General features: G+C 61.6%; 54 protein-coding genes and 1 pseudogene (1 of these 55 running past the window's edge). 32 read left to right on the forward strand and 23 right to left on the reverse strand.

Annotation, left to right across the window (positions count from 1 at the left end):
• The 8 genes from L8K25_RS18330 to L8K25_RS18365 form a co-directional block, all read left to right on the forward strand.
• Positions 1-718: MFS transporter (locus tag L8K25_RS18330; protein WP_242140443.1), on the forward strand; the 718-nt coding region annotated here is incomplete at its 5' end.
• Positions 719-823: 105 nt separating this feature from the next.
• Positions 824-2,242, forward strand: coding sequence for an MmgE/PrpD family protein (locus tag L8K25_RS18335; RefSeq protein ID WP_242140444.1), 1,419 nt, complete (start codon positions 824-826; stop codon positions 2,240-2,242).
• A 103-nt stretch (positions 2,243-2,345) separates the two neighbouring features.
• Entirely contained in the window at positions 2,346-5,369 is a 3,024-nt protein-coding gene (locus L8K25_RS18340; protein ID WP_242140445.1) for a TonB-dependent receptor, read from the forward strand.
• A 33-nt stretch (positions 5,370-5,402) separates the two neighbouring features.
• Positions 5,403-6,788 (forward strand): LLM class flavin-dependent oxidoreductase, encoded by a 1,386-nt coding sequence (locus L8K25_RS18345; protein ID WP_242140446.1) that lies wholly within the window; start codon positions 5,403-5,405, stop codon positions 6,786-6,788.
• The gene (locus L8K25_RS18350; protein ID WP_242140447.1) at positions 6,781-8,133 is read left to right on the forward strand and encodes an acyclic terpene utilization AtuA family protein; all 1,353 of its coding nucleotides are present in this window, start codon (positions 6,781-6,783) and stop codon (positions 8,131-8,133) included. Before L8K25_RS18345 ends, L8K25_RS18350 begins: the two co-directional genes overlap by 8 nt.
• Before the next feature lie 5 nt (positions 8,134-8,138).
• Positions 8,139-8,468, forward strand: coding sequence for a DUF4387 domain-containing protein (locus tag L8K25_RS18355; protein WP_242140448.1), 330 nt, complete (start codon positions 8,139-8,141; stop codon positions 8,466-8,468).
• A complete protein-coding gene (locus L8K25_RS18360) occupies positions 8,465-10,114 on the forward strand; it encodes a long-chain fatty acid--CoA ligase (protein ID WP_242140449.1) in 1,650 nt (549 codons plus the stop codon). The genes L8K25_RS18355 and L8K25_RS18360 overlap by 4 nt, the downstream gene beginning before the upstream one ends.
• Before the next feature lie 90 nt (positions 10,115-10,204).
• Positions 10,205-13,429: a cytochrome P450 gene (locus L8K25_RS18365; protein WP_242140450.1), complete on the forward strand. Its 3,225-nt coding sequence runs from the start codon at positions 10,205-10,207 to the stop codon at positions 13,427-13,429.
• Between the two features lie 31 nt (positions 13,430-13,460).
• Here the strand turns inward: L8K25_RS18365 and L8K25_RS18370 are convergent, their stop codons facing one another.
• Positions 13,461-14,180: a DJ-1/PfpI family protein gene (locus tag L8K25_RS18370; protein ID WP_242140451.1), complete on the reverse strand. Its 720-nt coding sequence runs from the start codon at positions 14,178-14,180 to the stop codon at positions 13,461-13,463.
• Positions 14,181-14,412: 232 nt separating this feature from the next.
• On the reverse strand, positions 14,413-15,414 hold the full coding sequence (locus tag L8K25_RS18375; protein WP_242140452.1) for a helix-turn-helix domain-containing protein: 1,002 nt from the start codon (positions 15,412-15,414) through the stop codon (positions 14,413-14,415).
• 158 nt (positions 15,415-15,572) lie between these two features.
• On the opposite strand from L8K25_RS18375, the gene L8K25_RS22745 reads away from it, so the two are divergent.
• The 4 genes from L8K25_RS22745 to L8K25_RS18390 all read left to right on the forward strand — a co-directional run bounded on the left by L8K25_RS22745 (position 15,573) and on the right by L8K25_RS18390 (position 17,528).
• Positions 15,573-15,695: a hypothetical protein gene (locus L8K25_RS22745; protein ID WP_277923713.1), complete on the forward strand. Its 123-nt coding sequence runs from the start codon at positions 15,573-15,575 to the stop codon at positions 15,693-15,695.
• The gene (locus tag L8K25_RS18380; protein WP_242140453.1) at positions 15,692-16,024 is read left to right on the forward strand and encodes a DUF3817 domain-containing protein; all 333 of its coding nucleotides are present in this window, start codon (positions 15,692-15,694) and stop codon (positions 16,022-16,024) included. The genes L8K25_RS22745 and L8K25_RS18380 overlap by 4 nt, the downstream gene beginning before the upstream one ends.
• Positions 16,021-16,437 carry a CopD family protein gene (locus L8K25_RS18385; RefSeq protein WP_242140454.1) on the forward strand — a complete coding sequence of 139 codons (417 nt, stop codon included), beginning with the start codon at positions 16,021-16,023 and terminating at the stop codon, positions 16,435-16,437. The genes L8K25_RS18380 and L8K25_RS18385 overlap by 4 nt, the downstream gene beginning before the upstream one ends.
• A gap of 161 nt (positions 16,438-16,598) precedes the next feature.
• Positions 16,599-17,528: an alpha/beta hydrolase gene (locus L8K25_RS18390; protein ID WP_242140455.1), complete on the forward strand. Its 930-nt coding sequence runs from the start codon at positions 16,599-16,601 to the stop codon at positions 17,526-17,528.
• Between the two features lie 42 nt (positions 17,529-17,570).
• Here the strand turns inward: L8K25_RS18390 and L8K25_RS18395 are convergent, their stop codons facing one another.
• On the reverse strand, positions 17,571-18,242 hold the full coding sequence (locus L8K25_RS18395) for a DJ-1/PfpI family protein (RefSeq protein ID WP_242140456.1): 672 nt from the start codon (positions 18,240-18,242) through the stop codon (positions 17,571-17,573).
• Between the two features lie 550 nt (positions 18,243-18,792).
• Here L8K25_RS18395 and L8K25_RS18400 point away from each other — a divergent pair.
• The 13 genes and pseudogenes from L8K25_RS18400 to L8K25_RS18460 all read left to right on the forward strand — a co-directional run.
• Positions 18,793-19,236, forward strand: coding sequence for a MarR family transcriptional regulator (locus L8K25_RS18400; RefSeq protein WP_242140457.1), 444 nt, complete (start codon positions 18,793-18,795; stop codon positions 19,234-19,236).
• 95 nt (positions 19,237-19,331) lie between these two features.
• Positions 19,332-20,363, forward strand: coding sequence for an LLM class flavin-dependent oxidoreductase (locus tag L8K25_RS18405; protein WP_242140458.1), 1,032 nt, complete (start codon positions 19,332-19,334; stop codon positions 20,361-20,363).
• Positions 20,360-21,307 (forward strand): hypothetical protein, encoded by a 948-nt coding sequence (locus L8K25_RS18410; RefSeq protein WP_242140459.1) that lies wholly within the window; start codon positions 20,360-20,362, stop codon positions 21,305-21,307. Before L8K25_RS18405 ends, L8K25_RS18410 begins: the two co-directional genes overlap by 4 nt.
• Before the next feature lie 19 nt (positions 21,308-21,326).
• Positions 21,327-22,934, forward strand: coding sequence for an AMP-binding protein (locus tag L8K25_RS18415; protein ID WP_242140460.1), 1,608 nt, complete (start codon positions 21,327-21,329; stop codon positions 22,932-22,934).
• Positions 22,935-22,947: 13 nt separating this feature from the next.
• Positions 22,948-23,604 carry an NAD(P)-binding domain-containing protein gene (locus tag L8K25_RS18420; RefSeq protein ID WP_242140461.1) on the forward strand — a complete coding sequence of 219 codons (657 nt, stop codon included), beginning with the start codon at positions 22,948-22,950 and terminating at the stop codon, positions 23,602-23,604.
• Between the two features lie 63 nt (positions 23,605-23,667).
• The gene (locus tag L8K25_RS18425) at positions 23,668-25,098 is read left to right on the forward strand and encodes an MmgE/PrpD family protein (RefSeq protein WP_242140462.1); all 1,431 of its coding nucleotides are present in this window, start codon (positions 23,668-23,670) and stop codon (positions 25,096-25,098) included.
• A gap of 48 nt (positions 25,099-25,146) precedes the next feature.
• Complete coding sequence (locus L8K25_RS18430; protein WP_242140463.1) at positions 25,147-28,020, forward strand: TonB-dependent receptor; 2,874 nt, start codon at positions 25,147-25,149, stop codon at positions 28,018-28,020.
• 1 nt (position 28,021) lies between these two features.
• Positions 28,022-29,017, forward strand: coding sequence for an Ldh family oxidoreductase (locus L8K25_RS18435; protein ID WP_242140464.1), 996 nt, complete (start codon positions 28,022-28,024; stop codon positions 29,015-29,017).
• On the forward strand, positions 29,014-29,613 hold the full coding sequence (locus L8K25_RS18440; protein ID WP_242140465.1) for an NADPH-dependent FMN reductase: 600 nt from the start codon (positions 29,014-29,016) through the stop codon (positions 29,611-29,613). Before L8K25_RS18435 ends, L8K25_RS18440 begins: the two co-directional genes overlap by 4 nt.
• A gap of 363 nt (positions 29,614-29,976) precedes the next feature.
• On the forward strand, positions 29,977-30,405 hold the full coding sequence (locus L8K25_RS18445; RefSeq protein ID WP_242140466.1) for a MarR family winged helix-turn-helix transcriptional regulator: 429 nt from the start codon (positions 29,977-29,979) through the stop codon (positions 30,403-30,405).
• A gap of 84 nt (positions 30,406-30,489) precedes the next feature.
• Positions 30,490-30,978: a PaaI family thioesterase gene (locus L8K25_RS18450; protein WP_242140467.1), complete on the forward strand. Its 489-nt coding sequence runs from the start codon at positions 30,490-30,492 to the stop codon at positions 30,976-30,978.
• Between the two features lie 225 nt (positions 30,979-31,203).
• On the forward strand, positions 31,204-32,190 hold the full coding sequence (locus L8K25_RS18455) for a hypothetical protein (RefSeq protein WP_242140468.1): 987 nt from the start codon (positions 31,204-31,206) through the stop codon (positions 32,188-32,190).
• Positions 32,191-32,462: 272 nt separating this feature from the next.
• Positions 32,463-32,702: pseudogene (locus L8K25_RS18460) on the forward strand (transposase domain-containing protein); the annotation flags it as partial.
• An 88-nt stretch (positions 32,703-32,790) separates the two neighbouring features.
• Here the strand turns inward: L8K25_RS18460 and L8K25_RS18465 are convergent.
• From L8K25_RS18465 to L8K25_RS18475, 3 genes are read right to left on the reverse strand one after another with little or no spacing between them, the layout of a single operon-like run.
• Positions 32,791-33,972: a hypothetical protein gene (locus L8K25_RS18465; RefSeq protein WP_242140469.1), complete on the reverse strand. Its 1,182-nt coding sequence runs from the start codon at positions 33,970-33,972 to the stop codon at positions 32,791-32,793.
• Complete coding sequence (locus L8K25_RS18470) at positions 33,969-35,459, reverse strand: relaxase/mobilization nuclease domain-containing protein (RefSeq protein ID WP_242140470.1); 1,491 nt, start codon at positions 35,457-35,459, stop codon at positions 33,969-33,971. Before L8K25_RS18470 ends, L8K25_RS18465 begins: the two co-directional genes overlap by 4 nt.
• Positions 35,460-35,491: 32 nt before the next feature.
• Positions 35,492-36,169: a hypothetical protein gene (locus tag L8K25_RS18475; protein WP_347341162.1), complete on the reverse strand. Its 678-nt coding sequence runs from the start codon at positions 36,167-36,169 to the stop codon at positions 35,492-35,494.
• Between the two features lie 246 nt (positions 36,170-36,415).
• On the opposite strand from L8K25_RS18475, the gene L8K25_RS18480 reads away from it, so the two are divergent.
• A complete protein-coding gene (locus tag L8K25_RS18480; protein WP_242140471.1) occupies positions 36,416-36,685 on the forward strand; it encodes a hypothetical protein in 270 nt (89 codons plus the stop codon).
• 798 nt (positions 36,686-37,483) lie between these two features.
• Here the strand turns inward: L8K25_RS18480 and L8K25_RS18485 are convergent.
• From L8K25_RS18485 to L8K25_RS18495, 3 genes are all read right to left on the reverse strand, one after another.
• A complete protein-coding gene (locus tag L8K25_RS18485; protein ID WP_242140472.1) occupies positions 37,484-37,831 on the reverse strand; it encodes a hypothetical protein in 348 nt (115 codons plus the stop codon).
• Complete coding sequence (locus L8K25_RS18490; protein WP_242140473.1) at positions 37,828-38,508, reverse strand: ParA family protein; 681 nt, start codon at positions 38,506-38,508, stop codon at positions 37,828-37,830. The genes L8K25_RS18485 and L8K25_RS18490 overlap by 4 nt, the downstream gene beginning before the upstream one ends.
• 208 nt (positions 38,509-38,716) lie before the next feature.
• On the reverse strand, positions 38,717-39,301 hold the full coding sequence (locus L8K25_RS18495) for a recombinase family protein (protein WP_242140474.1): 585 nt from the start codon (positions 39,299-39,301) through the stop codon (positions 38,717-38,719).
• Between the two features lie 266 nt (positions 39,302-39,567).
• On the opposite strand from L8K25_RS18495, the gene L8K25_RS18500 reads away from it, so the two are divergent.
• The 4 genes from L8K25_RS18500 (at position 39,568) to L8K25_RS18515 (ending at position 43,094) form a co-directional block, all read left to right on the forward strand.
• The gene (locus tag L8K25_RS18500; protein ID WP_242140475.1) at positions 39,568-40,008 is read left to right on the forward strand and encodes a hypothetical protein; all 441 of its coding nucleotides are present in this window, start codon (positions 39,568-39,570) and stop codon (positions 40,006-40,008) included.
• 578 nt (positions 40,009-40,586) lie between these two features.
• Complete coding sequence (gene dcm / locus L8K25_RS18505) at positions 40,587-41,756, forward strand: DNA (cytosine-5-)-methyltransferase (RefSeq protein ID WP_242140476.1); 1,170 nt, start codon at positions 40,587-40,589, stop codon at positions 41,754-41,756.
• Between the two features lie 77 nt (positions 41,757-41,833).
• A complete protein-coding gene (locus L8K25_RS18510; RefSeq protein WP_242140477.1) occupies positions 41,834-42,742 on the forward strand; it encodes an Eco29kI family restriction endonuclease in 909 nt (302 codons plus the stop codon).
• The gene (locus L8K25_RS18515) at positions 42,723-43,094 is read left to right on the forward strand and encodes a DUF4113 domain-containing protein (protein ID WP_242140478.1); all 372 of its coding nucleotides are present in this window, start codon (positions 42,723-42,725) and stop codon (positions 43,092-43,094) included. Before L8K25_RS18510 ends, L8K25_RS18515 begins: the two co-directional genes overlap by 20 nt.
• Before the next feature lie 409 nt (positions 43,095-43,503).
• On the opposite strand, the gene L8K25_RS18520 is transcribed toward L8K25_RS18515, so the two are convergent.
• The 5 genes from L8K25_RS18520 to L8K25_RS18540 all read right to left on the reverse strand — a co-directional run bounded on the left by L8K25_RS18520 (position 43,504) and on the right by L8K25_RS18540 (position 47,335).
• Positions 43,504-44,079, reverse strand: a complete 576-nt coding sequence (locus L8K25_RS18520) for a hypothetical protein (RefSeq protein ID WP_242140479.1) — start codon at positions 44,077-44,079, stop codon at positions 43,504-43,506.
• A gap of 351 nt (positions 44,080-44,430) precedes the next feature.
• Positions 44,431-45,453 carry an IS110 family transposase gene (locus tag L8K25_RS18525; RefSeq protein WP_242140480.1) on the reverse strand — a complete coding sequence of 341 codons (1,023 nt, stop codon included), beginning with the start codon at positions 45,451-45,453 and terminating at the stop codon, positions 44,431-44,433.
• Positions 45,454-46,241: 788 nt separating this feature from the next.
• Positions 46,242-46,385, reverse strand: coding sequence for a hypothetical protein (locus L8K25_RS18530; RefSeq protein ID WP_157134787.1), 144 nt, complete (start codon positions 46,383-46,385; stop codon positions 46,242-46,244).
• Between the two features lie 290 nt (positions 46,386-46,675).
• The gene (locus tag L8K25_RS18535) at positions 46,676-46,885 is read right to left on the reverse strand and encodes an antitoxin VbhA family protein (RefSeq protein WP_242140481.1); all 210 of its coding nucleotides are present in this window, start codon (positions 46,883-46,885) and stop codon (positions 46,676-46,678) included.
• Positions 46,886-46,942: 57 nt separating this feature from the next.
• A complete protein-coding gene (locus L8K25_RS18540) occupies positions 46,943-47,335 on the reverse strand; it encodes a DUF3768 domain-containing protein (RefSeq protein ID WP_242140482.1) in 393 nt (130 codons plus the stop codon).
• Positions 47,336-47,584: 249 nt separating this feature from the next.
• Between L8K25_RS18540 and L8K25_RS18545 the strand changes: the two genes are divergently transcribed.
• Positions 47,585-47,911: a hypothetical protein gene (locus L8K25_RS18545; RefSeq protein WP_242140483.1), complete on the forward strand. Its 327-nt coding sequence runs from the start codon at positions 47,585-47,587 to the stop codon at positions 47,909-47,911.
• Positions 47,912-48,268: 357 nt separating this feature from the next.
• Here the strand turns inward: L8K25_RS18545 and L8K25_RS18550 are convergent, their stop codons facing one another.
• Together L8K25_RS18550 and L8K25_RS18555 are read right to left on the reverse strand one after the other, a co-directional pair.
• Positions 48,269-48,610 (reverse strand): hypothetical protein, encoded by a 342-nt coding sequence (locus L8K25_RS18550; protein ID WP_242140484.1) that lies wholly within the window; start codon positions 48,608-48,610, stop codon positions 48,269-48,271.
• A gap of 326 nt (positions 48,611-48,936) precedes the next feature.
• Positions 48,937-49,194, reverse strand: a complete 258-nt coding sequence (locus tag L8K25_RS18555; RefSeq protein ID WP_183937457.1) for a hypothetical protein — start codon at positions 49,192-49,194, stop codon at positions 48,937-48,939.
• 820 nt (positions 49,195-50,014) lie between these two features.
• Between L8K25_RS18555 and L8K25_RS18560 the strand changes: the two genes are divergently transcribed.
• Positions 50,015-53,251: a PAS domain S-box protein gene (locus L8K25_RS18560; protein WP_242140485.1), complete on the forward strand. Its 3,237-nt coding sequence runs from the start codon at positions 50,015-50,017 to the stop codon at positions 53,249-53,251.
• Between the two features lie 408 nt (positions 53,252-53,659).
• Here L8K25_RS18560 and L8K25_RS18565 read toward each other — a convergent pair whose 3' ends face one another.
• The 7 genes from L8K25_RS18565 to L8K25_RS18595 form a co-directional block, all read right to left on the reverse strand.
• Positions 53,660-53,830 (reverse strand): hypothetical protein, encoded by a 171-nt coding sequence (locus L8K25_RS18565; protein WP_242140486.1) that lies wholly within the window; start codon positions 53,828-53,830, stop codon positions 53,660-53,662.
• 496 nt (positions 53,831-54,326) lie between these two features.
• Entirely contained in the window at positions 54,327-54,542 is a 216-nt protein-coding gene (locus L8K25_RS18570; protein ID WP_029625553.1) for a hypothetical protein, read from the reverse strand.
• Between the two features lie 111 nt (positions 54,543-54,653).
• Entirely contained in the window at positions 54,654-55,064 is a 411-nt protein-coding gene (locus tag L8K25_RS18575) for a single-stranded DNA-binding protein (RefSeq protein ID WP_242140487.1), read from the reverse strand.
• Positions 55,065-55,750: 686 nt separating this feature from the next.
• Positions 55,751-56,002 carry a helix-turn-helix transcriptional regulator gene (locus L8K25_RS18580; protein ID WP_242140488.1) on the reverse strand — a complete coding sequence of 84 codons (252 nt, stop codon included), beginning with the start codon at positions 56,000-56,002 and terminating at the stop codon, positions 55,751-55,753.
• Between the two features lie 13 nt (positions 56,003-56,015).
• On the reverse strand, positions 56,016-56,516 hold the full coding sequence (locus L8K25_RS18585) for a DUF6884 domain-containing protein (protein WP_242140489.1): 501 nt from the start codon (positions 56,514-56,516) through the stop codon (positions 56,016-56,018).
• Complete coding sequence (locus L8K25_RS18590; protein WP_242140490.1) at positions 56,513-57,079, reverse strand: hypothetical protein; 567 nt, start codon at positions 57,077-57,079, stop codon at positions 56,513-56,515. The genes L8K25_RS18585 and L8K25_RS18590 overlap by 4 nt, the downstream gene beginning before the upstream one ends.
• 186 nt (positions 57,080-57,265) lie before the next feature.
• On the reverse strand, positions 57,266-57,671 hold the 3' portion of the coding sequence (locus L8K25_RS18595) for a hypothetical protein (RefSeq protein WP_242140491.1). The gene runs 53 nt beyond the window's last position; 406 of the gene's 459 nt are visible here — the last part of the coding sequence; its start codon lies off the right edge, out of view — the gene reads right to left on this strand; the stop codon is at positions 57,266-57,268.

Below are 57,671 nucleotides of genomic sequence, written 5' to 3' on the forward strand. Positions count from 1 at the left end.
GCTTCTGCCGGAGCCAGCGCGACGCGGCCTCACTGTGGCGGGCGCTGTGCAGGCGGCGATGCCGATCGGGGCCGTGTTGCGGTACATGAAAAGCCGTGGCCGTCTGTTCCTTACTCATTTTCTGAGCTTTGGCACCTTTGTCCTGGGCGGCTATGCGGTCCTAGCTTGGGCACCGACGCACTTGGTCCGCTCGATGGACGTCACGCGCGCGGAAGCGGGGTTCGGATTGGGGATTGCCGTCATGCTCGGCGGGCTGGCCGGTGTCATCGGCGGGACGACGATCGCCGATCGGCTAGCTGCGCGAGGCGTGCGTGATGGCAAGTTCCGTGTGGCGGCTACAGCCTGTGTGATCGGCGCCGTGCTCGCGGTCCTGCTTCCTTTTGCACCGGGGGCCGCGACTTACATAACGCTGATCGGTTTGATAACGATTTGTAGCTCGGCCGGCATCGCGCTCGGTCCCGCTGCGCTCCAGGAGATCGCGCCTGGCGAGATGCGTGGACAGGCGCTGGCAGCTTATCAGCTCGTCGCAACCGTGGTGGGAGCAGGACTGGGGCCGCCCATGGTGGCGCTCCTCGCCAAGGGAACGGCGCTGCCGATCGGCACGGCGCTGTCGATCGTTGTCGCGATTGCGCTGTCTCTGGGCGCGCTCGGCTTCCTTATAGGGCGCCGGCGTTTCGGCCGCGAAGTGGAGAGCCGCTTCACCAATGCGGCCGTCTAGCGAAGTTCATCCATAGCGGGTGAGAATAAAAGCATAGCCGATCGCGATTTGCTGGATCGGCACAACAACGAGCAACAAGCTGTCATAATTGAGAGGACGCCTGATATGGCCACCGTACCCAGCACTTTGATGGAGCGCCCCACCCCAGCGACTGCGCCTGAGCCCGGAACAGAGGCGCAGCGCTTGGCGGATTTCGCGCTTGGGCTCAAACTCGTCGACGTACCGGCCCCGGTGGTCGCCAAGGCCAAGGCGCATATGCTCGACGCGTTTGGGCTGGCGCTCGCTGCAACCGGGTTCGATTTCGCAGACGAAATATTGGCCGGGGCCAAGGCGCTGGGTGGGACCGGATCGGCGACTGCACTCGGCAGCGGCACGGCGCTTCCACCCATAAACGCCGCGCTAGTCAACGGCGTGCTGTTTCATGGGCTCGACTTCGACGATACGCACGTCACCGCCATCTATCACGCGACAACGCCCGCACTCGCGGCCGGACTCGCTGCGGCGGAGGCGACCGGCGCCAACGGTGAAGAGTTGCTCGCCGCTTTTGTCGTTGGCCTGGAGCTAGGCTGCCGCATCGCCAACGCGGCCGAAGGCGGGTTTCACGATCGCGGCTTTCATCCGACGGCGCTGGCGGGCACCTTCGCGGCGGCTTTCACAGCCGGGCGGCTGCTCGGACTCACCCGCGACCAGCTCGTTTCTGCGCTCAGCTTCGCCGGCAGCCAGGCGGCGGGTATCCTCGAGTTAGGCGGGTCGCTGAAACGACTGCATGCGGGGTGGTCGGCGCATGCGGGTTATTCGGCGGTTGTGCTCGCGCAGAATGGTTTTACCGGCGCAACCACGGTATTCGAAGGTAAGCATGGCTTCTACAAGACTCATCTGGGGGAGGCGCCCAAACCGACCATGATGCCGACGGTCGGGCTGGGCGAAGACTGGCTGATTGAGGGGATCGCGCTCAAGCCTTATCCCTGCTGTCACTTCATACATGCCTATGTCGATGCCGCACTGCATTTGCGTGAGATGGTCGATGTCGATCAGATCGTGCGTATCGATCTTCCACTTCACAAGAGGTTGTACCCGCTCGTTGGTGAACCGCTCGCGCGCAGGCAGCGGCCTCAATCGCCGTACGAGGCAATGTTCAGCGTACCCTACGTCGTAGCACTAGCGCTTGCTACCGGCGTGGTCGATCTGGCCGCGTTCCACGACCGCGGTGTCGACGATCCCCGGGTGCTTGCGCTGGCCGCGCTCGCACATGTTGAAGACGATCCCGGAAGCGATTTCCCGAAGCATTTCCCCGGTGAGGTGCGCCTCACCATGAAGAACGGCGATGTAATCCGCCAACGAGAGATGACGAGCACAGGAACGCCCGACCGTCCGCTGTCGCCCGAAACGATCGAGGCGAAGTTCCTGATCAATGCCTCCCGGGCGGTGAGCGACGAGCGCGCGCGTGCGCTGCTAGACCTACTTCGCAACGTTGAGCGGGTCGGAAGTATCGGCGAAATCACGAATGCCACTCGGCTAAACTAATAACAGCGGCACATGAATCGATAGTCTGTCGCAAATTGTAGCGACGGCGGGCAGCGATAAAGGTCGCGCTCAATAATTATAAGACTTCGGGAGGATTACAGTCATGCGGGCATTCACGACACTCGGTCACTTGAGTTTGACCGCACTTGCTACTTCGTTGGCAATCGGATCTGCGCAGGCGCAAGTGGCTCCAATGCCCGCACCGACACCCACATCGGAGCAAACCCCCGCTCCGGCAGGCGCGGATCAGGCCGCCGACATCATCGTAACTGGATCCCTTATTCGCGGGTCTTCGGAAACCGGCACCTCGCCGGTCGAGGTCATTTCGGGTCAAGATTTGGCGCGCCAGGGTTCGCCGTCGCCGGTCGAGCTTTTGAAGACACTAACGGTTTCCAGCGGCGTGCTCGGCGACTCCAACTCCTTTGATACGCGCTCGCAGGGATCGGAAGGCATCGCCACGGTCAATTTGCGTGGCCTCGGGCCCTCGCGGACACTGGTGCTGCTCAACAGCAAGCGGCTCGTAAACGCTGGGATCAACGTTCCTGCAGTCGACATCAACCTGCTGCCACTCGCGGCGATCGGTCGCGTTGAGGTTCTCAAGGACGGCGCTGCTGCCACCTACGGGTCAGACGCGATCGCGGGCGTAGTCAACTTTATCACACGCATTAATCAGAAGGGCTTTCTGGTCACGGGTGACTACAAGCAAATAAAGGGGTCGGATGGTGATTATGGTGGCTCGATAAGTTTCGGGCACCAGGCCGACGGGCTTCGTCTCCTTGTTGCGGCAGGGTATCAGCATCGTTCAGAACTGAGGACGGTCGATCGCGATTTCGCGGTGCAGCCGTACGCCAACAATCCCGAAGCGGGGTTCAGCGCAGGTGGCAGCCCTGGTTCCTTTGTTCCCGTGACGGGGGGCGGTACCCCGCTTGCAGGATTGACCGTCGATCGCTCCTGCGCCGCGCTCGGCGGTACGCTTGCAGCAACCGGTACACTTTCGGCACCAGCGGCTAACGGAGCGTGTTACACACAAGGGACGCCGTTCAATGCGCTGACCGACACAGAGAACCGTTACCAGATCTACACCGAGGTCGGCATCGACCTGACAGATCGCTTCACGTTCGAAGCATCGGCACTCTACGCAATGTCGGACGTGCCGCATGCGCGGACTTCACCGTCATACCTGTTGACCCAGGCACCCAGCAGGTCGGCCCTGCCGACGATCAACCCGACGGTAGGGGTCGCGGGATATTTCGTGCCTGCCAGCAATCCCGGTTATCAAGCCTATTTGCAGCAGAACCCCGGAACGGTCCCCGCGAGCGCGGCCGGCGTGGTGTTTCCGCTCCTTCGCTTCCGTCCCTTCTTCTCGGGCGGTAACCCGCTATTTCCTGACGATTTCGGTTCCAGCGATGGCAAGCGGCAATCGGAGTCGATCCGCTTTACTGCCGCGATCAAGGGCAAACTCACCGACGACATTAATTTAGACACCAGCTTCACCTACCACGACTATATCCGGGACGTGCGCGGGGTCGATGAGTTTGGTGATCGCGTTCAGCTGGCGCTCCGCGGATTAGGCGGGTCCGGCTGCAACGTAGCAGCGAATACCCCTGGGCAAAACGGCTGCATCTATTTGAACCCGTTCGGCAATGCCTCTCCTAGTAATCCGGGGCTCGGCGTCGCCAACTCGACCTATGTCCCCGGCGTCGCTAATAGCACCGAGTTGGCACAGTATCTGTCAGGGCAATATTCTAACAAAGTTGAGACGCAGCTCTATGTCGGCGACGTGACGATCAGCGGAAAAACCGGAATCGAGCTACCGGGGGGCGCGCTCGCCTTCGCGATCGGCGGTCAGTACCGCAAGACCAAATTTAGCACGCAGTTTGGCAACGACAGCAATCTAGCGGCGACACCATGTCGCGACACCCCGGTCAACGGCAATCTGACCTGCTCGCCGGTCGTGGGCGCGCTTGGGTTCCTCGGCTCGGGGCGTAACGGCAGTGCGTCCGGCAACGTGAAAGCCGCCTTCGCTGAGCTTCGCGCGCCGTTGTTCAAAGGGCTCGATCTTCAACTTGCGGCGCGATACGAAGATTACGGTGGGGGCGTGGGCTCGACGTTCGACCCGAAGGTCAGCGCTCGCTATCAAGCGCTTTCTTGGCTGGCATTTCGTGGCTCTTATTCGACCACCTTTCGCGGGCCGCCAGACCAGCTGCGCAACAACACGCCTGACACGACGCTCCAACTGGTCGGACGTAATTTCGTTCCGATCGATACGTTCGGCAATTCGAGCCTCAAGCCAGAAACTGCGACCAACTATTCGGGTGGCGTCGTGATCGAGGCCGGCGGGTTCGACTTTAACGTCGATTATTTCAAGTTTAAGCTACGCGATCTCATCGTAGCGGAGCCAGCGGCTAACATGGCGACCGCACTATTCGCCAATCCAGGGAACTGTGCCGACCCAGCGTTTGCAGCGCTGCGCAACCGGTTTCAATTTACCAATGGCGGCGGCGTCCCGGGAGCGGGGACTTGCAGCTTGGCGACCGTATCGCGCGTCAACACGCGGCAGGTCAACGCCGCGGCTGTGAACACCTCCGGAATCGACGTGCAGCTGACGTATCACAAACGCGACGTTTTCGGCGGAACGCTTGGGCTCGGTGGGTCGCTTAGCTACGTCATCGACTATAACGTCAGCGACCTTTCAGTGGAAGGCATACTCGTCCAGTCGGGATTTGACGCCGCGGGCAAGTTAAACAGTGGCACGATCGCGTATCCGTTGCCCCGGTGGAAGGGGCAAGCGTTCGTCGATTACGGCCACGGCATCTTCAGCGCCCGCGCCACCCTTAATTATATCGGCAGCTACCGCGATCAGCGCGACACTCTGTTTGTTCCGCGCGTCGATTTAGTCGGATTGTCGGCCGGTTCTCAGCAGCTAAACGGCCAGAAGATCGGCGCCTTCACGACCGCTGACATCTCGCTTCGTGCGCAGCTCGCGACTGGCACGACGATCAACCTGACGGTGCTCAACGTGACTGATGAGGATCCCCCGTTCGCGCGGCTTAACTACAACTATGATCCGTTCACCGCGAGTGCGCTCAAGCGGCAGCTCAAGATCGGCGTGACGCAGAGCTTCTGACGCACACCTAAAGTCAAGCACAGGACCATCATAATGACTAAGCCCGATCGCCAGATGTCGTTGATCGCCTTCATGCAGGCGCAGAACTGTTCGAATTACGCCGGGTCGTGGCGGCACCCCGCTTCGACACCCGATTTCATGGCGCCCGAATACTATCAGCGGATCGCGCGGACGCTGGAGGATGGCCGCTTCGACATGGCGTTCTTCGATGACCGTCTGGCGATGCCGGATATCTACGGCGCCAGCCACCGTGCGACGGTGGAGAACGGCGTGCGGGCGGTAAAGCTCGACCCGACGCCAGTGCTGATGGCGATGGCATGTGCAACGACCCACCTGGGGCTTGGTGCGACGTATTCGACGACCTATTACGAACCCTATCACGTCGCCCGACTGTTCGCGACACTTGACCTGATGACCAAAGGTCGGGTCGCCTGGAACATCGTTACCTCGCTCAACGATTCCGAGGCCGAAAACTTCGGCCGCACCGAGCATCTTGAGCACGACCTTCGCTATGACCGCGCCGACGAGTTCATGGAAGCGGTGATGGGGTTGTGGGATAGCTGGGAGGACGACGCACTCATCATCGACAAGGCGTCTGGCCACTTTGCCAATCCGGACAAGGTTCACCGGCTCGACTATAAGGGCGAGTATTTCCAGACGCGCGGGCCGCTCACCGTGCCGCGTTCAAGCCAGGGCCATCCCGTGCTCCTTCAGGCGGGATCAAGCGGGCGCGGGCAGCGCTTCGCTGGACGCTGGGCGGAACTGGTGTTTGCGGGCTATCCCAATCGTGATCTCGGCCGAAAGCAATATGAGAGCCTGCGTGGAGCCGCCGAAGCCGCTGGGCGCAACCCGGACGACGTAAAGGTTGCGCCTGCGGTCAACGTCGTCGTTGCCGAATCTGCGGACGCCGCGCAGGAGAAGCGCGCTTATCTGGAGAGCCTGTCCAAACCGATCGACGGGCTGACATTGCTATGCGAAGTCATGAACGTCGATTTCGGCGCGCGCGACTATGATCTGCCATTTACCGATGAGGAACTCGCCGCCGTATCGTGGCAGAGTTACCGCGACCGGGTGATCACCAAGAGCGGCAAGAAGAACCCGTCGGTACGCGACTTCGTCGAGGTGTCCGGGCGCGGTACGCTCAAGGAAGCGCCAATGTTCTGCGGTGACGTCAAGCAGGTCGCTGACCAGATGGAGGAATGGTTCTCCGACGCCTGCGACGGTTTTGTCATTATGGCGCCCCAGACGCCGGGCTCTTACGAGGATTTCGTCCGGCTGGTCGTGCCAGAACTTCAACGGCGCGGGCTGCACCGCAGAGAATATGACGGCGCAACGCTGCGCGATACGCTTGGCCTGAAGCGCCCCCTTGCAGGCGAGCGGCCCTCGCCGGCCGACGCGCGAGTGCTGTCGCATGGCTAAGGAACTCAAGATCGTTACGCCGGTCGGAATGCTCGGCTACGGCTACCCGGCTGCCGACTTCTGGAGGGCGATCGACGCAGGCGCCGACGCAATCGTGATCGATTCAGGCTCGACCGACAATGGACCGCAAGAACTGGGGCTGGGCAAGCGCACAAACAGCAACTCGGCATACCGCCGCGATCTGGAGCCGATGCTGGAGGCGTGCGCGACCCGAAAAATCCCGGTGCTGATCGGCTCGGCCGGTGGCACCGGCACCAACGCGCAGGTCGATTATATGGTCGGCCTGATCCGCACGATCGCGAGCGACAAGGGCTACAAGCTCAAGATCGCGGCGATCTACGCCGACATTCCCAAGGATGTCGTGCGCGAGCGACTGGCCGCAGGCCGGATTGGGCCGTGCGGTCCGGTGCCGCCGCTGGACGAAGCTGCGGTCGATGCGTCGGTTGCGATCGTCGCGCAAATGGGCGTGGAGCCGTTTCTCGAAGCCCTGAGTGAGGAGGTCGACGTGATCGTCGCAGGTCGCGCCTACGACCCCGCGCCTTATGCCGCGCTGTGTCTCCAACGGGGGATCGATCCGGGGGTCGCGTGGCACATGGGTAAGATCATGGAATGCGGTGCAGTGTGCGCCGAGCCCAAGGGGCGCGTCATCCTGGCGACGATCCGCGCTAACAGCTTCGACCTGGAACCTATGAGCGCCAAGGAGCGCTGCACGCCACTTTCGGTCGCCGCACATACGTTGTACGAAAAGTCCCGTGCCGATCTACTCGCAGGGCCGGGCGGCGTACTTGATCTGAACACGGCGACGTACACCGCGCTCGACGAGCGCACGGTTCGGGTGGAACGCAGCGTTTTCCGCACAACCCCCTACACGGTCAAGCTGGAGGGCGCTTCGATCGTCGGTCACCGCACCGTGTTCATTGGCGGAATCCGCGACCCGATCCTGATCGAGGGCATCGACGACTTTCTCGCGGCTGTCACACGGCATGTGACCGCCACCCACGCGGCGCTGGCCGATGGGTTGGCTCAGCTCATCTTCCATGTTTATGGCAAGAATGGCGTAATGGGCGCGCTGGAACCGATCAAGGACGCGCGTCCGCACGAGCTTTGTATTCTCGCCGAAGTCATCGGCCCGACCCAGGACATCGCTAACGCGATCTGCAACACTGCGCGTGTCGCCTGCCTTCATGCGCCATATCCCCGGCAGATGGCGACGGGAGGCAATATGGCGTTCCCGCTGACCCCGATGGAAAATGAGATCGGTCCGGTGTGCGCGTTCAGCATCTATCACCTGATGGAAGTCGACAGTCCGACAGAGTTGTTCCCCGTTCATCGGCTGGAGGTCTGACGCCCATGCGCAACGTGCCCACGATCCGCGACCTCGCCAAGCTCGTCCGCAGCAAGAATGCGGGGCCTTTTGAGCTCACCTTCGACGTGATGTTCGACGACGCCGAGCGCTACCGGATGGTGAAGGAAAGCGGGTCAGTCACGCGCGAGTCACTCGCCCGCGCTTACGCGATTGATCCGGACGCGATCACCAATTTCCAGTTCTTCGATCCCGCACTCGCGTTCAAGCTGACGATCCGCCGTCCGCGTCCGCAGGGCAGCATCGGCGAGACCGACACCTTCGGCGCACAACAGCACGCTCCGCTGCTAGCCCTTGAGATCGCGCAACCGGAATGATTGCGCAGGGCCCGCCGCTGTCTGCCGAGCCGCGATCACTCGGTCACCTGCTGGACGAGGCGGTGCGGCGCTTTGGCGACCGTCCGGCAATCCACTTTCTCGGCCGGCGGACCAGCTATGTGGAACTCGGCCGCATCGTGAAGCGCGCCACACGCGGCCTTCAGGATCTCGGTGTTGCACCGGGCACGCGCGTTGCGCTGTGCCTGCCGAATACCCCCCACTATCCGATCCTATATTTCGCGACGCTCAAAGCGGGGGGTGTGGTGGTCAACGTCAATCCACTCTACGTCGACCGCGAGTTGAAACACCTGCTTGAGGACTCGGGTGCGGAAGTAATCGTCACTTGCGACATTCCCGAAATCCACGCCCGGGTCGCCCGTATCGCCGCCACGACTGGTGTGCGACACGTAGTTACCTGCCCGATTGCCGACGCGTTGCCGCCACTGAAGCGGCTCGCCTACCGGCTGCTCAAGCACCGTGAGATCGCGGAGCCATCCAGCGAACCGGGGCATCTTCGTTTTCGCAACCTGATCCACAATCGGAATGCACCTGAGCCGGTCGCCATCGCTCCAGACGACGTGGCCGTGCTGCAATATACCGGCGGTACGACGGGCACGCCCAAGGCGGCGATGCTGACGCATGCCAATCTCGTCTCAAACGCCGACGCGACGCTGGTTCATTTTGGTGACGAACGGCCCGAGCAGGACCGCGTGCTCGGTGTGCTGCCGCTGTTCCATGTCTTCGCGTTGACAACTGTCCTGAACTTCTCGGTCCGTATCGGGGCGCAGATGATCTTGATGCCTCGCTTCAACCTGGCTCAGGCGTTGACAACGATTAAGAACACGCGGCCGACCTATTTTCCCGCTGTCCCCACGATTTACGGCTCGATCGTCGGTGCCGCGGCGAAGCAGCGGGTTGACCTGTCGTTCGTTCGCTTCTGCATTTCAGGTGGCGCGCCCTTGCCCGCCGAGCTCAAAGCAGACTTCGAGCGGCTGACTGGCGCCATGCTAATTGAGGGCTATGGCTTGTCCGAGGCGTCTCCGATCATCACCTGTCAGCCTGCCGACGGCTCGGGCAAGCGCGGGTCTGCTGGCATTGCCTATCCAGGGACGACCATTGAAATCCGTGATCGCGAGGACCCGGATCGTCTGCTCCCTACAGGCGAGAACGGCGAGATATGCGCGCGCGGACCGCAGGTGATGCGCGGCTACTGGCACCGACCCGACGAAACCGAAGAGGCGTTCGCGGATGGAGCCTTGCGAACAGGTGACGTCGGTCATCTCGATGAGGACGGCCATTTGTTTATCGTCGACCGCATCAAGGATCTAATCCTGTGCGGCGGCTTTAACGTCTATCCGCGCGTGATTGAGGACGCCCTGTACGAGCACCCGGCGGTAGCGGAGGCGGTGGTGATCGGGGCGCCCGATTCCTATCGGGGCCAAGCTCCGAAGGCATTCGTGACCCTGATAGACCCGGGCACCGTAACGTCGGAGTCATTGCGCGACTTCCTACGCGACAAAGTCAGCAAGATCGAAATGCCACGCGAAATCGAGATCCGCGACACCCTCCCCAAAACGCTGATTGGCAAGCTCTCCAAAAAGGAACTGGTTGAGGAGGAACTGGCGAAGTCTGCGTACCGTCACTGATAGCCGGTGCGCATGAGCGGATAACGTCTCGCAAATTGCAGCTTTAAGCGAATGACCGCATCGGTACTGCTAGGCAGGAGTGATAAAGTCGTGGCAATCTTGGACATTGAAGACACGGCTGAAAATGTCCCTTCCGCCGAGTTGCTCGACCCGTCCCATTATCCCGGGCCGGAGACAGTCCCCGTTCTGGGCAACCTCCACCAGATTCCGCGAGGCGGCTTCACCGGCCATATTCTCGAACTGAGCCGGGAATTCGCCGATCCCGGCATCTTCAAGGTGATGCTCGGCAAGCGCGCATTGCTGTTTGCCACCGACCCTGATCTTGTCGCCGAACTGTGTGACGAAACTCGGTTCCGCAAACTGCCCGGTCAAGGCCTGCGCATCGTCCGCCGCTTCGCCGGCGATGGCCTGTTTACCGCGTTCACCGAAGAGGAAAATTGGGGCAAGGCGCACCGTATTCTGCTGCCTGCTTTCAGCCAGCGCGCAATGCGCGGCTATTTCGGGATGATCCTGGAAGTATGCGACCAGCTCGTCACGAAGTGGACGAAGGCGGAGGGACAAGACGTCCTCGTCGCGGACGACATGACGCGTCTAACTCTGGACAGCATCGCAATCGCCGGGTTCGGACACCGATTTGGCAGCTTCGAACGCGACGAACTCGACCCGTTCCTGGAGGCGCTAGCACGCGTGCTTGCCGAGACGCGCAAGATCGCCACACGCCTTCCAATCAAGCAGCGCTTTGCCAAGAAAGCGAATGCAAATTTCGAAGCTGACATCGCCGAGATGAACGCATTGGTCGACGGGCTGATCGCCGAACGCCGGCGAACGCCCGCTGAGTCGCGTGACCTGCTCAATCTCATGCTCACCGCGACCGACCCTGAAACTGGTGCACCGCTCGATGATCTCAACATCCGCTACCAAGTTCTCACTTTCCTGATCGCTGGGCACGACACCACCTCTGGGTTGCTGACCTTCGCGCTGATGGAGTTGCTGCGCTCGCCAGCGGTACTCGCGCAAGCCTATGTCGAAGTCGATCGCGTGCTTCCCGGCGACACGCGTCCGACTTTCGAGCATCTCGCCCACCTCAAGGTGATCGAGCGCGTCATCAAGGAGGCGCAGCGGCTCTGGCCCACCGCACCGTCCTTTTCAGTCGGGGCGTATGAGGACACGGTGATCGGCGGCAAATGGGTGCTGCCGAAGGATCGCCCTATCAGCGTATTTGCGCTCGGGCTGCATCGCCACCCGCGCGCCTGGCCCGATCCTGAGGAGTTCGACGTCGACCGCTGGTTGCCGGAGGCCGAGGCGCAGCACCATCCGCACTCCTACAAGCCGTTCGGTAACGGCGCGAGAGCGTGCATCGGCCGGCAGTTCGCTCTGGTCGAGGCGAAGCTGGCGCTCGCCATGATCCTCCAGCGCTTCGCGATCGCAGACAAGCAGGGCTACCGCCTCAAGCTAATGGAGACGTTGACGATCAAGCCTGACGCGTTTCGGATGCGGATCAAGGCAAGGGCGCCGCACGACCGCCTCATCGGTGGCGAGCTCTTCAGCACCACGCGCGGCGCTGAAGAGGTACTGCGTGCCGCAGGGGACGGGCGACGCCTGTCGGTTCTCTATGGCACCTCACTCGGCACAGCGCGCGACGTGGCGGAGGAGATCGCCGAACGCGCGTCAAACGACGGTTTCGAGGCGCGCGCGCTGTCACTCGACGAAGCGATGGGCACGTTGCCCGAGGATCGTGTGATCGTAGTCGTCACCGCTACTTACAACGGCCGCGCGCCTGATAGTGCGCTGGCCGTCGAAGCGGCAATTGACGCGACTCGGTTCGCACAAACACGATGGCCCGAGACGCGCTTTGCCGTGCTCGGCATCGGTAACTCGCAATGGCCTAATTATCAGGCCTTTCCAAAGAAGATTGATGCCGCGTTCGCTGCGACGGGCGCGCAGCGCCTATGCCCTCGGGGTGAGGCGAACGGGGATGGCGATTTCGATGCTGGCGTGTCCGCGTTTCTAAAAGAGCTTTGGGAGGCGTTGGGCGCAACAGGCGGCCAAGCGGAAACTGGCGGGCTGACGCTCGCACTGGTCGATGCGCGCGAAGTTCGCGCCGTGGCGCTGCCCGAGCATGCCATTGAGCTGGAGGTCAAGCGCAACGACGAGCTCGTCCGTCCGGCCGACGGACTCTGGAACTTCGCCGACGAGGCACCGCGCGGCTCGACGAGGTTCATGACGTTGGCGCTGCCCGATGGACAGACCTACGCCGCAGGTGACCACCTTGCCATCTATGCTCGCAACCGCAACGAGCTCGTCAACCACGCGCTCGAACGACTTGGAACGCCTGCCGAGATGCTGGTGATACCCACTGCGTCGGGCGCGCGCTTCCGTCACTTGCCGGTCGGACGGACTGTCACGGTCCGTCAGCTCCTCGCCGACTTCGTCGATTTAAGCGAAGCTATGTCGCGCCGTGCGCTCGACGCCGTGACCGTACAGACCCGCTGCCCGAACACGCGCCGCGAACTCGTGGCATTGGTTGAGGATGAAGCGTGGCGCACGCAGGTGGCCGAACCGCGGCTTACCCTCCTCGGACTACTCCTCCGGCACCCGGCGGCGGAATTGAGCCTGGACAGCTTCGTCGAAGTATCGCCGGCGATCGCGCCGCGCTTTTATTCGATTGCGTCGTCCCCGATCGTCAACCCGCACACGGTCGATCTGATCGTTGGGACCGTTCACGCTCCCGCCTGGTCCGGCGTTGGTATGCATCAGGGGCTCGCCTCTACTCATCTGCGCCATCTTGAGCCGGGTGCGCGCGCCTTCGGCTATGTCCGGCGTCCCAACCCGCCGTTTGCGCCGCCCCGCGACGGGGCCGTGCCGCTAGTGCTGATCGGGCCGGGAACCGGCTTTGCACCGTTACGCGGTTTTCTTCAGGGGCGCGCCGCGCTGGGAGCGACGAGCTCTTGTCACTTGTTTTTTGGCGCGCGCCATCCCAATCATGACTGGTTTTGCCGCGAAGAGATGGAGGCATGGGCCGGTGATGGCGTGGTCGAGCTCCATCTCGCTTTCTCGCAAGTGCCAGAACAGCCGCACCTTTATGTTCAAGACGCACTATGGGCAGCGCGGAACGCAATTTGGACAGCTTTGTCGCAGGGCGGTCAGATTTTCCTGTGTGGCGACGGCCGCTTTATGGCGCCGGCCGTCCGTGACACACTAATCCGCATTCACGCCGATAAGACCGGCGGGGACCATCTCGCTGGGTCCAAGTGGCTTGAAGCAATGGTCGAAGACGGCATTTACCACCAAGACGTATTCGGTTTCGGTAAATGAGGCTTTCCAGCCCGTCGACTTATGTCGGCGATTACGCCGCGATCTGCTCGCGGCGTCGGGAACGTGCGATCTCAATCGCTTCGGGGTTCATGTCTCCCATGATCGTGAGCGCGATGTTGGTCAGTTCGGGTCCCGCGGTCTCCGGCGTGCCGGTGTTGAACGGCGGCTCGGGATCGTATTCCATGGCAAGTTGGGTAACTTTGGCCACCTGTTCACCGCGCAACTCGGCTAGCAGCCTCAGCCCAAAGTCGATGCCGGCGGTCACGCCGCCTCCGGTGTAGCGGTTCCGGTCGACGACGACCCGCTCGTGCGTGGAGATCGCGCCCACCGCCTCCAGCGCGGGATAACAGGCCCAGTGCGTTGCGGCGCGATATCCGTCGAGCAGCCCGGCCATGCCGAGCACGAGCGAGCCCGAACAGACGGACGTCACGTACCGCGCCTTGGGACCGACGCGGGCGAGGAAGTCGACGATCTCGGCGTCCTTCATCGCATCGTTGGTTCCGAACCCGCCGGGGACGAAGAGTACGTCCAGATCCTTCGGGCAGTCGTCGAACGTCGTGTTCGGATATAGAGCGATTCCGCTGTCGGTGGCGACCGGTTCCAAGTTCTTCCACAACAGGATGGTTTGGCCGTTCATGCCGAGCGCCGCCTGCGGACCGGCAAGGTCGAGCAGCGTGAAACCGGGATAGAGCACCATGCCGATCTTCAGCGGCTCGGCACCCGGGGCGAAGGTCAGGACGTAGTCGGTCATCAGGAGAGCTCCGGTGATTGCCGCGCTATCTACGACCCATTCCAGCGGGGGCGTGAGTGGCGGAAAGGACAACGACCGCTCGGTTTCTGCCAGCTACCACAATCCTTGCTTCGGGCTCTCATCGAGCCGAACGACCTTGGCCATGAGCTTGTCTCAGGTGGTTGCGAAGAGGTGAAATTCCTACGCCGGAAATGCGCTCTCGATCCGATGGTGGGCGTGATGCGTCCCGTAATCATGAACGTACGGATCCCGTCGCTGCACTCAGCGATAGATGAGCCAGTGCGCTCGCCCTTGGAGCGTCACCCTGGAAGCGCCTTCGATAGGTTTGCGGGCTGACACCGACGGCGCGCTGAAACCGCGGCCGGAACGTGACGGCGGCCCCGAAGCCGGTCGAGGCCGCAACGACGTCGACATTCAGGGTCGTTGTTTCCAGAAGTTCCTGCGCCTGCTGGATTCGCGCCCGCAATAGCCATTGATGTGGGGTCGTGCCGGTCTGCTCGGCGAAGCGACGCGCAAAGGTTCGCGGAGCCATTGCAGCACGAGCGGCTAGCCTCTCCACGCTGAGCGGGAGGTCAAGGTGTGCGAGCGCCCAGTCGAGGGTCGAAGCGAGGCTGTCGTCCGACTTGGGTGGATCGTGGCGAATGAACTGCGCCTGCCCTCCATCGCGGTGCAGCGGCGCGACCGCCAGGCGCGAAGCATGGCGGGCGATTGCGCTGCCATGATCGCGGGAGACTAGGTGAAGACACATGTCGACGCCAGCCATCGCCCCGGCTGACGTAACGATGCGCCCCTCGTCGACGAATAGAACCGCGGGGTCGAGCAGCACCATGGGAAAACGGCGTGCGAAGTCCGCCGCTGCGCGCCAATGTGTGGTTGCGCGTCGGCCGTCGAGCAGTCCAGTTTCGGCGAGCACGAAGGCTCCGGTGCAGATCGAAGCAATACGGGCGCCATTCGCCCAGGCGGCATGAATCGCATTTAGCACCTTGGGCGAAACAGGAACGGACGCATCCTCCACGCCGGCCACGATCACGGTGTCCGCAAGCGCAAGTCGGTCAAGTCTGTTTGGGACAAGGACGTCGTATCCTCCAGTTCTGACCCGGGGGCGCTCGCTACAGGCTTCGACGAGATAAGCCGGCGCGTCCTCGGCCGTCCTGACGCGGCCGAACACCTCGCAGGCAATGCCGAGTTCAAACGAAACGACGCCATCTAAGGCAAGGACGGCAACGGTATGCAAGGCAGCTCCTGCGTGAGACGACTTCGATGCACCAAGCTTGTTTAGGCGTCACGAGCTTTCTGGCAGCCGGCAGGAAACGATCGCATTTTGTCGTTCGTGCCACTCACCGAAACAACGCGCAGGTTGTAGCAGAGTTGGGACAATAAGAGGCTTTCAGCGTGAATAACCCGCAAATGATTTCCTTCCAAAAAAAGGCCGAGCTGATCACGCTCGTGGTTTGCGTGGGACAACGCTCGCGCGAGATCGCCCAGACAGGGCGTGTTGAACTGATCGCCGCGTGAGGACGGCCAACGAAGCGACGTGCCGAGAAGAGTTGCACCAGCTGCGCCGACTTGAAGTTATCTCCTTTGTTGAGGCGACAACGCTTCTGCTGCTGCTGTGCGTGGCGGTGCCGCTAAAACATATGGTCGGTGTTAAAAGTGCGGTGCACGTCATGGGTCCAGTCCACGGCGTGGCCTTTCTGGTCTATGTGTGGACGGCCATCCAAACCGTTTCGGGCAGCGGTTGGAGCCGGAACGAAATCGCTCGACTTATGGTGGGCGCCATCGTGCCCTTCGGCGGATTCCTTAACTTAGGTTTCCTGGCGCGCAGAGCGGCCTCGCTCGCATGATCCCGGGCACGGCCTATCTGTGGCTGAAGGCGATCCATGTCGCCGCCGCCTTGACCTTCGTCGGAGGCGTGCTGGCGGTTTCGGTGCTGTTGGCAGCGCTGCCGGCGGACCCTGCGATTGCAGCTCCGTTCGCGCGCGGGGTGCGCCGCTGGGACCGGGCGGTGACCACGCCAGCGATGCTGCTCGTCTGGACGCTTGGGCTGATCCTGGCGACATCCGGCCACTGGTTTACCGAGACCTGGCTGCAAGTTAAGTTCGCCTTCGTGCTGCTTCTGTCCGGGCTGCACGGAGTGCAGTCGGGGCGGCTGCGGCGACTGGCAACAGGATCGGCCGTACGGCCTCTGCGAACGGCACCCATCGTGCTGGCCTGCCTCCTCGTTATCGCCCTGATGGCGGTAGCCAAGCCTTTCTGAGGGAGCGCGGTAGCCGAGGCGTCGTGAACCGCGCCGCCCGGCTCAAATCAACGCCACGGCAGTGACGGCGTTCGTCGCTTTGCAATGGGCGGCATCCATGCCCCGGTGCAGTTCTGCCGATTGTTCGTAACGAAACGCACTGCGTAATTGGAGACAAGACGATGACTAAACAGTTCCCGGAAGCGACCGGTTTCGGATCGGTCGATGGGGTTCCGAAGCTGCCCGAGGGGTTCAGGGGTGTGTTCCGCAGCCTGCGCGTCCGCGCAGGGGCGCTAAGCCTGCACGCGGTGGTGGGGGGCGAGGGACCGCCGCTGCTGCTGCTGGGCGGATGGCCGCAGAACTGGTTCTCCTGGCGATACCTGATGCTTCCGCTGAGCGAGCGTTTCACCGTGATCGCGGTCGACCCGCGCGGCGTCGGCCTTTCCGACAAGCCTGCCGACGGGTACGACGCAGAAACTTTGGCGGACGACATGTTCGCCCTCATGAACGCGCTCGGCCACCAGCGCTTCGCGATGGTCGGCTACGACATCGGCATGTGGGTCGGCTTTGTCATGGCGGCAGCACGTCCGGAACGCATCACGCGCGTCGCGCTCGGCGAGGCGATCATCCCCGGTCTTTCGCCTTCACCGCCGCTGCTCAGCGACGACAGGCAGACAAGCGATTTCCTGTGGCACTTTAATTTCAACCGCGCTCTCGGGGTGAACGAACGGCTCGTCGAGGGGCGTGAGGATATCTATTTCGGCTATCAGTTCGCTACCAAAGCGGGCTCTCCGGACGGGGTTCCGGCCTATGCGCGTGACTTCTACATCGAGACGCTGCGGCGCGTACCTGGCGCGCTGAAGGCGAGCTTCGACTATTACCGCGCGATCGACGCATCAATCCCGCAGTACCGCAAGCGTGGCGACGCGCGTATCCGCGTGCCGGTGCTCACCTTCGCAGGCGCTTTAGCCTGCGGCGGCATGGTCGAGCAGGAGATGCGCACGGTCGCGGACGACGTTACTTCCGTCATCATCGAGGGATGCGGTCACTATCCCGCAGAGGAAAAGCCCGAAGCGTTGCTGGAGGCGCTTCGGGCGTTTCTAAGCCCTTAAATTGAAGGCTTAACCGGTCGCTCGCATGAGGGACGGGTATCGTCAGCCAGACTGGGAACCATTCCGCCGGGACACGTTGCGGGCGATCTCACGGCCTTCTTCGATGACGCCGTGAATCAGCCCCAGCATGTTCCGTGTAATCTCCGGCCCGGCCTCATGCGGCAGGCCTGAAACGAACGGAGGCTCCGGGCTATACTGGAGACCGAGCTGGATTGTCCTGGCCAACTCCTCGCCGCGCAGTTCTGACAGCAGGGTTAGCCCGAAGTCGATTCCAGCCGTGACGCCACCACCGGAGAACCTATTGCGATCACGATGCACGCGCTCATTACTTGCCTCGATCCCCAGGTCGCGCAGGATGTCCATATAGGCCCAGTGACAAGTCGAGCTGTAACCCTTCAACAGCCCGGCGGCCCCTAGGAGGAGCGAGCCGGTGCAGACCGAGGTTATGTAGCGGGCGCTGGCCTCAAATTCGCGCAGGAAGGCGAGAGTTTCCTCATCCTGCATCAGCGCGTTGTTATTGGTGGCGCCTGGCACAAACAGGACGTCCACGTCGCGTGGGCATGTCGCGAACGTACCGCTAGGATTGAGTGATACGCCCGTGTCGGACACCACTGGGTCCAGCGATTTCCAGATTAAGTGCGTGCGACCGGCGAGACCGAGGACATTCTGCGGACCTATGACGTCCAACATGGTCATGCCGGGATAGATCAGCATGACTACCTCAAGCGGCTGAACGCCGGGTATGGATGGCGTAGCTTGATTTGTCGCACTCGGCATGTTTTTTTCCTTTTTAGACCGTACGAAGAGGTAAACAACAGCCACCCTTTTGCTGGCTCCGGCGACGTTTGACGTTCCGCCGTTGACACGGTTTCGAATGAATCCGCCGCAAAAATGCCTCGACTTTAATCGATTGGCAGGCGGATATGGTTACTGGACAGCCGCTACTTCTAGCTTGCGCTAAAATGATTAGTGAGTGGCGCGAACGACAATAAACATTCGAATCCTGCCAAGGACGGTATTCGGAAACGATGACAAGGATTCCAGCAGCAGTGCCGGACCTCACGCGCGCGCGATCGCTCCGGCAAACTGGAAATAACCGTGCATAAGGCGGCGCCGACACCCGACTTGCCCCCCATCGGGAAGCGGGGCAGCGTATATGCGGACCCGATTGCGCATGCATCGGCGTCGTGCGGCGCCAACACTAAAATTGCATAGCGGAATCGCATATAGAGCACCCCCTTATATGGCGATTCGAAGGAATAGTATGACCTCCGACCAGCGGCTTGATCTTGGTCGCACCTATTTACGGCTGCTTCGCCGCAGTCTGCTGCGCATCGACCGGCTAAGCGCCGCGCTGATCGAGCCGCATGGTCTGACCAATCAGCAATTCCTGGCGCTGCTGCTAATCCGCGACGACGAAGGCCTGACTCAGGTGGAGCTGACGACCCAACTCGAATCAGACCAGAACACAATTTCGGCGATGGTTCGCCGGTTGGAGAAGCGTGGCTTGGTAACGCGGAGTCGGCACCCAACCGACCGACGGGCAGTTCAGCTCCTGGTTACGCCGGAGGGGGCAGCTCTGGTCGCGGAGACGCAGCCTGACGTCGACAAGCTCTCCCTTACTTTGCGCGAGCTGACGCCCTCAGACGACGCAAAGGTGATCGTTGCTTGGCTCCAGAGTGTCGCCGAACTGGTGGACGTGAGGTAATCCTGTTGCACTCTACGTACACGTAGGATAATGATGCCTCTTCCGGTTAGAGACTCCGCATAGCGGTGCGGACGCCGGCCAGGAGAGGAGCGATCATGAAGATCTTCACCACCGGCAATCCGTTTGCGCCCGGCATCCCGACGCAGGAAGCTCTCAAGCGTCGCGCCGCCGAATGGGAAGCGTCGGAGGCGATCGACATGGTCCTTATCGGCTATTCGGCGCTTTGGCCCCAAAATATGATTACGGCATCGATGATTGCCAGCGTAACCGAGCGCCTGGGCATGATCGTCGCGCACCGTCCCGGCGTTATGCACCCGGCCCATGCAGCACGCGCTTTTGGATCCCTTGATTTCCTGTCGGGTGGCAACCGCCTAGCGCTAAACATCGTCAGCGGCTCGTCCGACAAGGACATTGCGCGCGAGGGCGACTACACGCCTAAGCCAGAGCGCTACGCCCGTGCGACCGACTACGTCGAATTTATGAAGAGGGCATGGTCGGACGAGGCACCGTTCGACTGGGATACCCCGTACGCAAAAGCGGAGGGCGTCCGTGTGCTGATGAAACCCATGGACGGCCACGTGCCGATCTACATGGGCGGCGAGAGCGACGAAGCGGTCGATTTTGGCGCCAAGCACGCCGACACCTACATGCTTTGGGGTGAGCCTCTGGCGGGTACGCAGGAACGCATTGAGCGCGTTAAACGCATCGCCAAGGAAAAATACGGTCGCGAACTGGAGTTCTCGCTCTCGTTACGGCTATTCCTTGGTGACACTGACGAGGCGGCCTGGGCCGAAGCGCGTCGCGTCGAGCAGGTCGTGATCGACGCGCAAGGGTCGAGCCGCTTTCTGCGCTCGGCCGCGACCGACACGTCGGTTGGCCGCGAGCGCCAGCTCGCGACCACGCAAGCAGACACGCATGATGACGGGATGTTCTGGACGGGGCTGGTCAAGCTGCTTGGCGGGTTCGCTAATTCGGCCGCGCTTGTCGGCACGCCCGATCGCGTGTTCGAGGCGCTGCGGCGCTACCGCGACCTCGGCATTTCCGCGTTCCTGCTCACAACTGGCGAAGACGGGTTCTGGGACCCGTCGATCGAGGAGTTCGCGGCTCGCGTGAAGCGCGAATTGTGAATGCCGTCCGCATTCGCGACATCGCGCCGCGGCTCGCTTTCCAAGCCTTTCCCGCGACGACGGACCAGAAGGTTGAGTTGGTCGACCGGCTGACCGATGCGGGTGTTCGCGCTGTAGAGGTGTCGTCATTCGTCAATCCAAAGCTGGTGCCAGGCCTCGCCGACGCCGCTGACGTCTTTGCGCGTGTCAAACGTCCAGCGGGCGTCAGCTTGGAATGCTGTGTGGCGAACGAGCGGGGGTTGCGGCAGGCAATCGACGCCGGAGCCCACGCCGCATGGTTCCTGCTCGCAGCCGATGAGCAGTTTTCAATCCTGAACACGGGACGGACCATCGAGGACTCGCTGGCTGAGCTCGCTCGTATGCGCGAAGTCGCCGAAGGATCAGGCACGAAGCTTGGCACCTACCTGATCGCTACTTTCGGCGGGCCGGTTGGAATGCCGCGGGGCCCGGGTGACGTCCATGCGGTTGCTCGGCGACTGATCGGGCTGGATATCCGTGATTGGATCCTCGCCGATTCCTGCGGCTACGCAGCTCCGCCCCAGATCACCGAAATGGTGAAGTACGCGACCGGGTTGACGCCGATCGAGCGATTGAACCTTCAGGTCCACGACAGCCGAGGAATGGGGGTGGCCAACGTCGTGGAAGCCGCTCGCATCGGCGTCCTCAACATCGATACCGCTCTAGGGGGCTCGGGCGCACACCCAGCCTCACCCGGCGCGCTGGTCGGTGGTACCTGCACCGAAGATGCAGTGCAGGTGCTCGAACGGATGGGCGTCGCGACGGACGTCGATCTGCAATCCCTTATTGAGGCGGCAAACTGGCTCAACCGCGTGCTCGGTGGGGCGGCGATGGGCTTCGTGCGCAAGTCGGGCGCGGTGCCGAGAAATAGCGATGACACGCAGCGGCAGGCTGAGGGCCGTAGCTTTGAATGGACCGGTAGTTAGCCGGCCGGGGAGAGGAAACATGAACGAGACCGAACTTCGCGATTTTGGCGGTGGTACGCTCAGCGGGCTCATCGCGGCGCGCGCGGGTCAGGCGCCGGGCAATGTCGCCCTCGTCTTCGAGGGTACAGATTATTCCTACGGCGACATCGACGCCGCGACCAGTCGCGTTGCGGCGGGCTTTATTGCCCTCGGGCTGCAGCCAGATCAAGTCGCCGCCACTTTCCTCACCAACCGCCCGGAGTATCTGTTCACAAGCTGGGGTATTGGTCGAGCGGGTTTGATTGGTACGTCGGTGAACACCGGTTTCAAGGCCGCGTTCCTGGTTGCTCCCATCGAGCGCGCGGAAGCCGCGGTTCTGGTGACGGAGCGTCGCCTGGGCGAAGCGCTCATGACCGTCGAAACCTTTCCATCGACGCTGAAAACCATCGTCTTTATCGACGGTGTGCCCGATCGACGGCCCGCGGGAGTCGAAGTCGTCGGTTGGGACGAGTTTCTGGCAGCGGGCGACCCAGACACGGTCTTTCCAACGCGCGGCCCCGGTGACACGGGCGCGATAAGCTTCACTTCAGGTACTACCGGGCGCAGCAAAGGCGTCGTCTCCCCTAACCTGATGGGGCTGATGATGGGTAAGGAAGCGGCAGCGGCGTTCCGGCTCAGGCCTGCCGACCGGCTATACACCTGCATGCCATTGTTTCACGGCATGGCGCAGGTGACTACTGGCGTCGCAGCGCTGTACGCCGGGTCGACGATCATTCTCTCGCGCGGGTTCAGCGCGTCGGGCTGGTGGGACGAAATCCGGGCAAGCGGTGCCACTCAGTCTAGCGCGCTCGGCTCCATGCTTCACATGGTGCTGGCGCAGCCGCCCTCAGACAAGGACCGTGACCACAAAGTTACACGCATCTTCGCCGCGCCCGCGCCTGCCGATATCCTCTATCGCTTTGAGCGACGCTTTGGCGTGCATCTGATCGAGGGATACGGCTCAACCGAAATTAAAAATTGCATCTACAATCCTGTAGAGGGCCGCAAGATCGGCGCGATGGGCAAGGCGACACCCAGCTCGATCATCGAGGTGCACAACGCCGAAGGCCATCGCTGCGCGGCTGGCCAAGTCGGCGAGCTGGTCTATCGGCCACGCGTCCCGAACATCATGATGAAGGAATATTTCCGCGAGCCCGAGAAGACGCTGGAGGGGATGCGCGGCTTGTGGTGGCACACCGGCGACATGGCGACCGAGGATGAGGACGGCTTCTTCTGGTTTTACGATCGCACCTCCGATCGGCTGCGTCGCCGCGGCGAAAACATCTCGTCGATGGAACTGGAGGGAGTGGTGACGGGCTTTCCCGGCATCGCCGAGACCGCCGCTGTCGCTGTACGATCCGACGTCGGCGAGGACGAGGTTTTGGCGGTGATAGAGACCCGCGGAGTGGAAATCGACTGGCCTGCTCTCGTCGCGCACTGCGCTGCGAAGATGCCGCGTTTCATGGTGCCGCGCTATTACCGCGCCGTTGCCGTGTTGCCACGAACGCCGACCGGCAAGGTCCAGAAGAACGACCTGCGTGCCCAAGGGCTGACGGATGACACGTTCGACCATGTCGCCGCAGGCATCGAAATTCAGCGCAATGTCTAAGAAAGGACCTTCGATGAAAATTGGATCGGTCGGCGCAGGCTTCATTGGTCGCGCCGTCGCCAAGCTCGCGGTCGAACACGGCCATCAGGTCATGCTCAGCAACTCACGCGGGCCGCGGACGCTGACTAGCACGGCGATCTCGGTGCGGGCCGGAATCGGCAAGGTGGCGGATGCAGTCGCATTCGGCGACGTCGTGTTGCTCGCCATCCCATTCTACGCGGTCGCCGACCTCGATCCCGCGGTGTTTGTGGGCAAGATCGTGATGGATGCCTGTAACTACTATCCCGGACGCGACGAGCCCGTGCCCGAACTCGACGACGGCTTCGCCACCACCAGCGAGATCGTTCAGCGGCACTTCGCAGGCGCCAAGGTGGTCAAGGCATGGAACGCGATTCTGGAACGCGACATCGAGAAGGACGCTCGCCCGACAGGAGCGTCAGACCGGCGCGCCCTGCCAATCGCAGGTAATGACTCAGACGCGAAATTGGTCGTGGCAACGCTGTTCGACAGCCTTGGCTACGATGTGGTCGATGCAGGCACGCTTGGCGAAGGCTGGCGCTTCGAACGGGCACGGCCGGCCTATTGCGTGCGGCTCGACCGAGCCGGGCTGGAGGACAAGCTAATGGAGGCCGGTGCCGTGCAGCAGGCCGAAGGAGCTTGGCGCGACTGAAAGACAACCTGAACCATCGGCCGAACGGGCAGCGTGGCTGCTTGAAGCGAGGGAAGAACTGGCATGACAAATATTGTTCAGGAGAGATTGGAAAATCCTACCTACGCAGAGGCGGACGGTGACAGTGCGACCCGGTTAGCGGCGCGACGCCTGCATGAGATCGCCGTTGTCGAACTTCCCAGCAATGTGCTGGACGCCGCGACAACATGCCTCCTCGATTTCTTCGCTGCCTGCATCGGTGGATTATCTACGCCATGGGCGCCCGCCGTCCTCCAATATGTAGCCGGCCGGGCCGGCGCGGGGCAAGCTCACCAATGGGGCTCGCCCGTTGCCGTGCCAGCAGAGATCGCTGCGTTTGGCAATGCGACGCTTGGTCACAGCCTTATTTCCGATGACATGCACGTGATGAGCGCCAGCCACATCGGTGTTCCCGTAATCCCAGCGGCACTGGCACTGGCCGAGCGTGATGGTTGGTCCGGTCGCGCACTCCTTCGGGCGATCGTGGGCGGCTATGAGATGGCGACGCGATTGGGTGTCGCTATCCGAACGGGAGGCGGTAACGATCATTTCCGCCCATCTGGGATCAATGGGCCATTTGGGGCCGCCGCCGCTGGCATTGCCGGCGTCGATCTCGACGAAGAGACCGCCGCCAACGCACTTGGCTTCGCCGCCAATGCAGCTGCCGGGGTCAACGAGTGGCCTTGGGCCGGCGGTCAGGAAATCTACACCCACGCGGGCATGGCCGCGCGGAACGGTGTCGCGGCGTTCGACCTCGCACGCTGTGGTCTGCGTGCATCTGCTTCCGTACTTGAGGGGCGAAACGGCGTGTTCGCCGCTTATGGCGCGGGCGAAGCCGGGACGCAGGCGTTTATATCTAGCCTGTCGAACGGCTATGCCATCCTGAAAACTCGCCATAAGCCCTTTGCCGGCTGCAATCTCATCCAGTCTCCGCTGGCAGCAGCATTAAAGGCGGCCCGCGAGATCGCCGGCCGGCAGCATGAGATTCAAGAGATCGTGATCAGGACGTTTGCGCAGGCCCGCAGCTATCCTGGGTGTGACAACACCGGGCCATTTACCCAAGTGCAGCAAAGCAAGATGAGCCTCCAATATGGCGTCGCTTCCGCCCTGCTCTACGGGCGGGTGGACGAGGCTACGTATGCCTGCTTCGAAGATCCCCAACTGCTGGAACTGATCGCGCGCACCCGGATCGAAGTCGTGCCGGAATATCAGGCGTATCTGCAAAAATTAATGCAGCCGGCTTGCGTTGAGGTTTGGCTGCGCGAGGGCGAAACTATTGTCGCATCGGTGGATGACGTTCCCTGGCTATCGGATGAAGCTGTGGAAGAACGCTTCCGCCGCCAGGCCCCACCTTTCCTGTCACTGACCGATGCGAACCGTGTTGTTGAACACATTCATGCACTTTGGGCGTCCGACACATGCACGCCGTTATTTGAGCTTTTCGCCGAGACGAGGTCGAACAACCAACAACGATAAACAAAGGGAACGGTTCGTTCAAACCGTCCACAAAAGGGAGAGAATGACATGAAGCGTTTGACAGGTATGGCTACGGCGGTCGTGGCTCTGTGCTCCGGAACCGCCGTCGCACAGACGACACCCACGGCTTCGGCGGGGAATGCCCCGGTACAAGCCGGCGCGGTTGATCCGCTAACCCGCCAGGCCGGCGCGGGAACGCCCGTCGCCGAGCAAAATAGCGAAGCACCGGGTCCCCCTATGGCGCTTGAAGCATCGCAGACCGGTGACATCATCGTAACCGCCACACGTCGCAGCGAGCGGCTGTCAAGCGTGCCGATCGCGGTCTCTGCGATCTCCCCGGAAACGCTTCGCAACACGGGCGCGACCGATATTCGCCAGCTCAGTCAGGTTGCACCGTCGCTGCTCGTTTCCTCGCCATCCTCCGAAGCGGGAGCAGGCGGAGCGCGCATTCGGGGCGTCGGCACGGTGGGCGAGAACATCGGTCTGGAAGCTTCGGTTCCGACGTTCATTGATGGCGTGTATCGCAGTCGCGCCGGTACAGCGCTTTCCGAACTCGGGCCGGTCGAGCGCGTCGAGGTGCTTCGCGGACCACAAGGCACGCTGTTCGGCCGCAACGCCTCTGCCGGCCTGCTCAGCATCACCACCGCCAATCCCAAGGACCAGTTGGGCGGCTATGCAGAAGGTACCTACGGCAATTACAATTTCTACCGTCTCGCAGGCGGAATTACCGGGCCCATTGGCAGCACGGGCGTCGATTTCCGCCTGGATGGTGTGTATCAGAAGCGTGACGGATTTTTGCAGGACGTCATCTCGGGGCGACGGGTCAATAATCGTGACCGCTACCTCATTCGCGGCAAACTGCGCTACGAACCGACCAGCAATCTCTCGGTCCTGCTGATCGGCGATTATACCCGGCAGAAGGAGGAGTGCTGCTCTGCGACATTCCTGCCTACCAGGAATGTCACGCGGGCAGCAGACGGCAGCTACGTAATCTCGCCGTCGAGCGTCGCCGCGTTGGAGCGAAGCTTCGTCTCCTCGGTCCCTGGCGCGGGTAATGGGCAAATCCTGGATGACACCTATGCGCGGCAGGTGGCGATCACGCCGGGTCGTAATCTGCGATCTGACGTTAAGGACTGGGGTGGTTCCGGTCAGATCGACTGGAAGCTTGGCAGGACCTCCATCACATCGATCACGGCGTACCGGTACAACAAGTACACGAGTGGCCAGGATTCCGACTTTAACAACCTGGACTTGCTCTATCGAGCTGGGGACGGCGGGCGTTTCGCACGGTTCCACACCTTCTCGCAGGAACTGCGGGCGCAGGGTACGCTGTTTGATAGCAAGCTCAACTGGCTAGTCGGCGGCTATTACGCGAATGAGAAGCTTTCCTATAACGACAATCTCCATTTCGGGCAGGACTACGATCGTTACTCTACGCTGCTAGGTGCCAGCGGACTCGGCGCGTCGTCTCCCGCACTGAGCCAATTGTTCGCCGCGACCGGATTCACGAACCTGAACGGGTTCGCACAGGGGTTCGTGAATGCGCAACTTCCGGCCGGTACCCCGGCCGCAACGCGCGCGGCACTGGTTGGCGCGATCGCGGGACAGGTGATGAACACGCCATCGTCCGGACGAGGCTTAGCGGATCAATACCGCCAGGAGGACAACAACTTCGCGCTGTTCACGCATAACATTTTTCATGTGACAGACAAGTTGTCGTTGACGCTCGGTGCCCGGCACACCTGGGATCGCAAGTCTCTCGACACCACGCTGTCGGCAGATTCGCAGTGCGGTACGTACAACGCAAATATCGCGCGCCTACAGGCGCTCGCCGGCTCGGGCCAACTCGGCACCGCATCGGGAATTGCGAGCGGACTAGCGAACCAGGTGCTCGCGCCGCTCGCCGCGCTGCCGTGCGTCATCAACGGAGTGAACGGCAACTTTTCGGGCAAGCGTCGTGAGAGCGAATGGACCGGGACTGCGATCATCAGCTACAAACCGACAGACCGGCTTCTGACCTACGCAAGCATATCGAGGGGCTATAAAGCGGGCGGATTCAATCTCGACCGCGCTCCGTTGTTCAATCCCGCCACGCGCCTCAACCTGCCTACAGCAAACCTGGGACCGCTGCAGTTCGAGCCGGAGAAGGTCGACGCATTCGAGGTCGGTGGGAAATACCGCGGCCGGAGCTTCACCTTCAACGCGGCGCTGTTCTACGAGCGGTTCAAGAGCTTTCAGCTCAATACCTTTAACGGAACGTCGTTCATTGTCGGCAGTATTCAAGGTTGCAAGGATAGCCTTGGGTCCACTGACAGCGACCAGATCGCGGGGAATTCGCCTTGCGCCAACCCGAGATCGGGAATCACTTCCAAAGGTGTCGAATTGGAAGCTTCCGTCTACCTGGTTCGTGACGTTACCTTCTCGCAAGGGTTCACGTTGGCAGATACTAAATACCGTGCCGATCTTATTAATACTCCCGACCCGTCCGGCAACAATTCGCTGCCGCCCGCTTTATCGTTGTTGCCGGGTTCACGGTTGTCGCTTTCCTCCTTGTACGTCGTGACTGGGTCGGTGCAGTGGACTCCCCCAATTGGTAGTCTTCGAGCACTCGCGTATGTCGATTATCGCTACACGTCGGCCCTTAACACCGGGTCCGACCTGTTCGCCGAGAAGCGCCAGACAGGCGTAATGGTCATCAATGCTCGCGTCGGAATTGGTGCCAACAACAGTAGTTGGAGTCTGGAGGCGTGGGCACAAAATTTGCTCAACACCGACTACAGCCAGTTCATCTTCAACGCGACGCTCCAAGGCTCGAACACCTCGATGGCACAGCTCGCGTCAGGGCAGACTACGACGCAGTTGTTTGGCGCGTTCCTCGCGGAACCTCGCACCTATGGCGTCACGCTCAGGAAGCGGTTCTGATATGCAACTTGCCATCATAGAAGCGCGCGCGCTTTGCATCGACGCAATGGTTGGGTTGGGGCATGCGCCAAACGAAGCCGCCATCATCGCCGACCACCTGATCGACTGCGAACTACGCGGCCTGTCGTTCGGTGGGCTCGCGCGCGCCTTGTCCATCATCGATCGTGTTCAACAATATGGGTTCAGCACCAGGCCGATCACGGTAGTCCAAGATACTTCGGTGTCGGCGAACATCGATGGCGGCGACCAGGTTGGCTATCTCGTCGGCCAGCGCGTCACCGAACTCGCAATTGGCAAGGCACGGACGAACGGCGTAGCCGTCGTGGGTGCCAACGAGACCTGGTACACCGGCATGTTCTCCTATTATCTTGAGCAAGTCACGCAGGCGGGTTTTGTTGGCATGATCGCGGGCAGTGGCGGGCAGTTCGTGGCACCCGCCGGCGGTACGGAGGGGCGCTTCGGCACCAACCCGATTGCCTTTGGTTTTCCGACCGCAGGCACGCCGATCATCTGGGACATCGGGACCTCGGGCATCATGCTAGGCGAGGTGATCCTTGCGATGCGCGAAGGTCGGCATCTCGGCGAAGGGCTCGCCTATGATGCTGTGGGAGCGCCCACACGCAATCCGGCTGCCGCGCTGGGTGGCGGGGCCGTAAGCGTCTGGGGCGGACACAAGGGTTCTGGCTTGGCCATGGTGGTGCAGCTGCTTGGCATGTTGTGTGGGGCGGCTGCGGCGCCTGCGGGCCTACGCGACTGCGGTTTTTTCATGCTGGTCGTGAACCCAGCGCTGGTCGACCCGACGGGCGATTTCGCCAAACGGGCGGCCGAGTACGCAGACAGCCTGCGTGCGACCCGCCCGCTTGAACCCAACAATCCCGTCCGCGTGCCATTCGAGCGCTCGGCCGCCACCCGCGCCGAAAACCTGTTGAGCGGCGTGATAGAGGTATCCGATGCCATCTATACGGCGCTGGTCGGCGTCGCGGCGCGTCGAGGATGACGCCGTTCATCGTCGGGATCGGCGGCACGACTAGTCGGGATTCGTCGACTGAAAGCGCTATCAATGTAGCACTCACAGCAGCTCGGACCCATGGCGCACGCACCCGATTGTTCGGTAGTGAAATTCTCTCGACGCTACCGCACTACGCGCCGGGAGCGGTAGACCGATCCAGTACGGCTCGCGAGCTGGTCGACGCCGTGCGCGCCGCTGACGGGCTTATTTTCGCTAGCCCAGGTTACCACGGTTCGGTCTCGGGCCTGGTCAAGAACGGCATCGATTATATCGAGGAAACGGCGTCCGACGCGCGCACCTATCTTGACGGATTGCCTGTAGGACTAATCGTGACCGCCTATGGCTGGCAGGCGATTGGCTCTACGCTAGCTACGTTGCGCTCGATAGTGCATGGCCTCCGCGGCTGGCCAACTCCGCTGGGGGCCGGGGTCAAGGCGGCGTCCGGGCTCTTCGCCGATGGGGCATGCACCGATTCCACTGTGTCCGGGCAGCTGGAACTCGTCGGTCAGCAGGTCGTTGGGTTCGCCCAACTGCGACGGCGGAAGCCGGCTGTTATGTTGACCGGTCGCAGTGACAACAACTGATCTGAGTTCTGTGACATCGCGGTGAGTGGGGTTTCTCACCTTACAGATGGTCGCGGCTGTTGAAACGCGTTATGCGAACGATCAATTCCGCGCCTTTAAGCGGTGCAGAAACCAAGTCATAACGCCCCCCGCACGAGCCGACCGCGCCATAATCCTGCTCATCCAACTTTGGCCGGCTCTTAGCGGGGGAAGGAAGGTTATGCCGCACTTTCCCCAAACGAACTTTGATCGAGAAGGCCGTCGCGGTGTGGAACAACGAGTGGCGTCAACGAAGGGCCAGCGCGAGAAGCGCGACATCTACCGCAGTCTTGACTCTTACGGGTCCGAAGTAAATACAAGGCGGTGGAACCCCGGCTTTTTTTCTTGCTCAGTATCGCCCAACGTGCCGTGCAGCGGCGTACGGTCGGCGAGCTGGCTGGAGTTACCGGGGCGCAGGCTGGCGTGCTTTTCCTACTCGGGTCCTCCATCGAGGCGACGATCGGCGAGGTCGCGCGCAGCCTGAAGGCAACGCCCTCCTCGATGACCGAACTGATTGATAGAATGGTCGCGGCTGGTTTAATTGAGCGACGGCTCGATCCGGACGATGGGCGCGTGCAGCGTTTGACCCTCACAGCCAAGGGCGAGACGACCAGACGCGTAACCTTAGAGCGGGTGTCCGCGCTCAACACGCTGATGACGGACGACTTCACCGAAGCGGAGATCGCCGTCGTCGCGCGATGGCTCGACGCCGTTCGCATTCGCTTCTTAGGGCTTCCGAAATCGACGGCGGGATTGGCGAGCGGGAAGTCTTGACGTTCTTGGACCGTTTGGAAGCGGAGTGATCACGCCCTTGGCGATGAAACAAAATGCCTTTGTGTAGATTCGAGGAGATTCAAGATGCCACCACCTCAGACCGACGTAACGCCGCAGCGGCCGGCTACTACTGATACCTCGCCAATGGATGGCTTGGCGCAGTTGTTGGCCATGAAGGAGGCTGGTCTCAAAGCTCCTATTATCGAGAAGATGGGCTTTGAACTCGTGCAGATCGAGCGCGGCTTGGCTGTCTTCGAGGGCGTGCCCGACCAGAGCGTCTACAATCCGCTCGGCACCGTTCACGGCGGTTATGCCGCGACGATGCTCGACAGCGCTTGTGGGATCGCCGTACATTCGCAAATCACCGCTACGCAGAGCTACACCACACTGGAGCTGAAGGTCGCGTATCACCGCGCGATGACCAACAAGAGCGGCAAGGTGCGCGCTGAAGGCCGGGTTATGTCAATGGGACGGCGCGCGGCATTCGCCGAGGGCAAGCTGTTCGACGAACAGGGCCGTTTGTGCGCGTCGGCAACCTCAACACTATTGGTGTTCGATCGTCCGCGCCAATGAATAACAAGCAGAATGATGTATCCGGATTAAGAACGAGGTCAGCGTCAACGCTGACGAACGAGGTCGGTCACTGCTTTCCCGATTAGGATCGAATTTTTGAAAACGCGGATGGTTTCCCGAAACTCGTGCCGATCTTGGAAATGGGATATCTATTCGCCCACACTTGAGCAGTCACGGATAGCGGGGGGAGTTATGGCCTTGGCTGGCCCGAAAAGGACGTTTGTGATGGATGCCAAGGGCCCTCGCCTAGGAGAGTCGATAATCATCGCATGTCTCGCGATCCTCACCATCTCCGTACCGCCCGACAAGGCGCAAGCTCGTGCTGCTCACAGTCCTGCATCCAGTCCGGCAAAGCTGCGGACGCCAGAGGCGAGGGAAGTGTTTGCAGAGCAGATGAGCGGGGCGTCATCCCGCGACGATCTTGGCTCGCACTTGCCGCCGGGAATTAACGGGTCAACGATCGCACGGCTGATCGTACCGGCAAACGAGACAAGCCTAGTAAGCATGGTCGGGCTGAAGCCGTGGCCAGCGCGGCCGGGACTGTCCATCGTGCTGGTTTGCACAGGCGGCAACGGGCCAAGCAATAGCAGCGTTGACGGTTGCGCGGGGGGAGGGTCGGCGTTGCCACTGAATGCGTATCTCGCGTTGATCGAGAAGGGCGAAGCTGGTCGACTTAAGCTTGTGGGGCGACCTGTCACAATCGCTGGGAACATCGACTGGAGCAATTCCCTTCTGCCAAACAGTCCTGAAGCGGTCGATGATCCAGCTCCAGCGGGCAAGCGCACGCTCATGCCGTCTGCCTACGATCGGCTTGACCTCACGCCGTACCGCATAGCGCCGGGCGAGACTGCCTTCGGGGTGCGGGCGTCATGGTCAGATGGTTATGCGGGCGGCTTCGGCTGGCACAGCGCCATCCTGCTTTACGCAGTAGTCAACGGCCAGCTCCGGCAGGTCCTCGCGGTGCCGACAGTAGCGCTGACATTCCTTGCGGGCGACTGGCATCGTGACGGCACCCGTGACCATGAGATCGAGGAGGGCGCAAACGTCATCATCGTTTCCGACCATTTGAGCGCGGGTCACGCCGATATCGTGGTCCGGAGCAGAACCACCCGAGAGGAGCGATTGTTTCAATGGAACGCAACTAGCATGCGCTACGTACCGGCGACGACGGCGAACCCACAGAACAGGGAACCCTTCGATAGGGAACGGTGATCGAGGTCGGCGGTGCGTTCTGACGTGCTCCCCGGAATTCACGCCTGCGGATCGGCACCCAAAGGGGGACCCCGGTAGCTTGTTGCCAAGCTATTGAACGTCGGTCGAATCTTTACCGAGGCAGGGGTCCCGATCGGCGCCGATCGGGATTCCCTCATAACCCATATTTCCCAAAGGATTATAGGTAGTTGCCTCGCTCGGAGCGGAGTCCCGCTTTGGGCGCCGATCCACATAGCGAACTTCCACATCATCCCCGACATGGGCAGAATGAACGGGTGGTGGCGATCGGTCGGAAGAACTGGCTGTTCGCCGGATCGAAGGCCGGCGGCGAGCGCGCCGCCGCGATCTACACGGTCATCGAGACCTGCAAGCTCAACGGTGTCGAGCCGCAGGCCTACATTGCCGACGTCATTGCGAAGATCGCCGGCGACTGGCCCGCATCGCGTTGGGATGAGCTGATGCCCTGGAACTGGCGCCGGGCAAACGAGCAACCCATCGCCGAAGCAGCATAAGCCGCGGCCTTCAGATCACGCTTACGTCTTGGTGCGGGTAGGCGCTGGTCTAAGGCCAAGTTGAAAAGGGCATCGACGGGTCGCGGCCTTATCGATCCTTGGCCGGCTCGATCGTGGGAGCGCGGTCCGGTTGCGCGCTCGGACGGCTCTCATCGAGCGTGGGCCGTTCGCCTAATTCGATGCGTTTCGCCAAGTCGCTGTGAAGCGCGGTCAGCTCGGGCTGAAAGGCGTCGAGCGCTGAAGGCGCTATCATATCGTCAAGGGCGTCGAAGACGTCGAGCGCGCCCGCCAGTTCGGGCTCGGCATATAGCTCCGTGCTTTCGCCCTGCCGCCAGAGCGCGGCGAGTTCCTGGGACCGCAAGAAGCCACTGCCGGCTGATCGGTCCGTCGCCCGGGTTGTGGTCGGCCGAGCTGGCGGCACTCCCCCGCGCTCTTCAATCTTTGCGCGCGTGATCGCAGCTAGACGATATCGAAGGAGGCGGGATTCTGGCGTGTCTGTCGGCGAAGGGGTCTGCTGCTTCTTGAGAAGCGTGATGAGTTCCTCCGCGCTAGTGGCGACGATTGCCTTACGCCATTCGACCAGGGCGCGTTCGTTGGATGTAAGGTCTGGGCGTTGATGGATGATGTAGCGTTCCATCATGGGATGGTCTTCGACACTGACAGGCGGCGGTGCATGGTCTCCGAGGACGGCCGCGCGCGTGAACGCGATGACGGTGCCGGTTGATTTCAAGTCCGCGACAGCTTGCTCGCGGGCGGCCTTCCCGTCCTTGAGGAGCTTCTCGGCGATCTCAGCGATGCCCGACACCCCTTTTTTGACGTCCGCAATTCCTTCCTGTGCTGCTGCGTCGTTCGCCTTCAGGCGGGTATCGATCAGCTCGGTCAGGGGCATTACGCTGGCATCGATCGCCTCGCGTATCCCTCCGGTGGTTCCAGTCAGATGTCCAAGGATCTTCTCCCGGGCCGTGGTAGCTTCAGCGTGGTTCGCTTCATTATCGCTAGCGAGAGCGGCTACGACCGTGGCGATCGCATCGAGGGTCATGCCAAGTGCCTCGTTGCCCTCAACCGTTTTGCCGAAATGGTTCTGGAGGAAAGGTGCCACGTTGGCGAGTTCGGCCTGCGCGGCCTCGATCGTGTCGAGCCTTTGATGTAGCTCCTTATGCCCTGCTTCGATGCGCGCGTTGCTCCTTGTGATTGCCGCCATCTCGCCTCGCAACAGCGAGACGGCATCCAGCACGGCGGCGATCGCCACGGATCCTGCATCCCCACTCATCGGCTTGGCCCATCCTTATCTTTCGACCGGTCGCGGTCGAGCCGCTCCCGATTTCGCTCCTCGGCCCGTCGGAGGATCGCATTTGCCTGATCGAGGTCCATCGATGGGGTAGGCTCGACTACCTCATCCAGGAGCGCGCGGACGCGCTCGTTCGGATCCTCGGTGAGCTTGCTTTCGACTGGCTCGTCTTTTTGCCTTTCCTCTTTTTTAAGGAGTTGCTGGACGCGAAGTGCGACCTCGGACGGTTCCCGCTTGTCCTGGTCAGACGCGGGCGTCGGAGTCACGCTGCGGCGCTCACTGCGGGCAGTTAGCTCCGCGTGCAATGCCCGCATCCGCTCTACGGTCGAGATTGATTTAGTTGCCTCGGACGGGGGGGAAACCTCCAGGCCGACCGATAGCTTCGGTGCTGGTTGTACACGCGGTTCAAAACGCCGCTCTGCGGCTTCCCGCATTGCCCTGACCGAGTTTGGTTCGGGCTCTGGCATCGCGGCGACGAACCGTTCGAGGCTCCGAGCGACGTGTTGATCGACGGCCGAAGGCGACGTCGAGAGTTCCGCAATCGAGCGTGAGTAGGTAGCGCGAACGGTCGCTTGCCGTTTCGCCAGCATCGCGATAACAGGGTCCTCGCGACCCTCCGCGCGAAGTCGTTCAGCACGCGCGATACGACTCTTGTCGATCTCCGGAACCTGTCCCTTTTCACGCATTTTCACCGCGGCAATGGGCTCGTGCATAGGGTCAATGCCACGCGCCCTGGCGGGCGTAGCGTTCGCCTCGATGCCGCGATCGCGCAGCTTTTCGGCGAACCGCTGGCGCCAGCGGAAAAGATCATCGCGGTTGGGATGGAAGCGTCTCCCATCGTGGTCGCGACGGGCGATTGTGAGGTGAACGTGCGGATGGTCGCGATCGACGTGAAGGCCAGCGACCCACGAGCGGTTCGCAAACTCTTGCCTGGCGAAGTCCAGCGCCGCGCCTTTCAGGCGCTCGGGATCTGTGCCGGTCGGCATCGAAAGGATCATGGACAGCGACGTTGCGCCCTTCCGTCGCGCGTCCCCGTCCATCTCCCAATCATTCCATTCCTTGGCGAGCAACTGCATGTCGCGGCCATCGCGCAGAACCTCACCGTCGCTCGTCTCGAGACCCAGCTCGTTCTCTTCGCCGTGCCCGAGACGGCTTATGTACGCGAAGTTTGCGAGCACATGACCACCGCCATGTTGACGCCCGGTGATCCGCACAACGGCCTCTGGCGCGCGGCGTGAAGTACGGTCCACCGTCATTACGGCGCGGTTGTTCATGCGGGCCTGCGACCCGCCTCCGAACGCATGTTTTGCCTGCCGACTAGGATGCAATTCAGCGGACGATGATGCTGGTTTCGGGAACATCGATGCGACGGCCATGCCGAGGATCGTGCCCCCGGACTTCGGGCCTTTGGCGCTGCCACCCCCAGATCCCATGCGATACTTTTTGGGAGGCGCGAAGACGCCTGCCATCGAGTCCATCGTACCTGAGGAAAGACGAAAGCTCACTCGCTCGGTGCCTCATCATTGCGGGTCCAGTACCCGATTTCTCCACCGATCGAGGATGCCAGCGAGCGTCGCGCCTCGATCAGAAGGGTGCGTAACTCAGCGCATGTCTCCATGAATGAGCCGGCGATGCGAGCTATGTCGAGCGAGCTTTCGGGCTGGTTCGCCGCGTTCATCGCGTGGACCGCCTGGTTGATGTTCCGTCCGATCACGAGAACCTGTTTGCGGACTTTTCCGATCTCCGTTTGCGTCGCTGGCGCGAGACGCAGCAGCGCGGCCCTGTCCCAAAGCTGCCAACGGATTGTGCGTTTGATCCACTCGTTGCGGGTCAGGCGCATCGGCGCGGCAACGGTGTCGATCGCCTCCATCTCACTGCGGTTCAGGCGAACCGTCACCCGAATGTAGTCGTCGGGGTGGCCCCTCCCCTGCACCGGCATGACCGGTACGTTCCGGCTCTCCGGTGTGAGCGCAGCTTCCGTTAGCGCAGCAGTGATCCAGCTACTGCGCGACTGACCATTCGCCACGGCGATACGATCGATCTCCGCTGTCAAGACGTCGCTGAGCCGGACCGTAACCTTCATTTCAAAAGCCCCGAGCAGCGGAGACTCATAAACCAATGCCCGACATTGGTGCCACGAGGCATATCCTGCCATCCCTTCCGACAGACCCACATACACCTTCCGCTCCTTCCTACGCCCTGAATCTCACGAACGCGGAGCCGGGGCAACCGTCATGCTTCAGCACCAAAGATTCGGGCGTTCGTTCTTCATTCTACTGGCGATCAAAGGCCAAAAGATGCACCTTCGGCGCGCGCTTTTTGTTTTTGGTTTTTAAGCGATCCCGGTTCAATCGATCAGCCTAGCAATCCAAGCCATCCTCCCACATTATGCGATCGACCCCATCCTCATACCCGGAGACACCACATGGCCCGTACTTCCCCAAAGACAGTCGACATCACCACCATCGAAGCGCGAGAAAAAGCCCTGCGTGAAGAACTGGCCGCGCTCGCTGAACAGAAGAAAGTCGCCGAACTTGCCGCTCGCGATGCCGGCCGTCCTGTCCTTCTTGCCGCGCTCGATCGCATCAAAATCCCGTCGATGGAAAAGACTGACGCTCGATCGATCGCCTCAGCTATCTCCACCCACGGCGCCGAGGCTGTCGCTCAACACCTCGCCACAATCCCCACGTCCTGACTCTCACCGCGCCACACCTCTCCCCGCCATCCCGGTCCTCACTAGCTCCATGAGGCCGGTTGACGCCCTTCGTAATCTCGAGGTCGCGGCAGAGCTTATTCCGTCAGGCCCACAGATTGGTGCAGCCGTCGTGGAGTCCCTTCGATCCCTTGCCGATCACGTCGAACGATGGCGGCTTTTGTATCTCTGGGAGTATCTTCAATTCGACGGGTTAGCCGAGCCCTATAGATTGATAGGTGCGGACCAGAACGCATCTTCCGCGCTTCGTGAGATTGCTCACGAACTGAAATTGGAGCTGCTCGGCCCCGTTGAATTGGTGTCGCTGGTCGTTGCTCGCGCGCCTCACCGCTTCGCCGCTCCTGGCTAGCTTTCAGACCCAGCAGTTAGCCGTTCGGTCATATTCGCAGGTTGTGGTTCGGGGGATCTTTGCGTTTCACCAGGTCGGAGGTGACGCATTGAAGCATCACGGCGCATCGGTCGTGCCTGGTTGAAATAAGCCGTTAGGTAGCCGACATTCTTCCCGACCCTCGCACGCAAGCCTCCCCGTTCGCTGCGACGGCCTGATCCCGGTCATCCCCTCACCTTGACGGGCAGCGATCGGACGCGGTGCTCCCCCTGTTATCGCTTTTGTTACGCTAGCGTATGTGCGTCGACCAGCTCCTCTAAGACCTGCGCCAGCAATCGTCCCTGACCCGTTTCCGCTCAGTTCTTGCCGAACGCTTCCAATGGCCGCCTGCGGTTCACCGAGCCTGTATGGGCGCGTCGTTCGGTATTTCATCGTCACGCGCCGTCGCTTTTCTACTTGCCGCTCGAGGCCATCAGGCGCTCTTCTTCTCTCTCGGCGAAGTCGAGAAGCCGGGTCATCGCGTCACCCTTTGAGAGACGCTGCCGGTACGCGAAATCCTCGAACCTTTGTCGATCTTCAGGGCGTGCACGAACGTGGATCGCGTCGGTAAACGTCGCCTGTCTGAGTTTCGGCGTAGGCCGCGCGGGCGCTGGTTGTGTCGTCTTCTCTGAACGAAAGCCAAGCCCCTCCCCGCCCGCCTTCGCAGCGACGATTTGCTCGGGTGTCGGGACTGGAATGTCGTCATCGGCCGCGAAGCTGGCGATGGACCGGCGTGAACCCGGTGTGGCCTTATCGGTCATACGACAGCCCCTTCCTCGAGCAGCGCCAGAACGTCATCACGGAAGGCGGCTGCATTAATTCGTGCGCTATCTAGCGAACCAACGTCTGCGTTTGTCATCTCGGCAAGCGTACCGCCTATGCTGAAGAGGCCACGGAATGCGCCGCGTTCAGCGAGTGCGGTTGGGATCATGGGGATGCCAGCCTCCTGGAGGTTCGCGACGACTGCTTTCAGGTCGCGTGTCCAAAGCCGAAGCGAAGCAGGCGCCCTCGTAAGGACCGCTGCGAACGGCAACGGACGCTGGCGGGCAGTCCCGGCATTGCGGACGACCTTAAACGCCCGCGCTGCCTCCACGGCGTCTAATTCCGATCCCTGGATGGGAATGAGCGCGAGATTGGACATCAGTAGCGCACTGGTAGCGCGTGCGCTTGCCTTGCCCTCCAGATCAACGACCACGAAGTCCGCCCGCTTTCGGGCTGCGTCGATTGTGCCGATTATCTCGTCTTCGTCGATTTCGGGAATGACCTCGATATTATCGGGCTTTCCATCCTTCTTCGCCCATCGGGCAAGCGGAAAATTTGGGTCGGCATCGATCATGACGACGCTCGAACCCTGCGCGGCGATCTCTGTCGCCAGGATCAGGGCGGTCGTCGTTTTTCCGACACCGCCCTTCGGCGATAGCATGGTGATTACGGGCATAATGGCTCCGATGGTTTGCGCTGGCGACAAATGCACATGTGTACGCCGTCCCGCAAGCTACACACGTCCCGCACATTCCACAAGCGCTACGTGTGCCGCGTGTTTCACACGTAGTGCGTGCGCATCTTGGGCGCTTGCGCCGCTTCGGGCACATGCTCACTTCGAGCGCATGTATAACTCGCGTTGCATGTTCATCGCGTGAACATGTTCACCGCGCGGCTGCCGGAGCCTTGTCACGCTCGAGACGGCGGTAGATCGCTTGCCGGCTGACGCCGATTAAAACGGCGATATCATTAATCCGCGCGGGGGGGTCGGCTTCAAGATACTCCTTGGCCTTCGCCCACTGTGCATCGTTGATACTGGGTGGTCGGCCGAACCGTGTGCCCGCGCGTTGCGCGGCAGCGATGCCCGCCATCGTCCGCTCGTGGTTCGTGCCGCGCTCGAACTCGGCGAAGGCTCCGAATATCTGGAAGATCAGGTTTCCTGCTGCGCTGGTCGTGTCGATCACGGATTCCTTGATCGATCGCAAACCGATGCCCTTGGCCTTCATTGCCTCGACGGTTTCGATCAGGTCGCGCATCGACCGGCTGAGCCGGTCGAGCTTCCAGACGACGAGGGTGTCTTCGCCAGGGCGGGCATAGGCCAGGGCCTCGACCAATTTCGGCTTGAAGACGGCAGCGCCGCTGATACCTTCGTCCGTGAAGATCTTGGTGCAGCCGGCGTGTTCGAGCGCCTCGATCTGGGAGCGGGGCTGCTGGTCATGCGTTGATACGCGAGCATAGCCGATCAGCATTTGTCCGAAACTCCAACGCGATTTTCCACTTTCGGACATTAGATACTTTGTCCGAAGGTCACAAACTAAAATCGAGTTTCGGACATTTCCGGGGGCGTTGGTTACGGCCACTTCCGGACAGGAGTTTCGGACACGCAAATCTCGGCTTTTTCCAGCAATCGGTTGTCGTGTCCGAAACCGATCGGTTTCGGACAAATCCGCAACGGGCGAATATTCGAGCATAATCACGGTTGACCCTTTAGAAGTACATACCTCATCATTCGATCATGGCCTGGCTCAACTTCAATCCATACGCATACGACCTTGAATCTGCTGTGAAGATCGTTCGGGGTGGCCTTGATGCTGCCGAACGAGCGCTTCAAGAGGATGAAGACCGCGTCAAAGCTGAAATGGCCGAGAACGATCTTAAAATAGCGTCCGGTGAGATACCGGGCTATGAGATAGACGAAGACGGTGATCTGCTTTTTGACCCAAATGAGGGTTACCACTACGACTTCGAGACGATTCGAAAACACGCAGATGGAAGTGCGAAAAAGCATGATGATAGCACTTTATCATGCGTGGGAGCGTGTCGCGCGGAGCATGACACGGAAGACGGGCTCGAAAGACAACCATATGGCGCTGGAGGCTGCGCTGGCTGGGGAGGGTATTACGGTTGCGCCCGAAATGGATCAACTTCGGCGTCTTATCAACCTTGTGAAGCATAACTCAAAAGAGAAGATGCTTCAGCTTTGGGAGGTTCGAAAGGACCTATTCTATAAAGACTTCGACCCGGAGGTTCATTTCCCAGACGATTGGTCCGACACGGTACGGCTCAATCGCGACCAGATCGAGGTGTTTTTCGCCGCAGTTTTAGCGTCGGGCCCACCTCATGCGCCAAAAGCGTAACAACCCGACTTTGATGCGGGGCAGGGCAGGGGAGCGTAGGCCAGGCGGCGTCGATCAGCATGTCGGAGCAGGGCACCCTTGTTCTTGATACGTTCGCAGCATAAGCCCCCGGAAGAACCGCTCATAAACTGAAACGCCTCCTTGATTATCAGTCACCAATTATGCAGTGTGATGCGGAACGCCGCGGAATGCGGCGCGTGGGATTTGTTTATGGGCAAAGACGGAAAAAACTCGCTTCGGCGTACCGCTACCCTGACTAAGGGACAGGTGATCGAACTGGAACGAATTGCCCAACGTGACGGTGTGTCCGTGTCCTGGCTGCTTCGCAAAAGCGTGGAGCAGTTGATCGAGCGGGCAAATGACGGTCCGCTACTGCCTGGCTTGATCGGAGAACGACATGGCCCAGTTTGAACCTCGGACCAGCGTCGAGCTATTTAGTGGCTGTGGCGGCCTGGCGCTCGGCATCGCGCGAGCCGGGTTCACGCACCGCCTCCTGATCGAACGGGATGCCCACGCAGCCGCTACTATTGCGGCTAATGCGGCTCGCGGCGTCGCGCACGTCGTTGACTGGCCTTACGAGCAGGACGACGTTCGCTCGATAGATTGGAAGAAATACCGGGACATTGATATCGTGGCAGGTGGACCGCCTTGCCAACCCTTTGGCATCGGCGGCAAAGCTCTTGGGCCTGATGACGAGCGGGATATGTGGCCAGAGGCCGTCCGTGCTGTTCGCGAAACAGGCCCCCTCGCGTTCACCTTCGAGAACGTCTTTGGAATGCTGCGCGAGCGGTTCGAAGGATACGTGGCTTGGGTCAAGGCATGCCTTGAGCGCCCGACGTATCCACGTCGTGCGGGAGAGACCCATGAAGCGCACCTCAAGCGACTAAATAAACTGCCGAAGATGTATGAGGTCGCAATTCAGTCTGTAAATGCGGCCGAGTTTGGCGCGCCTCAAAACCGACGTCGCATTTTGTTTCTGGGAGTACGGGCTGACGCTGGTTTCTTGCCGCCAATGCTAAAGCGAACACACACACGAGAACGCTTGATTTACGATCAGTATGTGTCCGGTGACTATTGGCGGCGGCATGGACTAAGTTTGAAGGGAAGAAAGCCTTTAATCCATCCCGACAAGTCACTGGCAGCGCGCCTGTCTCTCCTTCGTGAACCTCCTGCCGGTTTACCCTGGGTAACGGTTCGCGATGTCTTGAAAGACTTGGGCGATCCGAACGGGGTGAATGGGCATGCCTTTCAACCTGGCGCTCGCATCTATCAGGGCCACACTGGAAGCCCTCTGGATCTGCCCGCTAAAGCTCTCAAGGCAGGCGATCACGGCGTGCCGGGCGGTGAAAACATGATGGTACGAGACGATGGCAGTGTCCGCTATTTTACGATCCGCGAGTCCGCGCGGTTGATGGGCCTTCCCGACGACTACTCTTTCCCTAGGTCGTGGTCCGAGAGTATGCGCCAGATGGGGAACGCAGTCCCCGTGCAACTCGGGGAGGCAGTAGGCGAATGGCTCGCGGAACAAGTCGAGAAAGTAAAAGGGCTGAGAAGGAGCGCCGCCTAGGCGAAGCTCTAACGGAAGTTATTTCGAGTCCGCCATATAGCGACGGATTTGATCCCTTGGCAGTATCACGGGCCGCCTTGGACAGGCTTCCGCTGTCGGACACGCTTTCTCGGCCCCAAGCCAAGCGTCTTCGCCAGCGATTCGATGAGTATGTGCAAAGCCTCGTCGCTTACCGTGAGCGTTTGGACCCGGTGCGCGACCCTGACGCCAGCTTTGATCCGTCGAACCCTGACACCATCGGACGCTTAGTGGTGCTGGGGCTTCTCGCACAAGATCGCGTGCTACTTAGCGAATTACGACCGACCTATGGATCGGGCATTTACGCGATTTACTACGTCGGACAGCATCCGGCGTACACGGAAATCTCGGGGACTGAAACGCCGATCTACGTAGGAAAAGCAGACCCTGACGAACCTAGAGCGGCCACCCCCCGCGAGCAGGGTGTTCGGCTGTTTGGTAGGCTTGCCGACCATCGCGGGGCTGTCCGCGAAGTAGAGAAATATGCGACCGATAACAGCGATCCGAATCCACTATTAGTTAAAGACTTCGAATGTCGCCGCCTTGTCTGCGCCACCAACGCGCAGCTAGTAGCAGAGCGACATCTTATTGATATGTTCAAACCCGCCTGGAACTCGGAAACCAAGATTTGTTTCGGTATTTCAAAGCACGGCGATAGCTCTGAGACTCGCCGGAATAAAAAGAGTCCTTGGGACGTTTTGCACCCCGGGCGCGATTGGGCGATGTCGAGCCCGGTTCGGGATGGCATGACCCCCGATACAGTCACAGCTAAATTAGCCGAACACTTCATAGCTCACGTGCCACATCGTGACTTGGAGGGTGTTATTGAAAACATGCTCGACACGTTCCGCCAAATCGCGCGCGCGACTCCCGAGGTTTCCGAAGCCGCAGCAGAGACGGACGAAGTTGCTGCGGCGCAAGCTGAAGATGCGCGCGACGAACGGAATCATGGTGACGCGGACGAATAAGCCGATCCGCATCCTCACCGCGTCGCCGCCCAGCAACAATCCGCGCATCATTGCCGGCCTCGCCGGCAGGATGATGGAGGCAATGTATCAGCCTGGGGGCGTTTATACGAAGTGCGGCGTGCTGCTCGAGGAGCTGCTGCCGCAGGGCGCGGGGCAGGGGGACCTTTTCGCAGTCGAGGATCCGCGTGCGCCCGGGTTGCTGGCGGCCATGGATGGCCTCAACGATCGGTTCGGCCGCAGGACGGTTGGGATTGCTGCGCAAGGGTTCGGCGCGCGCGCGTTCGATACGAAGCGGAACCAGAAAAGTCCGGCATGGACGACGCGGATCGGCGAAATCCCAATAGCCCGTTAGCCGGGCGGCTAGAGCAAAGCCTTCCAGATACGGCTCGGCGCATCGGCAAAAAAAGGCCGCCCAAAGGACGGCCGGGAAGTTTTAGGAGAGGATGCCTGAAAGGCGTCCCTTTGCTGCACCTGCGAACAGACAATCGCAAGTGCAATCGATGCACCGGCAGTTGCGCTGGGCACTGTCCAGATCCTTTAAGCTCACGTCAGGGATCGTTCCTTAACAGCGATCTTGGCAAGACGTTTGTTTGCGCAAGTGAACGGACCAATTGTGGTGGCGGACCATCCCCCTTTCGGGAAGCAAATAGATATAGCCAATCGTTGCGCGGCGTCGCCGTTTTACCGGATCAGCGGTGTATCAGGAATGTCGGAGTTTGGCGGAAAGCGGCTTGGCAAATTCGGCGAAGGTATAAAGTGGGTTAGCTCGCCGGCCCTTCCTCGCGAATACAGGTAAAGCCATCCATCGGGTTTCTCGAAACCTGCTTCTGTGCGGTACATCGCCGCAGGTTTCCGAACATGGATACGGCCAACGAACGCAGGCCCGTGGCCGCTTCGTTGTAATACGGCGTGGCAGCCAAGAACTCACCTTTGTAGGAGGCGATCTGGGACGATGTCAGGCGACTGCACTTTACAAGTGTCGCGACAATCCCCTTCTCACTATTATGCCAGCTGGCATCGGAACCGGGCTTAGCCTGATAAGCAGTATAATCGCCGAGGCTGCAAGAGTCTGGCATCTTCAAAGAGATTGGAAAGGAAAATGTCCTGATGAGCTCCCTCCCATTATCCTCATACGTGATCGTTAGTTGGCCATCCGCAGAGGGCCAACTCAATCGAGCTATCGCCCTACAGGGTGCATAATGCAAAACAGCCACGGGTGGATCACGCACGATACAGTCTTCGCGTTCCAATTTGAATGGGCCATGCGCAGCAACGGGGGTCTTTTGCAGATCACGAAGGACGTAATCTTGAGCGATGAAGGCGAGCAAGGCGAACACCAATCGAGGCTATCTGCAAAAACGACCGTCCGCAATCGGGATGCCCAATTTCACTCGCGAACGGCGGAAGTTGGGCGCAAGCAGCGGTGGCATGAACCACGCAGCAGGCATAGCCGACGGAATCCGATCTGATATTTGGCGGAAGTCGTTCTCCTGCGTGGGCTGGGTCAATGCCGGGCACAAGGTTCGTTCCGAGGTCGAATGCATCGCCTCACGATGGGTGTCCGTGGCAGGCGCTGCCTCAATGTCACTGCCGCGCGGGTCGAGGCCGCAACGATCGCTACGAGGTCAACTCCGGCGCGCGTCCCGGCAAGGACGCCTCCCGTTGGGGAGCCTGAGCGAGGAAGGCGCCTATCCGGCAGCTCTCCACTCGAATTCGGTGCCATCCGTCCAGATGGCGTGCATCATCACCGCGAGCTTGCGCGCAACCGCAACCTGAGCCTTCTTCATCCCGCTGCGCTCTTTCAGCCGCAATCCCCATTCCCGCAATGGCGTAGGCTTGGTGACACGGGTGAGTATGACGGTCGCCGCCTCGAACAGATAGGCTCGCGTCATGCTATCGCCGGTTTTCGTAATCCGCCCGCTCCAATCGACTTCGCCGGACTGATGCGTCCGAGGCGTTAGGCCAAGGTACGGGCCAACATCGTCGGAACGCTTGAACCGCGCAGGATCTTCGATGGTCGAGTAGAAAGCGAGCGCCGAGAGGTACCCAACGCCGGGTACGGTCATGAGCCGCGATAACGTAGCATTCCCACGTATCACGGCTTGTAGCTGTCGTTCATACGTCCGTATCTGTTCTGCGACAGTTTCAAGAACGACCAGGATGGGAGCCGCAAAAGCCGCGTAGGCTGGATCGAGCTCCATGGCCGCAACGGCCCGACCTTTGAAAGTCTTGCCTGCGGTTTTCGTGATGATGAGCCCGAAGCGTTTGACCGCTCCGCGCAATGTATTCTCGAGCGTTCTCCGGGTCACCATCAGCATACGGCGAGCGAGGAGGAGGCTACGGATAGCCTGCGCCGATGCACCGCGCACCCACGCCTCCTTATACCAGCCCACCCGAACGAGTTCGGCCAAACCTTTGGCATCATTGCGGTCGGTTTTGTTCTGCCTAGCGGACAGAACCTTGTGCGCATGACGGGTTTCGATGCACACCACTGGCAGATTGGCTGCTTCCATCGCACGGAAAAGAAGCGCCGAGGTCTGGCCAGTCTCGATCGCAACCCGTTCGGCATCGTCCGCGTGCCTTTGGATGCATGCAACCAGCTCATTGGGCAAGCTTCGTACCTTGCCTTCATAGCGGACTTTGCCGTCAGCGCCCAATACGCGCACACTGGTTTCCGCCAGCGACACATCAAGGCCTACATAACTCGTCATGGGGTTCTCCGACACTTGCAGTGGCGGCAGCGCCACCTGGCGATGATGCATCAGGCGGGCGGTCGCTGTTACCCCATGTTACCCGAAGGGCAGAGACCCGAAGGGGCTCGGTGTAGCGCAAGCGGAATAGAGCCCGGCCCCGCCCGCCAGGGCGGGGAGACGCCCGCAATTGACGATATCGCGGCTTGCGTATGGTGGTTGATCGGGTGTCAGATTGACTGGCAGCGTCCTCTCGGCAGCACAGGAAAAGGCTATGGCTACCAAGACGCGTCTACGAACGATGGACGAGATAGATGAAACATTGATTTCGGGGCTCGAGAGATCGGTCAGGCTTTTGCACGGTGTGGATACGAGTTTGCTTCACCTGACGGATTTCGGGAAGGTCTCTACGCTCGACGAAAGCCAAGTGGCCGCGTTGATGCCCATGCTCAATGATATGGCGCATGGTAATACGATAACGTGCGAGCAGGTCTTAGGCGGGTTGGACCTGTTGCGAACTACGCGTCGTAGCATGGCGAGGATCGAGCGGAGGAACCGACGGCTTAACGCGATGCTGTTCTGTGCCCTTGGTGTGATTGTCGTAGAGACCTTCTTGGTTGGCTATTATCAGGCCAGACCGCGTGTTGAATGGGTGCAGGTTTGTGGAGCGGATGGTTGCCGACCGCCAGTACCGCTCAGTCAGGTACAACGTCCTGAAGACCGGCAACCTTCCCGATCGGTGAGGTCTGCGCAGTAGCGGCGGTGTGAGACATGACGAGAGCGGGGCGGCAGCGCCGCCCCGTCGCTGGTCACTCTTCCCAGAGCGGCTTGAGCTTGCGGGTCCGTTTGCGAGCGGGCCGGGGTGCCGCGGGCATCCCGTTGATCGCGATCTCCGCTTGGATGCTGGCCAGTTCCGCGAGCCATGTTTGGGTGCGTGCGGTTTGAATGTTCATCTGATCCTCCTTCTGTTCGCTTGAGACAGAGGCGGGCTGACGATCGGGCGGGGTCGGGGTCACAGGACCGCGAAGCGGCCGCGTAGCGGGGCGTGGGGGTGCCGATTTTGTCGTGGACGAAGTGGAGCGCAGCGGAATGCACGGCCGCGTCAAAATTGGGGGCACCGCGCATCCTTGACGCCGGCCCCGCCCGGTCGTCACGATGGAACGGCGTCGACGACAGAGCCTTTCCGGCGTTGGTGGGGCAGGGGAGGCCGCCACACAGCGCACTCCCTTCTGCCTCCGCGCCATCAGGGAAGCTGGACGGTCTGCGATGCGAGGATCGCACCGGTCAGCGCGTCGCTGTCGATCTCGCCGGCGATGTAGCGGGCATTGAGCTGCTCGATCTCGTCGGAAAGGATGCCGCCTTCGTGGCGGACGTTGCCGCGTGCGAAGTCCACCTCACGGTGACGGCGCGCGCGCTCGGTTGCGCTGATCTGGTTGATCGTTTCGGTGGTCATGATGCGATCCTTTCGGGATGGGAAAGCCCCGACGGCTGTGCGTCGGGGCGGTCTGCGTCATCGTTCGTCGACGCGCATGATGGTGAGGACGCGCGTGGTCTGAAAGGGATCGGCCGGATCCTCCGAGCCTGCGGTCAGGTCGAGGTTGTAATAGTCGATCTTCCAGTAACAGGGGACGCCTGCGAACTCGAACTTGCCCATGTCGTGTTCGCCGTGCGGGTTGATCGCCTCGTCGAAGGCGTCGAAGTCGCGCACCTCACGCAGGATCCGGGCGCGGTTATGCCATCCCCGGAACAGGCTGACGTCGCCGACCAGCTCGGCGATCCCGATCGTCATCACCACGCGGTTGTTGCCGGGAGCGGTGATGCGTTCGCGTAGCCAGTCGTTGAGACGGGCGATTTCGCTGACGCCACCTTTGGCGCGGTCCGAATGAGGCGTGTGCTCGGCCATGATGGTCTCCTCGTCCTGACCCCGCCAATCGGGGTCGTTCGACAGGCGACAGGACTGCCGGGGCATAGTTCGCCCGGCGCACCCGTAGGGTCGAAACGCAGTGGAGAAGCCCGCTTGTCGGGCTTGCGCGGGTGGACGCCCCGGCGAGGACCGAGAGCCCGAACACCCACTGATTGGCGACAAGGGGTGAGACCATTTCCGCAAGGCCCACGCTGGACTGCTGCGTCGATCGAGGCGTATCGTTCGGCCATGGAAACGGCTGCCAACATTGTCACCCTGTGGCCCCGCTGGATGGAGAGCGCCGGTGAGATGCTGCGTATGAAGGCTTTGGTCCGGACGCGCTGCTGCGGCTGCGGGACGTTGATGCGGGCCGACCTCGACGACATCGTGGCACGGCATGGCCCCGGCTATTCGCTGGTCGACAAGCTGGAGCGGTGCCGGATGGTCGAGTGTATCAGCTCGACCTTTTATCTGGCCTCGCGGACCTATGGCGGCCGGTGGACAACGTTGCTGCGCGATCCGAGACTGGTGGCGGCCTTCGAGGAGCTACCGCCTGTGCGGACGGCACGCGGCTGACCGCTCGGCTTGCCTTGAAGCGGTAACGATTGAGGCGTATATAGTCCGGGCTGCGATAGCGTACTCCGGTACGTCATTTCCTGAGCCCCGGATGTTAGCGCGTCCGGGGTTCAAATTTTAAGGACACCCGGTGTTAGCGCACCGGGCATCCCCACCTCGGCCTAGTGGCGCGACAGCTCGATGATTTTCACCACCAAGCTGAGGATCGCGACGACGAGCGTCGCGGTGCCGAGAACCAATGCTACGACAGTTTCAACTCCGATATAGATCACCTCCTTCGACCGCCCGAGCTGGGCGGCCGAGGGCCGGATAGGACCTATGGGCCGGTCGGGCCAGCGGCATGTGGGGGGCGCCGGATCATCCGGGCTGGGTGAGGATGCGGTGGGCATCGAGGATACGCTGTGCGACTTCATCGCTGCGCTGCTGGGCGCGGATGATCGGGACGGCGTGCCCGCGAGCGGCGCGTTCGGTTAGCTTGGCGATCTCGGCAGTGATGGTGGCGGCGTGTGCGTCGATGTCCGACTGCGGCCATGCGTGCAGTACGCCGTGGAGCTGGTTCTCGATTTCCTGATCGAAGCAGGTCTCGTGATCGAGTACCTCCTCGAGCTGGCGGATCGTCGCGAACCCGTCGCGCTGGGCTGGCCAGTAGCCGGTCTCATGCGGGGCGAAGTACCGGATGCGGGTATTGATGTCAGTCATTGGTATGTCCTCCAGTTCGTCGAAATGACGGGGAGGATGGGGAGGTCTGGCGCACGTCGGGTCAGGGACCGCGCAAGCGGCCGCGCCAGCGGGGCGTGGTGGAGCCGATTTTCTTGGGCAGGCCCACTTGGGCCTGTTCACGAAAATTGGGGGACCGCGAATCCTTGAGGCGACGTGCGCCAGACCTCATGCTGGGAGGCCATAGGGAAGAGTTTTTCAGACTACGTCCGGCTTTGCCGGTCCCTGCGCCGAGCATGGCGTAGCCACGCACAGGTGCTGCTTCTCTCGGCGGTGAGCAAAAAAAGGGGGCCGAAGCCCCCTTGGTGTCAGTGCCGCAGGATCGACACCAGCGTTCCGATCGCGGTCAGGGCCACGATGGTAAAGCCGACGATGCTGATGACCCAGGTTTGGGTCTTCATGTGCGTCTCGAGCGACCGTTGCAGGCCGTCGATTTTCTCCTGAAGCGGCTTTGTCGCGTCTCCAACCATATCGTCGATATACTCCTCGATGCTGGCTACCACCAGCTTTGCCTGATCGTCTGAGACGTTGATGGATTTGAGTGTTTGATACAGATCAACCTGCATAGCGTTCTCCCGTTAGTTGCACGTATTTGTGCGGGAGTACCGGGACATGGGCTCCGGGCGATCGGGTCAGGGACCGCGAAGCGGCCGCGCCAGCGGGGCGTGGGGGAGCCGATTTGCGCAGCAAATTGGGGGAACCGCGCATCCTTGAGGCGATCGCCGCACCCATGTCATACTACCACGACACGAATGAGCAGTTCTCCCACAGGTGCCGCAGCCGCGCGTAGCGCGGGGACGAGGCGGGCTCGATGCCCGGCTTGGCCCCTCTCTTTTGCGCTGAAAGCGCGGGGGTGGGACGGGCTCGATGCCCGTCCTGGCCCTGACCTGTTTGCGCCTGACGAAGGCGCGGGGGCCTTTCGGCCCCCATCTGGTCAGGCGAAGGGGTCGTATTCGTTGTTATGAAGATATCCGCATAAGAATGATTATGATCCCTGGGAGATTATGTAGACTCCGCAGCCATGGCCCATCCGGCCGGGCGTCTGGCCCGGACGGACTGCACATAATCAAAACGCCCGTACCCGCCGAGCAATGGCATGTACCGACCACAGACAGTCGTTCGCTTTTCCTTCGGTGCACGTCCGGATCCGACAAAAGCCGCCAATCAAGCTGATCGAAGCGGATGATCGGCAATGCGCCCTGTTCGCGGCACTCAATGGCACTAGCGCGACCTGAAAGATTCCATGGCGAGGTGGATAGCGGCTGGGCCCGACGGCAGATCTTTGACGCGTCGCCATTGCGGGCGCGAAGCTAGAGCCAAGCATCCGCTTCTCAAGTCCGGCGATAAATGCGAAACGCAAGGCGAGGACACGATACGGGACGACGCATGGCCGCCACACAATTCGTGCCGCCTCCGGGCTGGCACACTCCGCCCGAGGGTATGGTCGACCTTGTTCGTGGGTTGGATTGGTCCAATACCTATCTTGGTCCGGCTGAGCTGTGGTCGCCAAGCCTTCGACTGGCGACAGATGTCGTGCTCGCTTCCGCGTTCCCGATGGCGCTCCGTTGGGGCCCGGAGTTCGTCCTCCTTTACAATGACGCGTATCGACCGATCCTGGGCGACAAGCATCCATGGGCGCTCGGCCGACCCGCGCGCGAAGCCTGGTCGGAGGTGTGGCCTCAGATCGAGGCCGCCCACGTCGCTATCCTCGACGGCGACACGCCCTCCATGTTCGCCGAGGACATGCTGCTGCGCATCCAGCGTCACGGCGGCGTTTCGGAGGACGGGCGCTTCACGCTCGGCTACAGCCCGGTCGTCGACCCCGCTGCGCCGACCGGGATAGGCGGCGTACTGGTCACGGCGGTCGAAACGACGCACCGCGTCGCCGCTGAGGCGGCGCTGCGTGCCAGCGATGAACGCTACGAACTTGCGCTAGGTGCGGCCGGTGCGATCGGCACCTGGGATTGGGATATCGTCAATGACCGAGTGATCGCCAATTCGACTTTCGCCGAGCGCTTCTCGGTCGATCCGAAGCGGGCCCAGGAGGGCACGCCGATCGCCGATTTCGTCGCGGGGATTCATCCCGAGGATCGTGATCGGGTTGCTCGCGAGATCGAAGAGGCGATGCGACCCGGCGCCGATTTCCTGTCCGAATATCGATTGCTCAAAACCGATGGCGCAATTGTCTGGGTCATCGTTCGCGGCAGCTGCCATTTTGACGAAAGTGGCAAGGCGGTACGGTTCCCCGGCGCCGCGGTCGATATCACCGACCGCAAGGTCGCCGAAGCCGCGCTCGACGAAAATCGCAGCTTCCTGAGCGATATCCTGCGGTCATCCGGCGAGGCCTTCTACGCGGTCGATCGCGAGGGTACCACGACGCTGTGCAACCAGGCTTTTCTCCGGATGATCGGTTTCAAGGAGGAAGCCGAGGCGATTGGGCGCAAGCTCCACGACGTTATCCATCACACCCATCCGGATGGGGCGCATTACGACAAGGCTGACTGTCCGATCTATATCTGTGCGTCGTCCGGGGCCGAGGCTCACGTCGCCAATGAATGTTTCTACCGGCTCGATGGCACCCCCTTTCCCGTCGAATATTGGGTGTCGCCGATATTTCGCAACGGCGTGCACCAGGGGGCGATCTGCACCTTCGTCGACATCACCGATCGCCGCGCGGCCGAGGATGAGCTGGCGCGGAGCATCGCGGACTTCACGGCGCTGTCACAAGCCGCCCCCAACCACGTCTGGGCGGCGCGTCCCGATGGCATGGTCGATTGGTTCAACGACAGGATTTATGAATATTGCGGAGCTGAGGAGGCCGATCTCGTCGATGGCGGCTGGATCAGTCTTGTTCATCCTGACGACCGCGCCGACGCCGGCGCTCGCTGGGCGGCCGCCGTCGCTTCCGGCGACGATTATCAGACCGAGTTCCGGATCAGGCGTGCGGATGGCGCCTTCCGGTGGCATCTCGTGCGGGCACTGCCGACCCGGAATGCGGCAGGCAGGATACAGCGCTGGATCGGCACCAACACCGATATCGACGACCAGAGGAATGCGGTCGACGCGCTAGCCGCGTTCAACGCCACGCTCAAGCAGCGCGTCGCCGAGGAGGCGGCCGAACGAGACCGGTTATGGCAGACGTCGCAGGATCTGCTGGTGGTCGTCGATCCGAGCGGCAGGTTCAAGGCTGCCAACCCTGCCTGGACCACGACGCTGGGGTGGCTGCCGAACGAGGTCGTCGGCAAGAACCATATGGACTTCGTCCATCCAGACGATCAGCCGAGCAGTCGCGGTGCGTTGGCACACGCGCTCGATGCCCCGCTGCCGGCTTTTGAAAACCGGTGTCTGCACAAGGACGGCAGCATTCGGTGGATCGCCTGGATCGCTTCGGCCGATAATGGCCTCGTTTATGCGACCGGGCGCAACATCACCGCCGAGAAGGAGGCTGATGCCGCGCTTGCTGAAACCCAGGATGCCTTGCGCCAGAGCCAGAAGATGGAAGCGGTCGGCCAGCTAACGGGCGGGATCGCGCATGACTTCAACAATATGCTCGCTGTCGTCATGGGCTCGCTGGAGTTGCTCGGCCGCCGTCTGGGCGACGATGATCCTCGGGCACGGCGCTATATCGATGCGGCGACGGACGGCGCGCGGCGGGCGGCCCTCCTAACCCAACGCCTGCTCGCCTTTTCGCGGCAGCAGCCGCTGCAACCGCTAGCGCTCGACGTCAACAAGCTGGTCTCCGGCATGGCCGATCTGCTCCTGCATTCGCTGGGAGCGACAATCCGCTTCGAATCCGTCCTGGCAGGCGGCCTGTGGCAGACGCATGCCGATCCCAACCAGCTCGAAAACATCGTCCTCAATCTCGCCGTGAACGCCCGCGACGCCATGCCCGATGGTGGCCACCTGACCATCGAGACACAGAACGCCCATCTCGACGATCGATATGCCGCTGAGCATATCGGTGTGAGCGCCGGACATTATGTTCTCATCGCAATCACCGACACCGGCGTAGGCATGCCGCCTGAGGTGCTCGAAAAGGCGTTCGACCCCTTCTACACGACCAAGCCCGTCGGCAAGGGCACCGGGCTTGGCCTCAGCCAGGTCTACGGCTTCGTGAAGCAAACCGGCGGTCATGTGAAAATCTACACGGAGGTCGGCGAAGGAACGACGATCAAGATCTATCTGCCGCGCCTTCGCGGAGAGCGGCCAGCAGAAGAGCAGGTTGCCTCTGCCGTGGCCCTTGAGTTCGGTGATGCGCGCGAGGTGATCCTGGTGGTCGAGGATGACCCCGCTGTGCGACAGTTCAGTATCGAGGCGCTTGCCGAGCTCGGCTACTCGACCCTGGAAGCGGACGGCGCCGAAAAGGCGCTCAAGTTGATCGACACCCATCCCGAGATCGTCCTCCTGTTTACCGACGTGGTTATGCCGGATGTGAACGGGGCCCGTCTGGCGGAGGAGGCGCGTCGCCGCAGACCAGATATCAAGGTTCTCTTCACGACCGGCTACACCCGCAATGCGGTCGTCCACAACGGGGTGCTCGATCACGGTGTTGATCTGATCGGCAAACCGTTCACGATAGAGAGCCTGGCAGCGAAACTCCGGCTCGTTCTCGAAAAAGCCTAAGGAGCGAAGGCTGGACTATGGCGCTTCGTTCCCGCTCTGGTGCGACGAGCGACATCGGCTACCCAAGCATTGGGGGTCACCTCATCAACAGGCGAAATCGTTTCCGTGCGGCGGCGAGCCTCGATTGTGTGAATTTCAGTCCGACTGATTTCGGGCCTCAAGTCTGAGGTAGCTGCCGTCAACGCCCCTGGCCTGACGCGGCGGTTGTCGACCAGAGCCAGTCGTTCTGCGGTGCCGATCGGGCAGCCGCCGGATGCCGGCTCTTGGCAACACCTGCCGTTCGACACGTCGCTGGTGAACGGCAAAATTGTCCCAGACGTCGCCATTCCCGTCTTCTTTCCAGCACTTTGATTATGTTCAGTTCGGCCGGGCGCAAAGCCCGGCCGAACCGGGCTGATCCGACCGGATCTACATAAGCTCGAATGGGTCATAATCGTTCACGACCACGACCGAGCTGTCGTGATCTTCGGCGGTGATGACGGCGTATTGTGTGCCGATGGCGATGACCATGGTTGCCACCATCAGGGTCTTTGCAAGGCTCATGGCGTTTTTGCGGGCGATCCAGATATCGTTGAACATGTCCGAGGCTCCTGTGAAGCCGGCGGGGTTCATCCCCGCTCGACAGGCGCCCGACAGGGACGGGGAGGGGCCGCGATCACTTTTTTTGACACGAAAAAAAGCCGTAGCGCAGCGCCCGGACCCCTTGCGGGTTGATCGTATAAGGCCCCGAGCCGTCCCAAGGATTGCGCCTCAAAGAGCGGGGTGAAGCTCGTTGGCCGGAGCGTCGTGCTCAGCGCTGGGTCGCCAGTGACGCACGCCCCTCGCTAAAGGATGGCGGCCGCCTGCCTCTCGTATCCGCACTCTGCGTCCCCTCCGATCGATGGGAGAGTTCGCCGGGCTGCAGAGACGGCCTGCCCGGGGCAGATTGGAAAGAAGGTGCCGCTTTTCGGAAAGATGTTTCCTGCGCGCGTGCGCGCCCGTCAGTTGATCGTCACCCGAATGGGCCGAGACCCGAAGGGGCTCGGTGGAGCGCAAGCGGAATAGAGCGACGGTCCCGGCGCAGCCGGGAGACGCCCTATAACGCCGTCAGTTCTTCGTAGATTTCGGCACGTCTGGCTGCCGCGACGTACCAGCCCTTCGACTTTGGATGCCACCTGGCCTTACCTTCCAGCACGCCGATCGCCAGCTCGCCGGCGCGAGAACCATACGGCCACCATATCCGCATCTCGCCCGAGGACAGATCTTCGATCCAGATCGCGCCGAGGGAGGTTTCGATAGTCTCTTTTGCCATGGGGTCAGCTTAACGCGGCGAGCAGACGCCGCGAAGCGGGCATCGGCAAGCGGAGCGGTGAACGCGGGAAGAGGCCCGGAGCGTCAGCTCCGGGCCGGTTCTGCCTGGTTGTTAGAAGGGCACGTCATCGTCATCGAGACCGCCGTGATCCTGCGTGTTGCCCTGCTGCTGGCGACCCCGGCTGAGGAAGGTCACTTCGTCGGCGATGATCTCGACGCCGTAGCGCTCGACGTTCTCGTTATCCGTCCAGCGGGTGTAGTGGATGCGACCCCGGACCATGACCTTCTGGCCCTTGTCGACGTACTGGGCGACGGTCTTGCCGACGCCGTTGAAGCAGGTGATGCGGTGCCATTCGGTGTCCTCGACCCGGCGACCATCGGCGTCCTTGAGGATCTTGCCCTCGCTGTCGCGCTTGGGGCGCGAGGTGGCGAGGCTGAACTGGGTGATCTTGGTGCCGCCCTGGGTGGTGCGGACTTCGGGAGTGGCGCCGACATTGCCGGCGAGGATGACGAGGTTCTGCATTTCGAGGTTCCTTTTTTTGCTTAGCCGAAGGGTCCATCCCCTCGACTGAACACCAAGAAAGACGGCCAGGACGCCCTCTCCACCGGAGCGCGAAGACGCGGAGGGGAACCCCGATCCGAGGGGTGGTGCGGGCAGCCGCGTAAGCGGCAACTCGGCCCGAAAGATCGCGGGTTGGGGAGGGTGGACGGCCGGATTAGGTCGTTCAGGAAAGAGAGGGGATGGACCCCCACTGGCGGGCAATGGACAGAGAACCGTATGCAGGACCAGCTTGTCGCATCGATTTGCCGGCAACGTCGGTGTCTCGATCCGTCACCACAGGCGGTGCGTTACCCTGACTGCCTTCGCCTTGCGCCGATCGCTACGCGGGCAACCTCTCCGGGATGACGGTCGCGGTGTGGGCCTTGGCACTGCCTTCCTGCCCAGGCGCGCGCGCCGTGCCCTGTCGACATGGACTGAGGGGGGTCCGGCACGTTTCACACCGATGTGCGGTCGAAACGAGAGCCCCGCTGTCGTGATGCCGATCGAGGCTTTCAACCGGGGTGCGAGCAGGGTTTTCGCGGACCATCGTACCAGCGTGGGGACCATGCCCATCAACCGAGGCAGACGGTCGGGGCAGGCTCCGGGCCTCGCCCCACGGAACCGCTCTGCGTCATATATCAGGGCGCGACAACGCCCGCTTCACGCGATCAGTCATCACCCGACGCTGGTGAGGGACGGAGCATGGCCCATGCTTCCGATCCGACCGCTTTTGCCAGTTTCACCATCACGGCGATCGTGGGATTGGCTCGCCCTCGCTTGATAACGGAGATCGATGCGCCCGCCATATCCACTTTCTCGCCGAGCTGGCCTTGTGTCAGCTTCATCGTTTTCCGGCGCTCCCTAAGCCGGACGCCGAATAGCTTTGCCTCGGGAAGCATAAAGTCATCGAGATAGATCATGGGGTTTCAACCGTCAGCTTTCCGGGTTGGTGTCGAAGAGGTCCAGTTGGGCGGCGCGCGCTGCGCGCTCACGACCCTCGATGATTTGCGACGCGAGCCATGCCTTCTGCTGGCCGATCCCCATGCCGAGCATGGGGACGGCAGCGCGCTCGCCGGCGAACGCGAGCAGCGGTTCGCGGTAGAGGCGACCGGCGAGGAATACGATCGGACCCGCGTAGCGCGGCCCGATCGCTCGCCGTAGCTGGCGAACCGTTTTCTCGCCCCACAGACGCCGTTCTGCGGCCGTCAGGTCGCGAAGGGTGGTGTTATAGGACGCGAGGCGTTTGGTGGGTTCCACGAGGCCGTATGCGGCCGACAGTACGTACCAGCGCTCGCCGGTCTCCTCGACATAGGTGCGCGCTTTGCGGAACCAGTCGGAGCGATAGAGATCGGCCGCGGGAGCGCGCCGGTCGAGCTTCTGCGAGACGCAGGCGACGAGGTAGATTGGCCGCCCCGATGGCGCGTCAGCCGTCACGGGTCCATCAGGCCCGGACGGCGAGGCCGCGCCGGAGCACCCAGCTGGTCGATGATGAGCTGGCGATGGAGCGTCGCCGGCAGATCAGGGATATGTTGGCGTGTAATGACGATCAGCGGATCGGGCGCGCGAACTTCACCGTAATGCGCCCCGAGCCAAATCGCGGGGCTTTCGTCATCCTCCTGTCCCTCGCCGGTCCAGACCTGGAGGAAAAAGGAGGCGAGGGGGGCGTCCCACCCGATCGAGACTCGGACGTGACCGTTCTGGAAATTATAGCGGCTCATGCGAACGTGTCCCTGTTCGGTGCTCGGCGCGAGGCGTTTCTCGGCTTCGTCCAGCGTGGTTTTGCTCAGGGCGTCCACCCGGCTCGGGCCCTGGCGGTTCCTGATGTGTCGAAGACTAGCCCCGTTGGGCTCGCTGTCATCCTTGCCGAACAGGTAGAGGTCAAGCAGCTTGCTCCTCCAGCGCCGTCCGTTGCGGCGACGAAAATCGACGAGGGTGCGTAGCTCCTCGTCGGTCCATTCGGGCATAGGAACGCGGGCGGGTTTGATGGTGTCGGTCATGGCGGTCCTCACTCGGAGTTTGGGCTTGTGGCCCGAAGGTAGCGGAGGAAATCCCGGCTCCAGGTGTGCGGGATTGGCTTGGGCGGCCGTTCGTGCGTCACGGTCGGGCCATCGAAGAGATCGGGCTGACGCTGATCACGAGAGGCTGGATGACGTGACGCGGCTGCCGGATGCAGTCGCGGGCCATCAGGCCGCGACCAATTCCGGGTAATGCGCGCGCAGGTTCGCGATCGCGCGTTCACCGTCGGGGAAGGGCGGGCGCATGATGCTGATCGCGGAGCGGATCGCGCCAGCCAGATCCGCGTGGTGGATTCTGGGTGCCGTGCTGTCGGGATATTCGACGGGCGCAGTGAAGCCGGCATGAAACCAGCGTCCAAGACCTTCGTCGACACGTTCAGCATAGAGGGCGTGGGCTTCGTCCGAAGGATCGAAGCGCAACGCGAGTTCGGTGTAGCGCCCGAAGTCATGTTCAGACGTCTCGTGCGCGAAGGCCGCACCACCATGGGGCGGGCCATAGCGCGCGGTGAGGGCGGCCTGGTAGCAGTCGACTTCGAGACGGTTGAGCCGTTGGAAGTCGGGTGTGCGGCCGAGT

This window comes from Sphingomonas sp. TREG-RG-20F-R18-01, assembly GCF_022662475.1.
Taxonomy (GTDB): Bacteria; Pseudomonadota; Alphaproteobacteria; order Sphingomonadales; family Sphingomonadaceae; genus Sphingomonas.

Coding starts and splice junctions, on each gene's coding strand:
- L8K25_RS18335 (WP_242140444.1), top strand. CDS start 824: ATGGCCACCGTACCCAGCACTTTGATGGAGCGCCCCACCCCAGCGACT.
- L8K25_RS18340 (WP_242140445.1), top strand. CDS start 2,346: ATGCGGGCATTCACGACACTCGGTCACTTGAGTTTGACCGCACTTGCT.
- L8K25_RS18345 (WP_242140446.1), top strand. CDS start 5,403: ATGACTAAGCCCGATCGCCAGATGTCGTTGATCGCCTTCATGCAGGCG.
- L8K25_RS18350 (WP_242140447.1), top strand. CDS start 6,781: ATGGCTAAGGAACTCAAGATCGTTACGCCGGTCGGAATGCTCGGCTAC.
- L8K25_RS18355 (WP_242140448.1), top strand. CDS start 8,139: ATGCGCAACGTGCCCACGATCCGCGACCTCGCCAAGCTCGTCCGCAGC.
- L8K25_RS18360 (WP_242140449.1), top strand. CDS start 8,465: ATGATTGCGCAGGGCCCGCCGCTGTCTGCCGAGCCGCGATCACTCGGT.
- L8K25_RS18370 (WP_242140451.1), bottom strand. CDS start 14,180: ATGACCGACTACGTCCTGACCTTCGCCCCGGGTGCCGAGCCGCTGAAG.
- L8K25_RS18385 (WP_242140454.1), top strand. CDS start 16,021: ATGATCCCGGGCACGGCCTATCTGTGGCTGAAGGCGATCCATGTCGCC.
- L8K25_RS18390 (WP_242140455.1), top strand. CDS start 16,599: ATGACTAAACAGTTCCCGGAAGCGACCGGTTTCGGATCGGTCGATGGG.
- L8K25_RS18395 (WP_242140456.1), bottom strand. CDS start 18,242: ATGCTGATCTATCCCGGCATGACCATGTTGGACGTCATAGGTCCGCAG.
- L8K25_RS18400 (WP_242140457.1), top strand. CDS start 18,793: ATGACCTCCGACCAGCGGCTTGATCTTGGTCGCACCTATTTACGGCTG.
- L8K25_RS18405 (WP_242140458.1), top strand. CDS start 19,332: ATGAAGATCTTCACCACCGGCAATCCGTTTGCGCCCGGCATCCCGACG.
- L8K25_RS18415 (WP_242140460.1), top strand. CDS start 21,327: ATGAACGAGACCGAACTTCGCGATTTTGGCGGTGGTACGCTCAGCGGG.
- L8K25_RS18420 (WP_242140461.1), top strand. CDS start 22,948: ATGAAAATTGGATCGGTCGGCGCAGGCTTCATTGGTCGCGCCGTCGCC.
- L8K25_RS18425 (WP_242140462.1), top strand. CDS start 23,668: ATGACAAATATTGTTCAGGAGAGATTGGAAAATCCTACCTACGCAGAG.
- L8K25_RS18430 (WP_242140463.1), top strand. CDS start 25,147: ATGAAGCGTTTGACAGGTATGGCTACGGCGGTCGTGGCTCTGTGCTCC.
- L8K25_RS18435 (WP_242140464.1), top strand. CDS start 28,022: ATGCAACTTGCCATCATAGAAGCGCGCGCGCTTTGCATCGACGCAATG.
- L8K25_RS18440 (WP_242140465.1), top strand. CDS start 29,014: ATGACGCCGTTCATCGTCGGGATCGGCGGCACGACTAGTCGGGATTCG.
- L8K25_RS18450 (WP_242140467.1), top strand. CDS start 30,490: ATGCCACCACCTCAGACCGACGTAACGCCGCAGCGGCCGGCTACTACT.
- L8K25_RS18455 (WP_242140468.1), top strand. CDS start 31,204: ATGGATGCCAAGGGCCCTCGCCTAGGAGAGTCGATAATCATCGCATGT.
- L8K25_RS18465 (WP_242140469.1), bottom strand. CDS start 33,972: ATGAGTGGGGATGCAGGATCCGTGGCGATCGCCGCCGTGCTGGATGCC.
- L8K25_RS18470 (WP_242140470.1), bottom strand. CDS start 35,459: ATGGCAGGCGTCTTCGCGCCTCCCAAAAAGTATCGCATGGGATCTGGG.
- L8K25_RS18480 (WP_242140471.1), top strand. CDS start 36,416: ATGGCCCGTACTTCCCCAAAGACAGTCGACATCACCACCATCGAAGCG.
- L8K25_RS18485 (WP_242140472.1), bottom strand. CDS start 37,831: ATGACCGATAAGGCCACACCGGGTTCACGCCGGTCCATCGCCAGCTTC.
- L8K25_RS18490 (WP_242140473.1), bottom strand. CDS start 38,508: ATGCCCGTAATCACCATGCTATCGCCGAAGGGCGGTGTCGGAAAAACG.
- L8K25_RS18495 (WP_242140474.1), bottom strand. CDS start 39,301: ATGCTGATCGGCTATGCTCGCGTATCAACGCATGACCAGCAGCCCCGC.
- L8K25_RS18500 (WP_242140475.1), top strand. CDS start 39,568: ATGGCCTGGCTCAACTTCAATCCATACGCATACGACCTTGAATCTGCT.
- dcm (WP_242140476.1), top strand. CDS start 40,587: ATGGCCCAGTTTGAACCTCGGACCAGCGTCGAGCTATTTAGTGGCTGT.
- L8K25_RS18515 (WP_242140478.1), top strand. CDS start 42,723: ATGGTGACGCGGACGAATAAGCCGATCCGCATCCTCACCGCGTCGCCG.
- L8K25_RS18525 (WP_242140480.1), bottom strand. CDS start 45,453: ATGACGAGTTATGTAGGCCTTGATGTGTCGCTGGCGGAAACCAGTGTG.
- L8K25_RS18530 (WP_157134787.1), bottom strand. CDS start 46,385: ATGAACATTCAAACCGCACGCACCCAAACATGGCTCGCGGAACTGGCC.
- L8K25_RS18535 (WP_242140481.1), bottom strand. CDS start 46,885: ATGACCACCGAAACGATCAACCAGATCAGCGCAACCGAGCGCGCGCGC.
- L8K25_RS18540 (WP_242140482.1), bottom strand. CDS start 47,335: ATGGCCGAGCACACGCCTCATTCGGACCGCGCCAAAGGTGGCGTCAGC.
- L8K25_RS18545 (WP_242140483.1), top strand. CDS start 47,585: ATGGAAACGGCTGCCAACATTGTCACCCTGTGGCCCCGCTGGATGGAG.
- L8K25_RS18550 (WP_242140484.1), bottom strand. CDS start 48,610: ATGACTGACATCAATACCCGCATCCGGTACTTCGCCCCGCATGAGACC.
- L8K25_RS18555 (WP_183937457.1), bottom strand. CDS start 49,194: ATGCAGGTTGATCTGTATCAAACACTCAAATCCATCAACGTCTCAGAC.
- L8K25_RS18560 (WP_242140485.1), top strand. CDS start 50,015: ATGGCCGCCACACAATTCGTGCCGCCTCCGGGCTGGCACACTCCGCCC.
- L8K25_RS18565 (WP_242140486.1), bottom strand. CDS start 53,830: ATGTTCAACGATATCTGGATCGCCCGCAAAAACGCCATGAGCCTTGCA.
- L8K25_RS18570 (WP_029625553.1), bottom strand. CDS start 54,542: ATGGCAAAAGAGACTATCGAAACCTCCCTCGGCGCGATCTGGATCGAA.
- L8K25_RS18575 (WP_242140487.1), bottom strand. CDS start 55,064: ATGCAGAACCTCGTCATCCTCGCCGGCAATGTCGGCGCCACTCCCGAA.
- L8K25_RS18580 (WP_242140488.1), bottom strand. CDS start 56,002: ATGATCTATCTCGATGACTTTATGCTTCCCGAGGCAAAGCTATTCGGC.
- L8K25_RS18590 (WP_242140490.1), bottom strand. CDS start 57,079: ATGACCGACACCATCAAACCCGCCCGCGTTCCTATGCCCGAATGGACC.